The organism is Psychrobacter sp. UBA6291, assembly GCF_002439405.1.
Taxonomy (GTDB): Bacteria; Pseudomonadota; Gammaproteobacteria; order Pseudomonadales; family Moraxellaceae; genus Psychrobacter; species Psychrobacter faecalis.
Genome location: NZ_DJUD01000041.1, coordinates 10,750 through 67,110 on the forward strand (window position 1 = coordinate 10,750; position 56,361 = coordinate 67,110).

At 44.4% G+C, this 56,361-nt stretch carries 43 protein-coding genes and 2 pseudogenes; 27 read left to right on the forward strand and 18 right to left on the reverse strand.

What is annotated here, in order from left to right; genetic code table 11:
* Together B3R91_RS06570 and B3R91_RS06575 are read left to right on the forward strand one after the other, a co-directional pair.
* Nucleotides 1-496, forward strand: a pseudogene (locus tag B3R91_RS06570) (DNA polymerase III subunit gamma/tau); the annotation flags it as partial.
* A 252-nt stretch (nucleotides 497-748) separates the two neighbouring features.
* Nucleotides 749-1,648, forward strand: coding sequence for a LysR family transcriptional regulator (locus B3R91_RS06575; RefSeq protein ID WP_286796916.1), 900 nt, complete (start codon nucleotides 749-751; stop codon nucleotides 1,646-1,648).
* A gap of 116 nt (nucleotides 1,649-1,764) precedes the next feature.
* Here B3R91_RS06575 and B3R91_RS06580 read toward each other — a convergent pair whose 3' ends face one another.
* Nucleotides 1,765-2,946 carry an aspartate aminotransferase family protein gene (locus tag B3R91_RS06580; RefSeq protein WP_286796917.1) on the reverse strand — a complete coding sequence of 394 codons (1,182 nt, stop codon included), beginning with the start codon at nucleotides 2,944-2,946 and terminating at the stop codon, nucleotides 1,765-1,767.
* 55 nt (nucleotides 2,947-3,001) lie between these two features.
* On the reverse strand, nucleotides 3,002-3,214 hold the full coding sequence (locus B3R91_RS06585) for a DNA gyrase inhibitor YacG (RefSeq protein WP_068405332.1): 213 nt from the start codon (nucleotides 3,212-3,214) through the stop codon (nucleotides 3,002-3,004).
* 234 nt (nucleotides 3,215-3,448) lie between these two features.
* On the opposite strand from B3R91_RS06585, the gene B3R91_RS06590 reads away from it, so the two are divergent.
* A complete protein-coding gene (locus tag B3R91_RS06590; protein WP_102077072.1) occupies nucleotides 3,449-4,111 on the forward strand; it encodes a DUF938 domain-containing protein in 663 nt (220 codons plus the stop codon).
* A gap of 182 nt (nucleotides 4,112-4,293) precedes the next feature.
* Here the strand turns inward: B3R91_RS06590 and B3R91_RS06595 are convergent, their stop codons facing one another.
* Both B3R91_RS06595 and purD read right to left on the reverse strand, forming a co-directional pair.
* The gene (locus tag B3R91_RS06595; protein ID WP_144296193.1) at nucleotides 4,294-5,703 is read right to left on the reverse strand and encodes an ABC1 kinase family protein; all 1,410 of its coding nucleotides are present in this window, start codon (nucleotides 5,701-5,703) and stop codon (nucleotides 4,294-4,296) included.
* Nucleotides 5,704-6,098: 395 nt separating this feature from the next.
* Entirely contained in the window at nucleotides 6,099-7,433 is a 1,335-nt protein-coding gene (purD, locus tag B3R91_RS06600; protein WP_286796962.1) for a phosphoribosylamine--glycine ligase, read from the reverse strand.
* A gap of 377 nt (nucleotides 7,434-7,810) precedes the next feature.
* Between purD and B3R91_RS06605 the strand changes: the two genes are divergently transcribed.
* Complete coding sequence (locus B3R91_RS06605) at nucleotides 7,811-12,619, forward strand: NAD-glutamate dehydrogenase (protein ID WP_286796918.1); 4,809 nt, start codon at nucleotides 7,811-7,813, stop codon at nucleotides 12,617-12,619.
* 126 nt (nucleotides 12,620-12,745) lie between these two features.
* Here B3R91_RS06605 and B3R91_RS06610 read toward each other — a convergent pair whose 3' ends face one another.
* From B3R91_RS06610 to B3R91_RS06635, 6 genes are all read right to left on the reverse strand, one after another.
* Complete coding sequence (locus B3R91_RS06610; RefSeq protein WP_286796919.1) at nucleotides 12,746-13,813, reverse strand: WG repeat-containing protein; 1,068 nt, start codon at nucleotides 13,811-13,813, stop codon at nucleotides 12,746-12,748.
* 30 nt (nucleotides 13,814-13,843) lie between these two features.
* On the reverse strand, nucleotides 13,844-17,854 hold the full coding sequence (locus tag B3R91_RS06615) for an AAA family ATPase (RefSeq protein ID WP_286796920.1): 4,011 nt from the start codon (nucleotides 17,852-17,854) through the stop codon (nucleotides 13,844-13,846).
* Nucleotides 17,855-17,933: 79 nt separating this feature from the next.
* Nucleotides 17,934-19,451, reverse strand: a complete 1,518-nt coding sequence (locus tag B3R91_RS06620; protein WP_286796921.1) for an exonuclease SbcCD subunit D C-terminal domain-containing protein — start codon at nucleotides 19,449-19,451, stop codon at nucleotides 17,934-17,936.
* A gap of 321 nt (nucleotides 19,452-19,772) precedes the next feature.
* Nucleotides 19,773-20,066, reverse strand: coding sequence for a hypothetical protein (locus tag B3R91_RS06625; protein ID WP_286796922.1), 294 nt, complete (start codon nucleotides 20,064-20,066; stop codon nucleotides 19,773-19,775).
* A 463-nt stretch (nucleotides 20,067-20,529) separates the two neighbouring features.
* Entirely contained in the window at nucleotides 20,530-22,140 is a 1,611-nt protein-coding gene (gene cysG / locus B3R91_RS06630; RefSeq protein WP_286796923.1) for a siroheme synthase CysG, read from the reverse strand.
* 256 nt (nucleotides 22,141-22,396) lie between these two features.
* Nucleotides 22,397-23,347, reverse strand: a complete 951-nt coding sequence (locus B3R91_RS06635; protein ID WP_286796924.1) for an acyltransferase — start codon at nucleotides 23,345-23,347, stop codon at nucleotides 22,397-22,399.
* 355 nt (nucleotides 23,348-23,702) lie between these two features.
* Here B3R91_RS06635 and B3R91_RS06640 point away from each other — a divergent pair, with 355 nt between their 5' ends.
* Complete coding sequence (locus tag B3R91_RS06640; RefSeq protein ID WP_286796925.1) at nucleotides 23,703-24,446, forward strand: SDR family NAD(P)-dependent oxidoreductase; 744 nt, start codon at nucleotides 23,703-23,705, stop codon at nucleotides 24,444-24,446.
* A 94-nt stretch (nucleotides 24,447-24,540) separates the two neighbouring features.
* On the opposite strand, the gene B3R91_RS06645 is transcribed toward B3R91_RS06640, so the two are convergent.
* From B3R91_RS06645 to B3R91_RS06655, 3 genes are all read right to left on the reverse strand, one after another.
* Complete coding sequence (locus B3R91_RS06645; protein ID WP_068405362.1) at nucleotides 24,541-25,179, reverse strand: phosphoadenosine phosphosulfate reductase family protein; 639 nt, start codon at nucleotides 25,177-25,179, stop codon at nucleotides 24,541-24,543.
* A 66-nt stretch (nucleotides 25,180-25,245) separates the two neighbouring features.
* Nucleotides 25,246-25,842, reverse strand: a complete 597-nt coding sequence (locus B3R91_RS06650) for a DUF934 domain-containing protein (protein WP_193030467.1) — start codon at nucleotides 25,840-25,842, stop codon at nucleotides 25,246-25,248.
* Nucleotides 25,835-27,520, reverse strand: a complete 1,686-nt coding sequence (locus tag B3R91_RS06655; protein ID WP_068405368.1) for a nitrite/sulfite reductase — start codon at nucleotides 27,518-27,520, stop codon at nucleotides 25,835-25,837. Before B3R91_RS06655 ends, B3R91_RS06650 begins: the two co-directional genes overlap by 8 nt.
* 266 nt (nucleotides 27,521-27,786) lie before the next feature.
* Between B3R91_RS06655 and sat the strand changes: the two genes are divergently transcribed.
* Nucleotides 27,787-29,040: a sulfate adenylyltransferase gene (sat, locus tag B3R91_RS06660; protein WP_286796926.1), complete on the forward strand. Its 1,254-nt coding sequence runs from the start codon at nucleotides 27,787-27,789 to the stop codon at nucleotides 29,038-29,040.
* Nucleotides 29,041-29,150: 110 nt separating this feature from the next.
* On the opposite strand, the gene B3R91_RS06665 is transcribed toward sat, so the two are convergent.
* Nucleotides 29,151-29,684 (reverse strand): hypothetical protein, encoded by a 534-nt coding sequence (locus B3R91_RS06665; protein WP_144296180.1) that lies wholly within the window; start codon nucleotides 29,682-29,684, stop codon nucleotides 29,151-29,153.
* 383 nt (nucleotides 29,685-30,067) lie between these two features.
* Between B3R91_RS06665 and B3R91_RS06670 the strand changes: the two genes are divergently transcribed.
* From B3R91_RS06670 to B3R91_RS06690, 5 genes are all read left to right on the forward strand, one after another.
* Complete coding sequence (locus tag B3R91_RS06670; protein ID WP_286796927.1) at nucleotides 30,068-31,243, forward strand: sulfate ABC transporter substrate-binding protein; 1,176 nt, start codon at nucleotides 30,068-30,070, stop codon at nucleotides 31,241-31,243.
* A gap of 236 nt (nucleotides 31,244-31,479) precedes the next feature.
* A complete protein-coding gene (locus tag B3R91_RS06675; RefSeq protein WP_286796928.1) occupies nucleotides 31,480-32,580 on the forward strand; it encodes a sulfate ABC transporter substrate-binding protein in 1,101 nt (366 codons plus the stop codon).
* 222 nt (nucleotides 32,581-32,802) lie between these two features.
* The gene (cysT, locus tag B3R91_RS06680) at nucleotides 32,803-33,684 is read left to right on the forward strand and encodes a sulfate ABC transporter permease subunit CysT (protein WP_068405497.1); all 882 of its coding nucleotides are present in this window, start codon (nucleotides 32,803-32,805) and stop codon (nucleotides 33,682-33,684) included.
* Nucleotides 33,684-34,694, forward strand: coding sequence for a sulfate ABC transporter permease subunit CysW (gene cysW, locus B3R91_RS06685; protein ID WP_144296176.1), 1,011 nt, complete (start codon nucleotides 33,684-33,686; stop codon nucleotides 34,692-34,694). Before cysT ends, cysW begins: the two co-directional genes overlap by 1 nt.
* A 69-nt stretch (nucleotides 34,695-34,763) precedes the next feature.
* Nucleotides 34,764-35,486, forward strand: coding sequence for a sulfate/molybdate ABC transporter ATP-binding protein (locus B3R91_RS06690; protein ID WP_349681533.1), 723 nt, complete (start codon nucleotides 34,764-34,766; stop codon nucleotides 35,484-35,486).
* Nucleotides 35,487-35,637: 151 nt separating this feature from the next.
* Here the strand turns inward: B3R91_RS06690 and B3R91_RS06695 are convergent, their stop codons facing one another.
* Nucleotides 35,638-35,961 (reverse strand): ArsR/SmtB family transcription factor, encoded by a 324-nt coding sequence (locus B3R91_RS06695; protein WP_068405491.1) that lies wholly within the window; start codon nucleotides 35,959-35,961, stop codon nucleotides 35,638-35,640.
* A gap of 286 nt (nucleotides 35,962-36,247) precedes the next feature.
* Between B3R91_RS06695 and B3R91_RS06700 the strand changes: the two genes are divergently transcribed.
* From B3R91_RS06700 to bfr (B3R91_RS06710), 3 genes are all read left to right on the forward strand, one after another.
* Entirely contained in the window at nucleotides 36,248-36,439 is a 192-nt protein-coding gene (locus tag B3R91_RS06700) for a (2Fe-2S)-binding protein (protein WP_068405488.1), read from the forward strand.
* Nucleotides 36,440-36,909: 470 nt separating this feature from the next.
* A complete protein-coding gene (gene bfr / locus B3R91_RS06705; RefSeq protein ID WP_068405485.1) occupies nucleotides 36,910-37,398 on the forward strand; it encodes a bacterioferritin in 489 nt (162 codons plus the stop codon).
* 70 nt (nucleotides 37,399-37,468) lie between these two features.
* Nucleotides 37,469-37,951, forward strand: coding sequence for a bacterioferritin (gene bfr / locus B3R91_RS06710; protein WP_102076432.1), 483 nt, complete (start codon nucleotides 37,469-37,471; stop codon nucleotides 37,949-37,951).
* Nucleotides 37,952-38,095: 144 nt separating this feature from the next.
* On the opposite strand, the gene B3R91_RS06715 is transcribed toward bfr (B3R91_RS06710), so the two are convergent.
* Nucleotides 38,096-39,472 carry a DHA2 family efflux MFS transporter permease subunit gene (locus B3R91_RS06715; protein WP_286796929.1) on the reverse strand — a complete coding sequence of 459 codons (1,377 nt, stop codon included), beginning with the start codon at nucleotides 39,470-39,472 and terminating at the stop codon, nucleotides 38,096-38,098.
* Nucleotides 39,473-39,803: 331 nt separating this feature from the next.
* Between B3R91_RS06715 and yghU the strand changes: the two genes are divergently transcribed.
* From yghU to B3R91_RS06775, 12 genes are all read left to right on the forward strand, one after another.
* The gene (yghU, locus tag B3R91_RS06720; protein ID WP_144296173.1) at nucleotides 39,804-40,685 is read left to right on the forward strand and encodes a glutathione-dependent disulfide-bond oxidoreductase; all 882 of its coding nucleotides are present in this window, start codon (nucleotides 39,804-39,806) and stop codon (nucleotides 40,683-40,685) included.
* A 447-nt stretch (nucleotides 40,686-41,132) separates the two neighbouring features.
* Nucleotides 41,133-42,209 carry a DUF1176 domain-containing protein gene (locus B3R91_RS06725; RefSeq protein ID WP_286796930.1) on the forward strand — a complete coding sequence of 359 codons (1,077 nt, stop codon included), beginning with the start codon at nucleotides 41,133-41,135 and terminating at the stop codon, nucleotides 42,207-42,209.
* Nucleotides 42,210-42,827: 618 nt separating this feature from the next.
* Complete coding sequence (locus tag B3R91_RS06730; RefSeq protein ID WP_286796931.1) at nucleotides 42,828-44,495, forward strand: DEAD/DEAH box helicase; 1,668 nt, start codon at nucleotides 42,828-42,830, stop codon at nucleotides 44,493-44,495.
* Between the two features lie 224 nt (nucleotides 44,496-44,719).
* Nucleotides 44,720-45,964: a DUF819 domain-containing protein gene (locus B3R91_RS06735; RefSeq protein ID WP_286796932.1), complete on the forward strand. Its 1,245-nt coding sequence runs from the start codon at nucleotides 44,720-44,722 to the stop codon at nucleotides 45,962-45,964.
* A 22-nt stretch (nucleotides 45,965-45,986) separates the two neighbouring features.
* A complete protein-coding gene (locus B3R91_RS06740; RefSeq protein ID WP_286796933.1) occupies nucleotides 45,987-46,202 on the forward strand; it encodes an EamA family transporter in 216 nt (71 codons plus the stop codon).
* A gap of 358 nt (nucleotides 46,203-46,560) precedes the next feature.
* Nucleotides 46,561-48,324 (forward strand): hydantoinase B/oxoprolinase family protein, encoded by a 1,764-nt coding sequence (locus B3R91_RS06745; protein WP_286796934.1) that lies wholly within the window; start codon nucleotides 46,561-46,563, stop codon nucleotides 48,322-48,324.
* Nucleotides 48,325-48,364: 40 nt separating this feature from the next.
* Complete coding sequence (locus tag B3R91_RS06750; protein WP_286796935.1) at nucleotides 48,365-48,808, forward strand: hydantoinase/oxoprolinase N-terminal domain-containing protein; 444 nt, start codon at nucleotides 48,365-48,367, stop codon at nucleotides 48,806-48,808.
* Nucleotides 48,781-49,953: a hydantoinase/oxoprolinase family protein gene (locus tag B3R91_RS06755; RefSeq protein WP_286796936.1), complete on the forward strand. Its 1,173-nt coding sequence runs from the start codon at nucleotides 48,781-48,783 to the stop codon at nucleotides 49,951-49,953. Before B3R91_RS06750 ends, B3R91_RS06755 begins: the two co-directional genes overlap by 28 nt.
* 222 nt (nucleotides 49,954-50,175) lie before the next feature.
* The gene (locus B3R91_RS06760; protein ID WP_286796937.1) at nucleotides 50,176-50,907 is read left to right on the forward strand and encodes a cupin domain-containing protein; all 732 of its coding nucleotides are present in this window, start codon (nucleotides 50,176-50,178) and stop codon (nucleotides 50,905-50,907) included.
* Nucleotides 50,897-51,094, forward strand: a complete 198-nt coding sequence (locus tag B3R91_RS06765) for a helix-turn-helix domain-containing protein (RefSeq protein ID WP_286796938.1) — start codon at nucleotides 50,897-50,899, stop codon at nucleotides 51,092-51,094. Before B3R91_RS06760 ends, B3R91_RS06765 begins: the two co-directional genes overlap by 11 nt.
* A 106-nt stretch (nucleotides 51,095-51,200) precedes the next feature.
* Nucleotides 51,201-52,193 (forward strand): RhuM family protein, encoded by a 993-nt coding sequence (gene rhuM / locus B3R91_RS06770; RefSeq protein ID WP_286796939.1) that lies wholly within the window; start codon nucleotides 51,201-51,203, stop codon nucleotides 52,191-52,193.
* 97 nt (nucleotides 52,194-52,290) lie between these two features.
* Nucleotides 52,291-53,034, forward strand: a complete 744-nt coding sequence (locus tag B3R91_RS06775; protein WP_286796940.1) for a zinc-dependent peptidase — start codon at nucleotides 52,291-52,293, stop codon at nucleotides 53,032-53,034.
* A gap of 117 nt (nucleotides 53,035-53,151) precedes the next feature.
* Here the strand turns inward: B3R91_RS06775 and B3R91_RS06780 are convergent, their stop codons facing one another.
* Nucleotides 53,152-53,826: a hypothetical protein gene (locus tag B3R91_RS06780; RefSeq protein WP_191689830.1), complete on the reverse strand. Its 675-nt coding sequence runs from the start codon at nucleotides 53,824-53,826 to the stop codon at nucleotides 53,152-53,154.
* Between the two features lie 254 nt (nucleotides 53,827-54,080).
* Between B3R91_RS06780 and B3R91_RS06785 the strand changes: the two genes are divergently transcribed.
* Nucleotides 54,081-54,566, forward strand: coding sequence for a hypothetical protein (locus B3R91_RS06785; RefSeq protein WP_286796941.1), 486 nt, complete (start codon nucleotides 54,081-54,083; stop codon nucleotides 54,564-54,566).
* A 314-nt stretch (nucleotides 54,567-54,880) separates the two neighbouring features.
* Here the strand turns inward: B3R91_RS06785 and B3R91_RS06790 are convergent.
* Nucleotides 54,881-55,871 (reverse strand): annotated as a pseudogene (locus B3R91_RS06790) (IS3 family transposase); the annotation flags it as partial.
* Nucleotides 55,872-56,361 lie beyond the last annotated feature (490 nt).

Genomic DNA, 56,361 nt, shown 5'->3' on the forward strand with positions numbered 1-56,361 from the left:
GCCTGAGCCTGCCGTTGAGCCTAGCGCAAATGATTCTCAATTAACTGCGCAAGTGGATGATCCGCGTACTTTATTACGCTGTGCGCCGCAAGAATTAACGGGCGAGTGGACGCCAGAAAAATGGGACTACTGGCTACAATGCGCCCGTGAAGCTGGGAGTTTGGCGCCCGATGAATTGGCACTGGCACGTCAAGGAATGATGACCGGGCACTGTAACGCTAAAGCGGTCTTTGTTACGGCGGTGGATAGTAAGCATCTGCAAGCTACTTTTCAGCAGCTGGCGGCAAAATTACAAGAACAGTTTACGCAAGCAGACATTAGCTTGCAGATAGATGGCAGTATTATGCAAGCCGATGATAAGACGCCTGAACGTCGTCAACAAAAACGCCTTATTGAAGCGCGTATAGTGGCAGAGTCTAGATTGCTTAATACGCCCGTTATGCAGTATTTGACGGAGCGCGGTGAAGGAAAAATGGGTAAGGTTCAGTTATATTAAAGCGTTCAGTTATATTAAACAATGTTCAATTTTATGATTGGCAATCTTTAATCAGTAAACCTTTATATATTTTATTATAATTCTCCAAATATCAAGGCAATATCAATTTATCGCCTTGATATTTTTCGTTTTATTAATGACTAAATAGCTTCGGATGACTAACAGAGTTATAGTAAAAAACTGTAAGATTTATTATAATCCGCTATAATGGTTAAGTTATATTAAAAACTAAAAAGCAGCTTAGGTGGAAATATGTTAGATAATTTACGTGGTATGGCTGTGTTTGCCAGTGTAGTCGGACACGGCTCTTTTAGTGGTTCAGCTCGCGAATTGGGTATTACGACCAGTGCGGTCAGCCAACAGATACGTTCTTTAGAAAACGAGCTTGGCGTAGTACTCCTACATCGCTCAACTCGTAAGCTTAGCTTAACAGAAGCGGGCGCAAGCTTTTATGAAGCGGCAAAAGATGTGGTCAGTGCCGCTGAACAAGGGCGTATTAAAGTCAACCAATTACGTGATGAGCTTGCGGGTAGCTTACGTATTGCAACGACGCCTGAGCTTGGCGTTCACCATATTTTGCCCGCTCTATCGACTTGGATGTCGGCGCACGATGACCTTAGCATTACTTATTTTGCTGATAATCATTATATTGATATGATTGATGAGCGTATCGATATTGCGGTACGTATGAGCCCTAATATCAATGACTCAACCTTGAGCAATCATCCGTTATCTGATGTGCGTCAACTGTTGGTCGCCTCACCGCAGTATTTGCGTCAGCATAAAAAGATTGAAACGCCAAAAGACTTAGCAGACCATCAGCTGATTTGTATCGATATCATGAAGGATGCAAGTCATGTCGAGCTTACTCAGACCGAAACAGGCAAGAAAACACGCATCAAAATGAATTCGCGTATCCACACCAACAACGTCTTTATGGCGATGACTTTAGCAAAGGAAGGTCATGGTATAATTCGTATCATGGAGATGGACGTCAAAAGAGAGCTTGAAAATGGCAATTTGGTCGAAGTGTTGACTGGTTATCAGCTGCCAAGTTTCGTGCTATATGCCGTCACCTTAAACCGTGATCAGCAACCAGCAAAAATCACCCGTTGCTTAGAAGTATTAAAAAAGTACTTTCACGCCAATTAAGTTAAGTATTTAGTAATATCTGATTAAAATGCTTTTAAAGTGTTAAAAGGCAAAAAGCCTATAGATAATGTATCTATAGGCTTTTTCTAGTTTTAAACTTTGATTAATTCAACCGTTTAAAACGAAGGTTTCAATAAATTAACCAAACGCTCAACCACTTGTGAGCTTTCATCACGGCTCATATTAAGCGGCGGCAATAGTCGAATCACATGCCCGCCTGTGACATTAATGATTAATTTTTGCTCATCACGGGCACGGTCAACCAATTTGCTACAATCCATCTCTTCTGGTAGCGCGATACCAATCATCATCCCTGCGCCGCGAGTGCTAACGCCATATCGTCCAAGCGCATTAACCACGCCTTCACGGATGAACTGTCCTTCGGTGACGGCATTGTCCATGATACTGTCATCAGCAAGCACTTCATAAACGCTATGTACTACGCGACTGGCTAGCGGCGTGCCACCATAGGTTGAGCCGTGACTACCGGCGCCAAACAAGCCATTGGCACGCCCGCGTACCATGCAAGCACCTACAGGGAAACCGTTACCTAAGCCTTTGGCCGTGGTTAAGACATCAGGGCGTGCATTGCTATGCTGATACGCAAAGTACTTGCCCGTACGACCGTTACCGGTTTGTACTTCATCGAGCATAAATAACCAATCATGACTACCGCATATAGCTTGTAGTTGCTCAAGATACGTAAAGCCATTGGCTGCGGTATTTAAACCACCTTCGCCTTGTATAGGCTCGACAAATACCGCACAGATATCATCATGGTCATGAGCGGCTTGTTCAATCGCGGCGATATCACCAAAGGGCACACGAATAAAGTCTTTATCTAAGGTATAAAAACCTTCACGGGCTTTAGGGTTAGCAGTTGCTGATAACGATAGCAAGGTACGACCATGAAAAGACTGTTCCATAACGATAACTTTTGGGCGTTTAAAACCTTGCTGATGCGCATAGAGCCGTGCCAGTTTTAATGCCGCTTCATTGGCTTCAGCGCCACTATTAGCAAAAAATACGCTGTCCATTTGCGCGGCATTACATAGAGCTTCGCCAGCTCGCTCTTGCCAATCAATGCCAAATAAATTACTGGTATGCACTAAGGTTGCTGCTTGCTGCTGAATAGCCTCAGTTACTTCTGGATGACAATGCCCCAAGCCGCATACTGCGATACCCGTCAAGGCATCTAAGTAGGGCGTCTCATCTTTGGTATAAAGCCAACTGCCTGAACCGCGGGTGAAGCTAATTGGTTGACGATTGTAAGTGGGCATCAGGTAAGTAGCAGACATGTAAAACATCCTTGGAATTATATAAAGGTTAGAGGGCTAAAGAGATTGGGATTAATTAGAGTTCATCAGAAAACGGCGTCGATTCGGCAGGTAAGGTATATTCTTCACTTGCCCATGCGCCTAAGTCAATAAGCTTGCAGTGATGACTGCAAAACGGCTTATATTTATTGTCTTGCCACGCAGTTTGGTTGCCGCATTCTGGACAAGGATAGGTTTTGGGTAAGGGGTTGGTATTGTGGTCGCTGTTGCTAGAAGTAGATTCAGTCATAATAAAAGTAGGTATATCCTATGGGCTATCAATAAATGCTGTCATTTAAGACAGCGCTTCTAATCAATAGCGAGTATGAATAATGTGAGTTTTCCAGCTTTATAAGCAATCGCCCTGCGTCATTAATAATTGTCATTCGATAAGCGTGGAGGTTGTATTACTATTGGGCTGGATTGACTATATAATAGCATGCGACCGGATAATGACAAATGACAAATCCCTTAAGGATAGTAGATGACTGACAATTTTGAGCTTTCGCATCAGCAGCAGCGCGCCTTTCAACCACAAAAACTCTCAGCTCCACGCGATTTTATAATGCCGGATATATTGGTTGACGCCGAGCTGCCTTTGGTATTGGAGATTGGCGCAGGGAAGGGCAAGCATGCGCTTAGCTTCGCACTGCAACATCCTGATAAGCACTTGATAGCCATCGAGCGTACGCGTAATAAATTCGATGCTTTTGCTAAAATGGCAGCGCAGCAAAAGTCATGCAACCTCAGCGAGATTCATGCTGATGCCATCGCTTGGATTGTCCACGCCATTGCACCAAACAGTATCGAGCGTATCTTTATCTTATATCCCAATCCTGAGCAACATAACCCTAACCAACAGTGGTTAAATATGCCTTTTTTTGAATTCTTGCTTTCTCGTTTGCAAGTAGGCGGAGAAGTAGTGCTGGCGACTAATATAGAGGCATATATGGATAATGCAGAGCAGCAAGCCAATGAGGTCTGGTGCTTACCGAATACGCGTCATAAAGTCGCTAGCGATAGTCAGCGTACACACTTTGAAGTCAAGTATCTAGCGCGCGGTGAAACTTGTTGGCAGTTAAACATGCGTAAGCCTGACGGTTATCAAACCCGATTCGACAATTGGCGGGCAAGTAATGAAGCATAAAAAATAGCCTAAGTAAAATAATGAATTATACTTAAAATTACTGAATAAAAAATTAAGGACAAAGAGCATGAAACAAAAATGTATTATCAAGAAGATAATTATATAAAATAGCCTAAGTAAGTAAAAAAAACATAAAAAAGACCGCCACAAAAGGGCGGTCCAAAAAATATCACTTTCTCATCTTATAAAAAAGGCTTTACCAGTTTATTAGAATCCGTATGCGCATCTAGCACTGTCAAAAAGGTATAAGCACCGATAAATTTTCTACTGATAAACATAAATTCTTTAGGTGGCAGATTGAACTCGAAAGACTGTATTGCTCGCGTAGCGTTATTTGAGAGGCGAGTATGTAATTTACTATTGGCCCAGATATAACGCTGCTGTTCATCTAAGCAATTTTTGGGAATATCAGGGTTTAAAGTAGGGTCGCTAAAGGGTTCTGTCGCTAATAAAAACAATGAAGCGATATCTGAACGTACTTTATCACTCATGCTATCAAAGAAATCATAACCGGTCATAGCGCGTTTCATTGCGTGATGGTCATGACGATAGCCAGCTCGTAATAGCCCGTGCGCAATGGTTAGTAAGTTATCATCAAATTGGCGAATGGCACCAAAATCTAGCAAGACCAGCTTATCGATTTCGTTTTCATCAGCAGCGACACGAACGAGGTAATTACCAAAATTCGGATCCGTTTGCATCTCGCCCCATACAAAAATCTCTTGCATCATGATTTCGATAGCGGCTTGACCGATAGCGTTGCGGCGCTCATGTGACAATAACTGTAGCGCTTCCGAGACCACCGTAATGCCTGGCTCATAAGACATGCATAACAAGCGTTTGGTTGAGTAAGTACGATTGATTTTGGGTACGATATAACGCGGGTCGCCTAGTAAGCGCTCATAAAAACGCTCCGTTGTCGCTGCTTCCGCTTCGTAGTCAACTTCATGATGGAGGAGGTCACGTATCTCTTCAAACCATGCATCGAGGGCGCGTGTTTGCGGTACGATATTACTGACTTTTAATAAACGCTTAAATAAAGCCAAGTCAGAATTGATGGCATCGGCCACACCGGGATATTGGATTTTTAACACCACTTGCTCGCCCGTTGCCAATACCGTTGCGCGATGAACTTGGGCGAGGGAAGCGGTACCAATAGGAACGGGATCAACTTCTAACTCATTTAACTTCGTGCCTAATAATTGGCGTAATGTGACCTCGATTTTTGGCCATGCTAAGGTGGCGGTATCGTCATTGAGTGTTTGCAGGGCGCGCGTGATTTCAGGCGGTAATATATGCTCGCCATAAATTGCCAGCATTTGGCCAATTTTTACCACCGAGCCCTTTAATTTACCCAGCTCTTCTGCCAGATAATGCGCCTGTTCTTCCATAAAAATTTGATTGCGCGCCGTACGTGCTTCTTTATTCAAAAACATACCAGACACACTATTACCTGCCCAACGACGACCGATATTTAAGGAAGTTTTTGCAATAGACATCCGACGCTCAAACCCTGAGGTCTTCAGGTTGTCGATGGATTGCTTATTATTAGACGGTTTATTATTAGAGGGTCTAGAGGTATCATTTGCCATAAATATAATCATTCATCCGGTTGCTATTGATGTGCGGGCGTAAACCGACAATACAAGGAGATGCGACGTACTGGTACAAAATTGTATCATATAATGGGTGGTAGATTGAGCTGCCTGCGCCTAGCATGAGCCGTTACTTTGTAAATTAACGTATGCTTATTAAAAGTACATCTATGAATTGCTATGTTACAGGCTACGACCGAGCATTAAAGCGCTCAAAATTATGCGCCACGATGATGACCTTTATTCTAACATTAAGCCGCCAAAGATAAATTTTAAAATACGCTCATAAAAAAATGAGCAAACGAAAAATCCGACCTAGCATTACACTAGGTCGGATTACCATAAAAACAATATAAGAAAAACGATATAAGTTTTAAATTGGCTTAACCTTATTAAACGTTTTCGCGCGCAATCGCATGGTGTCCGATATCACGGCGATAATGAGCGCCATCAAAACTAATCGCGCCTGTTACGGTCAATGCGGCTTGCTGTGCACCAGAAATGCTATCAGCCAATGCCGTCACGCACAATACACGCCCGCCATTGGTCACCACTTCTTTCTCATCATTATCATCACTATGCGTATCGTTATTAGAGAAAGCCGTACCAGCATGAAAAACTTTGACTGACTTTTGATTGTCATTATCTAACTCTGGCAAGCCGGTAATTACATCACCTTTAGATGAGGTTTCAGGATAGCCTTTTGAAGCAACGACAATACCGAGAGCAGGGCGCTTATCCCAATTGGCTGCGGTTGGTAATTTACCCTCTAGCCCTTGTGCGACCAAGTCAACCATCGATGATTGTAAACGCATCAAAATTGGCTGCGTTTCTGGGTCGCCAAAACGGCAGTTAAATTCAATTACATACGGGTCACCCGCATCATCAATCATCAGCCCAGCATATAAAAATCCAGTATAAGGGTGACCAGCGGCTTTCATTGCATCAACAACAGGTTGGATAACTTGCGCCATTACCTTATCGTGAACGTCTTGGGTGACGACTGGGGCAGGGGAGTAAGCGCCCATGCCACCAGTATTTGGTCCCGTATCGCCTTCAAACGCACGTTTATGGTCTTGGCTGGTTGCCATCGGCAAGATGTTGTTACCATCTACCATGCAAATAAAGCTGGCTTCTTCCCCTTGCAAGAATTGCTCGATAACCACACGGCTACCAGCATCGCCAAATTTATTGTCCGCAAGCATATCGTCAATTGCTTCGTGCGCCTGCTCGATGGTTTCGGCGACGATAACGCCTTTACCTGCAGCAAGGCCGTCGGCTTTGATCACAATCGGTGCGCCTTGCTCATCGATATAGGCTTTGGCAGCAGTAGCGTCCGTAAACCCTTGATAAGCTGCGGTTGGTATTTTGTTTTGTGCCATAAATTCTTTTGCAAAGGTTTTTGAGCCTTCAAGCTGCGCACAATAAGCGGTTGGCCCCCATGCTTTAATACCGGCTGCGCGGCAAGCATCAACGATACCGGTTACCAGCGGCGCTTCTGGACCGACAATCACCATATCAATGGCATTATTTTGGCAAAATTCGATGACAGCACTGTGTTCGTCAGCATCGGCTATATCTTCTAAGGTGACGTTTTGGCATTTGGGCTCAAGGGCGGTGCCAGCATTACCGGGAGCGACATAGATGTTTTGTACCTTGTCGTCTTTTGCACACTGCCATGCGAGTGCGTGTTCGCGACCACCTGAGCCAATCACCAAAATATTCATCATACGTCTGCCCTTAGCATCAAAATTCATTGTAAGTTGTTTGTGAGTTAGTTTTTTGGGAGTTAATAGCGAGCCAGCAAAATCTGCTGCAATATACTGCGGTATTCTAACAAAAAAACGCCATGATTGTCATGAGTATCCACCTGCCAGCAAGTTTTAGATGAGGTTAGGGTGTTATTGTCTTAATTACTAAATACTCTATCTTTAACTGTCTCATTATCAAAGGTTATCGACATCTTAGTGATTCATGAAATGATGTTGTACGCTTTTGCTAGACGCCGCAGTGCGTTACACTTTGATAGGTTGGCACTAGTAGATACCAATGATTGGTTATTGAAAAAACGAGAACGACAAACCTATAACAAAGGACAATGGATATGCCTCACAACTTAAATATCGCAAAAGAGCGGATAAGCCAGATAAGCGATATTGCCACCAGCTATGTACAAAAAGACAAATCGCTATTTGACCATTTTATTCATAGCTATTATCAGACGCTGCATCAAGAAGTGGCGAAAGATATCAGTAATATGGATTTGGCTGGTATGGCGCTGCATCATTTTACTTTGCTTAAAGCCTATGACGGCAGCCAGCCGCAGCTTGCTATTTTAAACCCCATCGCCGAAGAGCAGCATTTTCATAGCTCGCATACGGTTATCCAAATAGTCGCTTACGATAGACCATTTTTGGTCGATACCATTTTAATGAGCTTGGAAGCAGAAGGTATCGATGTCCATCGTACCTATAATATCATTATCGGGGTTGAGCGCGATGAAAGCGGCGATATCACTCATGTCGAAAGCGCCCATGAAAGTGACACATCAAAAATGTCTTTGATTCATTGCGAAATCGCTTATCAAAACAATGATGAGTTGGCAGCTCTAAAGCAGATGCTGCTGGCAAAAATTGATACCCTTGATATCGTCGTTGATGATTGGCAACAGATACGCGGCAAGCTGACCGATATAAAAGCGGAGCTGGCTGGTCAAAATCTACCCGAAGTGTATTATTCGCCGCAAGAAATTCAAGCGTTTTTGGATTGGGTATTAGACGAGCATTTTATCTTTTTAGGCTATCGCGAGTACCGCTTAGAAAATGATAACAATTTAGACTTATTTGCCATTGGTAATAGTGGGCTTGGCCTGTTGCGCGGCGGTAGTGAGGATACGCTCTCAAAAAGCTTTGATGAGTTGCCTCATAATCTAAAAAAATTATTAACCGAGCCACGCGTATTGATGTTGTCTAAATCAAGCCGTGTATCACCCGTTCATCGCCCGGTATACATGGATTTTTTAGGTATTCATAAGTTTGATGACCATGGCAAGCTGATTGGCGAATATCGCTTTATTGGTCTCTTTACCGCGCAAGCCTATCAGCTAAGCGTACAACAGATTCCGCTGCTGCGTGAAAAAGCCAATAAGATCATGGCGATGGCGGATTTGCCACGTGACGGTCATGCGTATCATAAAATGATGCATGTGATTAACTCTTTACCGCGTGATGATTTGTTTCAAGCCAGCGTTGAAGAGTTATATCCTATCGTCTCTGGTATTAGCCAATTGCAAGATAAAAAAAGTTTGCGCTTATTTAGCCGAGTCGATCATTATCAGCGCTTTGTATCCTGCTTGGTCTATATCCCGCGCGATAAATTCAATACCGAGCTGCGTATTAAAGTACAAAACGTCTTAAAAGACGCTTACGGCGGTACGTCATCTGGCTTTACCACGGAATTTAATGAATCAGAACACGCCCGCGTCCATGTGCATGTTCGAACTGTGCCAGGTCAAGTGAATGATGTGGATACGGCGGCGCTACAAGATAAGCTGTCGGCTCTTATGCAATCATGGCGCGATAATTATCAAAAAATGCTGCTCGATAATGTCGGCGAGCAGCAAGCAAATGCCTTAATGCGCCGCTTCTTAAGCTATATTCCAGCAGCCTATCAAGAACGCTTTGATGCGCGGACGGCGGTCGAAGATACCAAACGTCTGGCGAGTTTAAATGACGAGCAGCCAATGATTTGGCATTTATATAAGTCAACGGGCGGCGCCAGCAATCAGCTGCACCTAAAACTATATGGTCGCCAAAACCCTGTGATTCTCTCAAAAGTCTTGCCGGTACTAGAAAACTTTGGCGTATCGGTCATTTCTGCCCAAACCTATGAGTTCGATTTACCAGAGCAGCCGATTTGGATGCAAGAGTATGAGCTGGTATTGGAACATGTTGACACCATCGATATGCAAGTGGTACGCGCGCAGTTTGAAGATAGCCTTAAGCAAATATGGGCAGGGCGCGTTGAGAGTGATTCCTTTAATGAGCTGGTATTAACCACCAAACTCGATACGTACGATGTGGTGGTACTGCGTGCCTTATCGCGTTATATGATGCAAGCAAAAGCGCCGTTCTCTAGTGCTTATATTCAGCAAACCGTGGTAAAAAATAGTGCCATTAGCATTGCCTTAAGCGAGCTATTCGATGCGCGCATGAATCCTAAATACAGTGAAGAGGAGCGCGCCAGCAAAACCAGTCAAACTCGAGAGCAAATCAACAGCGCCTTGGCTGGTGTCAGTAGTTTAGATGAAGATCGTATCCTGCGTTGGTATTTAGATTTGATTAATGCCATGGTGCGTACCAACTTCTATCAAAGAGAAGCAGATGGTCAACGTAAAGACCGTTTATCGTTTAAGTTTTTGGCGGCAGATATTCCAAACTTACCCAAACCTAAGCCTATGTTTGAGATATTTGTTTATTCACCGCGCGTTGAAGCGGTGCATTTACGCGGCGGTAAAGTCGCTCGCGGCGGGCTGCGCTGGTCGGACCGTATGGAAGATTTCCGTACCGAAGTACTTGGTCTAGTCAAAGCGCAAATGGTCAAAAACGCGGTCATTGTCCCGGTTGGCTCCAAAGGCGGTTTTATCGTCAAGACCAAAACCATGGCTGATGGCCGTGAAGCTTTCCAAGCAGAGGGCATCGCCTGTTATCAAGCGTTCCTGCGCGGTATGCTGGATGTGACCGACAATATTGTCGATGGCAAAATTGTCCCGCCAGCCAATACGGTGCGTCACGACGAAGATGACCCGTACTTAGTCGTTGCTGCTGATAAAGGTACCGCTACCTTCTCAGATATCGCCAATGCCTTATCAAGCGAGTATAACTTTTGGCTCGATGATGCCTTTGCTTCAGGCGGCTCGGTCGGTTATGACCATAAAGCGATGGGTATCACCGCTCGCGGTGGTTGGGAATCGGTCAAACGCCACTTCCGTATGCGCGGTATGGACATTCAAAACCGTGATGATTTCACCGTTGTTGGTATTGGCGATATGAGTGGCGACGTTTTTGGTAACGGCATGCTCAGATCGACGCACACCAAGTTGGTCGCAGCCTTTAACCATCTACATATCTTTATCGATCCAAACCCAGATACCGCCGCGTCTTATACCGAGCGTGAGCGTTTATTTAATCTGCCGCGTTCAACGTGGGACGACTATGAAAAATCGCTCATTAGCCAAGGTGGTGGCGTGTTCTCACGTCAAGATAAAACCATTGTTATTAGCCCTGAGATGAAAGCATTATTTGAGATCAGTGAAGACAGCCTTGCGCCCAACGAGTTAATCAGTGCGCTGCTAAAATCGCCAGTTGATTTGATTTGGAATGGCGGTATCGGTACTTACGTGAAAAGTGCCAATGAAAGTCATGCCGATGTCGGTGATCGCGCCAATGATGCCGTACGCGTCAACGGTGGTGAGCTACGCACGGCAGTCGTCGGCGAAGGCGGTAACTTAGGCTTTACTCAGCAAGGGCGTATCGAATACGCACAAACGGGCGGGCGTATTTATACCGATGCCATTGACAACTCAGGCGGCGTCAACTGCTCGGATCATGAAGTCAATATTAAGATTTTACTGGGTAAAGTGGTTGAGCAAGGCGACATGACGCTCAAGCAGCGTAATGAGCTCTTAGAGTCTATGACCGATACGGTCGCTGAATTGGTACTGCGCCAAAACTATCTACAACCACAGGCGCTTGAGCTCAGCCATCTACGCGCGGCGGCAAATTTAAGTGACCATCAACGCTTTATTCAAATGTTAGAAAGTGAAGGTCGTCTTGATCGCGCCATTGAATATCTGCCATCGGATGAAGAAATCGCCAAACGCCAAAAAGCGGGCACAGGTCTCACCAATCCAGAGCTGGCAGTTGTGATGGCTTACGGCAAAATGTGGGTGTACGATAATTTGTTGGCGTCAGATTTGCCTGATGCGCCGTATTTCGTTAATGAGCTGCGCCAATACTTCCCTGATGAGCTGGCAGCAAACTTCTTTGATGAGATGAAAGAACATCGCTTGCACCGTGAAATCATCAGTACTTATTTAACCAATAGCATCGTCAACCGTTTGGGTATCGAAGCCTTATTCCGTTTATTTGAGGAAACGGGGCAAACGCTTGCTACGATTGCGCGCGGCTATGCAATTGCTCGTGATGTCTTCCATGTATCCAAAGCTTGGGAAAAACTTGAGTCACTAGACAACCAAGTCGATGCGACCTTGCTACTCGAGCTTGAGCTGCGTTTGCGTGATGCGCTTGAAAATGGCGTAGTGTGGTTTATCAATGCCTTTGGGCAGGACTTGCAAGTAGCCGATATGATCGAGCGCTTTGAAGACAGTGTCGAAAAATTAACCAAAGCAGGCGGTTTTATCGAGCAGCAGTTCTCAGAGTATTTGCAAGAAGACATCACAAGCTTAACGGAAAACGAGCTGTCTGCAGATGACGCGGCGATGTTCGCGATGTTGCCGTACCATGTCGATGCCCTAGATGCAGCGCTGTTGGCTGAGCAGTATGAACGCCCAGTCGATGAGATTGCCACCTTGTATTTTGAGGCCTATCACGTTTTACAGCTAGATTGGATGATGGACAATATCGCCACCTTACCGCAGCAAGACCACTGGGATCGCCGTGCGCGTCATGCCCTTGTCAACGAAGTTTCGCGCAGTCTGCGTATGCTGATGGATACTTTATTAAAGCAGCCTGATGCCAAACAAGCCTTTAATGACTGGAAATCGCGTCATGAAAGTCAGCTTGATTCCATCACCGCTGAGATGCAAAAAATTGATAGCAATGATGAAAGTGATATGAGTTTATCAACATTATCGGTATTGATGAGTGAGCTGAGTGGGCTGGTAAGTAAGTAATAAGCTAAAAAATAAGTCAGATAGCAAATTACAGAAAATCCAGATTATATGTTTATAGAAAAAAATCACCGTTATGAGTTAACGGTGATTTTTTGTTTTTCGATAATAAAAATAAAACTAAAAAGGCTAATTTAAGGTTATAAAGGTATTTAAACGGCGCATTTTGCCATCTTTTTCAACCCACACTTTCTCACCATCGTCACGATAACTAGCAAATTGTGGTTTTAGTATTACACTGCCTTTATTATTTATAATGCCAAACTTGCCCGCTTGCTTATAAATATAAAGCTGATGGTATAGCAGCTTTCTGATGGGGGCGTCTGATGCGAGGATTAACTTACCATTGGCATCGATAATCTGCGCGCTAACAATCTCGTCTTGGATATCTTCGCTCATGCCTGTAGCGGTGCTACCATCGATTAACGTACTACGCAAAAATAGCGGCGGCTTAGCAGAAGTATTAAACGCTTCGATATGTTGATGAGCGGCAAACGGAATGATAACGTCATTGTTTTGGTCAATGAGCGCGGTCTCGTCGTTTAAGCTTACTTGTAAATATAAAAGCTGACCTGTACAAGCATTTAACGGATGAATCGCCTCATACTTTGGCACGATTGCCCAGTAGCCTTTATCATCAAGCAGTCCTGTACGCCCTTGATCACTAGTCATTTTAAAATAATCTTGGTCATGATCAGAATCGTAGTGCGCATGCTCGATACGCGCCGCGGTGAGTGGAAAAATCCAGTCGCCATGACGATTAATAATACCTTGTCTGGTTGTCGCATCTGATGGTTTGACGCTGACAATAAAGCTGGTTGCGATATCCGGCTCGGTTTGAATAGCGTCATAGTCAAAAGGGACAATGATCTTGCCAGCAGCATTGATAACGCCGTATTTACCATCCTGCTTAGCAAGCACATAGCTGTCCATTACGATATAAGCATCGGACAAATTATCCATGACAACATGACCACTTAGGTCTTGCAGCTGCTGCGACCCGTCAGCTTGTTCGATCAACTTGCCAGCAAACGGCGTATTATTTTCAATACGCTCAAAGTAGCTACTGGGTAAAGTTCCGGCGCAATTAATCGTCGCCTGCGCAGACGTCAAACTTAAAGTAAAAGCAGTAATGGTAAATATAAAAGCAATAAGCAAACGCGCATTAATATAAATAATTTTAAATAGAGTATGCATAAATGTGCCACCTTAAAATTACTTTAGCCATTAACTGGCAATATGATAACAGCCTTGTCCAGTGATTTTACTAAAGCCACCTGAGAGCTTAGTGACTTGAATTTGGGTCAAAATACGCTCTTTTAGCGCCTGCACATGTGAGATGACGCCAATCAATTTGCCTTCTTGCTGTAAGCTGGTCAAGGTATCGAGGGCGATATCCAGTGATTCCTCATCAAGGGTGCCAAAGCCTTCGTCCAAAAATAACGAATCGACGCGAATATTATGACTGGCCATCTGCGACAGTCCGAGCGCTAATGCTAGGCTGATAATAAAGCCTTCACCGCCAGAGAGATTTTTAGTGCTGCGTCTCTCGCCACCTTGATAGTTGTCAATGACATTGAGCTCGAGCGGACTATTGTCGTCACGCGCCAGCAAATAGCGATCGCTCATTTTATGCAGCTGGGCATTGGCATGGGTCACCATGATATCAAAGGTCAGACCTTGGGCAAAGGTACGATACTTTTTGCCACTGCTTGAGCCTATCAGTTCATTGAGCTGTCGCCAGACTTGCAAGGTGTCTTTTTGATGAGCAATGGCTTGGCGCTGAGCCTGCTGGTTGCCTTTTTTCTCTTCATTGTCTTTGAGCTGTTGGCTCATTGCGCCGATTGCTTCAATCAAGCGCTGCAATTCATTTTGTGCCAATTGCTGCTGCTCAGCCAGCGACTCTCTATCTTCAGTGGTTAAAGGGTTGGCTTTTTTCTCCGCCAGTGCTTGCAAGGTTTGAGTCAATAGGGATTGCGCTTGCTTGAGCGTATCGTTGATTTGCTGCTGCTGCTCGGTTAAGTGATGACGCTCGGCAGCTGGCAGGCGCGCGCGCATGAATTCTGCTTCATCGCTAAAGTCAGAGCTGGCGAGCGCGGTTTTAAAAATATCTTCTTGCTTGGCAAGAGCAGTGCTAGCGGTCGTTAATTGCTCGGCAAGCAGCTGCTGCTGTCGTTGTAATTGTTTGAGAGTGAGCTCAGCACTATCTAACTGCCGCTGCGCTGCTGCTTTTTCGCTATTCGCCTGTTCAAGGACAGTGCGTAACCTTGCTTCTTCTGCATCAGGATTGATATTAATATTGCTATTATCATTATCAGTGTTTGGCACATTACCTGCAAAAATATTGTCTGCAAAAATATCGCGCCGCTCAACGGTTAATTGCGCCAGTGTCTTAGTTTTTGTATTAATTGCTTGCAGCAAATCATCAAGCTCAGTCTCTTCTTTATCTAACTGAGCTTGTTTAGTTTCGATTTGCACGGTCATGCTGCTAAGCGCAGTGATTAGGTTTTGTTGGGCATTTTTATAAGCAGTAAACTGCTGCTTTAGTTGCACTAAGCTACTACGCTGCTGACGCAGCGCATCAAGGTGAACCTCATAGTCAGCTTTATTTAGCATAACTTGCTGGTCAATACTCGCTAGCAGCGGCTGTAAAGCAGCAGGTTTGGTAACAGCATCTAGCTCATACTTGCCCACAAGATATTTATTTAATATCGCCAATATAGCGTCTTTGAGCTGCGTTAATTCGGCAAAATTCGTCGAGATTTTTTTCTCGATAGCATCCAAAGCCAGCGTGCTTATTTGACTATTGCTCTTAATCTCATGAATATCAGTGGCAAGCTGATACTGCTGCTTTTCAAACGTCTCAATGGTTTTATTCGTTTTAGCAAGCTCATCGCTTAGTGCTTCATGTTGTGTAAGCGTGTCTTTTAAAGACTGCTTGCGCTCGCTAAGTTGGTCTTTAATCGTCTCTAGCAATAACAAACCATCTTTTATTAAGCGCTCTTTTATCAGTGTGCAATCTGTTGAGTCGTCAGCTATTTGTTCACTCAACAAATCCATATCTATGCCAATTTGGCCAAGCTGAGTCATGCTTGCAGTCACGGCGTTAGAATAGGTTTTAGCCAAAAGCGGCTGTATTAAGTCATTGCTGTCCGCGCCCAGTTTTTTGATCTGCTCATAGAGTGGGGTTTTTTGCTCGTGCAACTGCTTAATCTGATTTTGTGTGGTGGCATATTCGATACGCTGCTTGGATAGGGTTTGTTCTAGCGCATTGATCGTCGTATCCAGCTCGCTTATTTGCTGCTGCATTTGAGTCACTTCGGCCGGCTCTTTGTTCAATACAGGATGATGCGCGCCGTAGGGATGCTCGCGCGCACCGCAAAGCGGGCAAGGATCGCCCTCTTTTAGTTGGGTAATATAACGCTCTAAACTGGCAACCTGTTGCCATGAATCGAGCAGCTTTTGCTTATCTTGACGTCGGTCTTTGGCGTCTGCCATAAGCGCTTCGTTGTCAGTAATGCTCGCCGCCAGTTTGGTCAAGGTATCATTAATGGTCGGCAGGGCAGTGTTTATCTTATTGATTTGGCTAGCAAGCGCTTCAATTTGCTGTGCCTTAGAGCTCACTTGCTCTATCTGGCTGTGCGTGTGCTCAATCTGCTCTTGCTCATCACGTATAGCAGCCAATGACTGCGTTTGGGTTAATGCTGCCTGCTGTTTTTGCAAAGTGGCTAGCGCTTCACGCGCTTTGGCAATCAAAGCGTTGGTCGCATCTTGCTGCTGCTGACATTGATCAAGATTGGTTTGATATTGGATAGATTGCTGATGATGAGCAATTTTTTCGTTTGCCAAAGCGGCATTATCTTGCAGCAGCGCTTTTAAGCGGCTGCCATGACTATCAAAATTTGCCGCATCGGTATCTATATCGTGCAAAGCGGCGGCGTCAATCAAATATTTTTCTATCGTTGCTAACTGGGCCTTGTCCTGATTGAATTGGACGGTATGATTTTCTATCTCTTGGCGTAAGCCTTGCGTATTGGTCGCTAGGCGTTGTTTTCTTTGCTGCTGATCGTCTAACACCTGCATTTGCTGGGCGATTGCCCCATCGAGCTTACGAGCGTGAGCAATTTTTGGTAACGTGATTTGCAGCTCGTCATAGGCGCTCTGCGTATCAGTGTCAGCTGCTTTTAGCGCATTCACCGCGTGCGCAAGGCGCTCTTGTTGCTGCGGCAACTGATGGTTTAGTGCCTGCTGATCATTTTGCAAGCGTTTAACGTCATTACGATTATGGGCAAGTTGACTGTATTGGCTGTCAATCTCCAAGGCTTTATTGGCGGCGTTAAGACGCTTAGCGTCAGGAGCGAAATCTGCCTGCGCTTGCTTGGCAACCGTAACCTCGTTTTGATGATTATCGACGTTCTTTTTTAATTCTGCCACCGTATCGAGCCAATTGATTTGCGCTTGCAGACGTTGATACTGTTGTTGCTGCTTGATTTGCGCGGTTTGATGCGAGGTTAATTTTTCCTTAATCAGCGCTTCTTCATCGGCGTCTAACAAAGTTAAACCCTCTAAGCCAAACTGTAGTTTATTTAAAATTTCTTCTTCCGCGCGTTTTTTTTCAAAAACATGGGTCGATATCGTCGCGTAGATATCTGTACCCGTGATTTTTTCTAAGATATCGGCGCGCTCATCGGCCTTAGCCTTTAAAAACGCGGAAAAACTGCCCTGCGCCAGTAAGATTGAACGCGTGAACTGCTGAAAATCCATTCGTGTCAGCTCAACAATTTTTTCTTTGGTGCGTGAGAGTTTGCTTTCTAGTATTTCATCGCCTTTAAGCTTGTCATCTTTGCTATCGGCATTACTGTCATCGTCAGTTTTGGGCGTTACCAAAGCAATCTCATGGGTGGCATCTTGCAAGTTACCATCCGCCTTGCCATAAGCGCGGCGCTGCCCCCAGCGGCAGCGATATTGCGTGCCATTTAAATCAATGACCACTTCCGCGAAACACTCTGCCGTTTGCCGCGTCATGACCTCGTTGCTACTTTTACTGATGTTATTGATCCGCGGCGTCTCACCATATAGCGCCAGACAAATCGCATCCAAAATCGTGGTCTTGCCAGCGCCAGTTTGCCCAGTAATGGCAAATATGCCTTCATTGATAAACGCGGAATCAGCGAAATCGATATGCCATTCGCCCTTTAAAGAGTTTAAGTTTTTGAGTCGCAGTTCGATTAGGCGCATGTGTCGGTCTTTGTCGTTTGAATGGATGGTTGTGCTTGGGCTTTGGAACTTATGTTTTGATGCCGCGCTCATTGCTCATTTATTCAGCTTGAACGTCATCATGGTAGATATTATGGAGTATCTGCTGATAGGCGCTGCGTAATGAGGCTTTTTGGGTATCGGCAATACCATTGATTTCTAAGCATTTATCAAACACATCAAGCTCATTTAAATCTTGTAAGGTTACAGAAGATTGCTGCTGATTGAGGACTTTATTGTAGGTGCGCGTATTTTTGATTTTTAACACTTCGCAAGTTAAACCCTCAATCATGGCATTCACTTCTTCACGCAGCTCATTGACGATTTCATAACCGTCATAAATCACTTCTAGCCAAATAGACTCTGAGGACTTTAATGATTTTATCGTAGCAGCGATGGTCGTCAAATCACCCGTTATCTGCGCCAATTTTTGAAAACAAGGAATCGGCAGCGAGATTACCTGCATTTGCCGTAACTCATCATGATGCAGTCGTTGGGAAGTTAAATCAGACGTTGTAAAAGTGGAATCAAGCTGCATCGCCTTTGACTGAGTAAAGGGTTCTTCATTGACGTTAATTGCGGCGCTTTCTTCTTGCTCAACAAAGCCAAATAAATCATCCATAAATTCAGGCGTTTGAATGACTGCTTTTTTCGCGACTTTTTCAACCTTACTTGTAGTATTGGCAGGCTGAAGAATAGTACTTTCATCAGATAAAGATTTTTCTACTTCGCCAAACTCTACCAACAACACTTGCTTTTGCTGTTTTGCTTCGCCAAAACCCATGGCGATAGGCGAGCCTGAATAGCGGATATGCTCACAGCCGCCGACGCGCTGCGGCACATGTAAATGCCCCAGTGCCACATAATCAAAGCCATCATCAAACATATCAGCGGAGATTTGACCGAGGGAGCCGACGTAGAGATCGCGCACGCCATCATCTTCTGTAGTCTTACTACCTGCGGCGAATAAATGCCCCGTCGCAATAATAGGAATATGGCGCTGATGAGCGTCGCTTAAATGCTCCTGCCTTGCTTTGGCAATGCTAGCTACTTCATCATAATGCGCTCGAATACCCTTGATAACATTGGTATCTTTGCTATCCGCTGACTCGCCAGCATGGCTACCACGCACATCGCGGTCGCGCAGATAGGGCACAGCGGCGATAATACAATGCGGTGTGCCATCAACCGCGTCTAAAACCAACACCTCATCATTTAAATCGTCACAAGCAGTACCGATGACATGGACATTTAGAAACTTTAAGACTTTACTTGGAGCATCTAAAAAAGTCGGGGAGTCGTGGTTGCCCGCGACGATGACTATATGCTCGCAGCACAATTTTGATACTTTACCTAAAAACTCATAATACAGCGCTTGGGCTCTGTTACTTGGCGTCATGGTATCAAAGATATCGCCAGCTACGATAAGTACGTCCACTTTATGCGCGCTAATGGTCTCTTGTAGCCAACTTAAAAAGGCTTCAAATTCCTCATAACGCATGCGCCCATAAAGTCTGCGTCCCAAATGCCAGTCGGAGGTATGAAGAATAGTAAGCGGTTTAATAGCAAATGCAGGCATAAGTGAACTTAATAATGGTTAGAAGACTGCGATTATTCTAGCAAGAATTGCTGTGGTTTGCTGTGCTTATAAACTTGTGATTGATTCACTGTGAAAAAGACGGAAAGACTTATTCAGCATTGATGAGTAAATTCAACTTTGGTCAGTAAAATGCTCATCAAATGCAAGAAAATGGGTATCGGTGATGTCATAAGAGTAAGAGTTAAAAAAGTCTAGCGGTCTATTATTAGTAGTTCCATTATAGCAGTCTGTTTTAAGTGGTCTGTTAATAGGTTTGAAGGGTAAAATAGCTGGTTCCCTTAGGGTATGCCCTAACAGAACCTATTGAAATAATTCATCTAATTTTACGACAGCATCATCATACTCTTTGCCTGGATCCAGAAATGCTGTTTTAAATGAATAGTAATCTGCTAAAAAATCCAATGAGCATCCACCTAAAGATTTTGCTTTTTCCATAAGCTTCATTCTAGAATCAAAAGGTATATACCATAAGTCATCTTCTAATAAGCACTTGACTAACATATCAACATCGAAGCATTCTTCTACTGCTTTATCAAATTTACTGAAAACATCTCTCCATGTCCCCATATCTGCATCTACTTTTGCTTCAGACATTTCCCTAATTTGTGTACTGATTCTACAGATATTCACTTATACCTCTACTTAAGTTCCAGAAAACAAATATTCAAATATATCTATAATATAGCTCAAAACACCCTAAACATAAGCCACGATAGAGAGATTGCAGAAGCTAACTTAATAGTTTTCAATCAATGACCTCATAGGCATTAAGATTATATCTAAAATCTGCTGTTCGATGCCTGTATAGCGCACCGATCACAGATAGAATATGTATGTTAGGTACACCACGAAGTACACTGCGACTATTTCAGTGAGCAAAATCTCTGATACCATTAGCCTACAGCCGAAGATTCAAGTCCTCACTAGGGTACCGAATTAGTTAAAGCACCTAATTGGTTCCTCGTAGGTATACCTTTAACAAACTATTATTATGTCAACGTCATAGAGGTTTTTGATGCTCTCTACAATCTCGATAGTCGCTTGACCTTAATCGCACTTAACCAATTACTAGTTGCTCCACATCATCAGCGGTCGCCAAATTAGTGACCATTGATAGCGCATGTGCTTGCTGGCTAGTAGGGGCTTTTGCCGCCGCTGTCTTGCCACCGCGCAACCAATTGTCATCGGTATCAGCAGCATTTTGGTTGTTTTGCTCATTGTCTACATGATACCAAGCTAAGTCATGATGTAGGGCGACCACATCTCCCATAATCAGCAGAGCAGGCGTGGGTAGCTGATTTTTTTCTTGCAATTCAACAATATTGGCAAGCGTACCAGTCAATACTTGCTGATTGGGCATACTGGCATTAGAGACAATGGCGATTGGGGTATCGCTACTACGTCCAGCATCAATTAAACCTGTCGTCAAACGTGCCAGTGAATGCAGCCCCATATAAAACACCACCGTCTCGTCGGTATTTAAAAAGCTTTTAAAGTTGCTGTTTGGCGTGCCAGCTTTCAAAAACCCCGTGACAAAACGTACCGACTGCGAGTGATCGCGGTGCGTCAAAGGAATACCTGCATAACTTGCAGCAGCATTAGCAGCAGTGATACCAGGCACGACTTGATAAGGGACGCCATGCGCACGCAAGCTTTCAATCTCTTCACCGCCGCGGCCAAAGATAAAGGGATCACCGCCTTTTAAACGCACCACACGGCGACCTTCTTTTGCACTATTGACAAGCAGCTCATTGATGCCAAGCTGAGCGACGGCATGGTTGCTACGTTTTTTACCGACAAATACTTTGTCAGCATCGCGGCGGCATAAATCCAATATTTGCGGTGATACTAACGCATCATAATAGACGATATCGGCTTGCTGCATGAGGCGCAGCGCTTTAAAGGTCAGCAGCTCTGGATCACCGGGGCCTGCACCGACGATATAAACTTCACCCATTGGATTTTTTACGGTGTGAGATCCTGTAGATGTATTATCTGCTGTACTTTTTTCATTGATAGCGGATGCAGTGTTATCTAAATCCGCTTGCAGTCGCGCCGCTGCTGCATCTTCATTACCAGCAAACATCAGCTGACTGACGTCACCTTCAAAAGCGCGCTCCCAAAACTGACGACGTCCTGTCAGCGTTGGGATTTTGGTTTTTACCTCATCCCGAAAGTCACCAGCCAGCTTGGCCAATTTGCCATAACCTTGCGGGATTAACGTCTCTAAACGTGCGCGCAGTAAACGTGCCAGCACCGGCGCTTTGCCATTGGATGAGATGCCAATCACAATTGGATTACGATCAACGATGGCTGGGAAAATAAAGTCGCATAAATGCGGCGTATCAACTACATTAACGGGAATATTCAGCTCGCTGGCATCAGCGTGAATCTGATGATTGAGCGCTTCATCATCGGTAGCGGCGATAATAACGCGTGCGCCAGTCATATAAGCTTTATTGTAGTTTTCATAAATCAGTTCGTGCTTGGCTTTGTCCTTAGTATGGCTGAGCAAAGCTTGTATTTCAGCACTGATAGTTGGTGCAAGAATCGTGATCGCAGCACCAGCGCGCCTGAGTAAGTCTGCTTTACGTAACGCGACATCACCGCCACCAACGATTAATACTTTGTGGTCTTCTAATTTAAAAAATAGCGGAAAGGTGTTCATAGCTTCACCAATGATTCAGTCAATAAAATATGTCATCATTATGCGGTATCACGCGCTGCGTCTCATGCAGTGAATTGGCATTAACATATTCGTTTTTGTCATGTTGCTGATGGTTTTTGCTAAGATGTGGAATAGCTGGGGAATAAAAACGTAGAAACGTGGCAGAAAAAAACCACAAGCTCACTTTTAAGCTTGTGGCTGATGTGGATTCTAAATCTTATATTTACATGGATAGAGTTTAACGTACTGCCAAAGTCTACTCAAACTCACTTAGCATCTTAGTAATACGCGCATCTTTTTGTTGCCAAATGTCCTCGAGCCAATCAAACATCATTTTTTTAGTGGCTTCATCACGGTCATAGCCACCATCCATAATGGCCGCAAATAACTCGTCCGGTATGGTTAAGCGCGTCACATCGACGCCCAAGCGACGGATATTACCTTTCCATAAATCATCATAGTCAGGCGCACCGTCGGGATAGACGATAGTCATGTCTAAAATCGAATCCAATTCATTGCCTAACGCATTAAGCGCCAATGACAACCCGCCAGCGCGTGGTTTTAATAAATGCTCATAAGGTGAGCCTTGCTTATCATGTTTTTCTTTCGTAAAGCGCGTGCCTTCTAAATAGTTTAATAGCGCAAAAGGTTTGTTTTTTAATTGACGACAGGCGCGCTTTGCTTCTTCGATATCCTTACCTTTGAGGGCAGGATTTTTGGCAATCGCTTCTTTAGAGTGGCGGCGCATCATTGGGAAGTCTAAGAAATAAAAGGCTTGACCGATAACGGGAATATAAATCAAATTAAACTTAGTGAAAAACCTTGTTAGAGGCAGGGTATCTTGGCTGATATATTGCACGATACTGGTATCGACCCACGACTGATGATTACTGACCAAGAGATACTGCTTATCTTCGCTTAGATCATCGGGCAGGTTGATGCGCCAGTCTTTATGAGGTAATGCGTGGTCGATAACGGCATTATTAGTATTAATCCAATACTTAGTAATTGCAATTAAGGCATTGTCGGTCAGTTTTGACCCAGTCAATACTTTCGCCGCGCCCATAGTCCAGACCGGTAGACCAACCAACGCACTATTGGCAGTGAGGACGCCAGTACCCGTCAAAAAAGAAGCAGCCTTGCCGACAGCTGGCAATTTATCATGCAGTTTTTCATAGAATGAATCGATTTTTTTTATTAAAGGCATATCAAATATCCGTATTGATGAGTGTGGCAAAGCCATTATCGAGCTTGATAGTAAAAAGGCGCACAAGTAGCTGCAACGACGGGCAACTTCGTCCATAGTTTAGCGTTAAAAGGTTGGCTTAACGTTTAATGTGATGTTGCGCCAGCTTTGAAGCCATAGAATACCTTAATGTTAGCCGATAAAACGTTAAGAAAACGTTATTTATGCAACTAAAAGGCTAGATATGTGCCAGTTATTAGCTGATTAAAAATGTCTAACATAGCCTAACATTCACAGTTAGGTGACTATGTTAATCTAACTCAGACGTTATCAGATAGGAAAAGTTTTATTTACAACATAAAAAACAAGGATGAACATGATGAAATTACAAGACAGGGTGGCCATTATATTTGGCGGTACCTCAGGACTGGGCGAAGCGACTGCAAAAGCGTATGCCGATGAAGGGGCAAAGGTCGTCGTCACGGGTCGCGATGAAGAAGACGGCAAACGCATTGTCAAAGACATAACCGATAAAGGTCAAGACGCTCTCTTTGTGCATGCCGATGTGACCAAAAAAGCAGAGATTCAAGCCGTGGTCGATAAAGCCTTAGAAGCTTATGATCAAATTGACATTTTATATAATGGTGCGGGCATCCATGACGCTTATGATAATGCCGTCGAGTTAGAAGAAGACTTATACGATAAATTGATGGCAATTAATGTCAAAGCGCCATATCTTGCCTCGAAAGCGGTGATTCCGCACTTTATCAAGCAAGGACGTGGAGTTATCATCAATGTTGGTTCACAAGCCACGCAAATGGCAGGCCCAGGTGGTTCCGTTTATGTAACCTCAAAGCATGCAGTGCTAGGATTTACCAAGCAGTTGGCATTTGATTTCGGTAGTCAAGGCGTCAAAGTGAATATTCTATCGCCAGGCTTTATCGAAACCCCAATGACCGATGGTATTGAGGATGAGCGTCTAAATCGTATACCAGCTAAGCGTGCTGGCAAGCCTGAAGAAATTGCAGCGCTCGCGGTATTTTTGGCGTCTGATGACTCAAACTATATGCATGGCTCGAACGTCTTTATGGATGGTGGTTGGATTCTCGGTCGTAAATAACGTTCTAAAAAGCTATAATCTTAAGCTATCTAAGTGTAAAAAGCCCTCTTAAATGATAAGAGGGCTTTTTAATTTCACAGGTTAAGAATAAAGCTTAAAGCTGCGTATGCAAACCACATTCACGGCTTTCTTCAACTTTGGTTGGATCAAAGTAATCAAACTCGTTAGGCAAGTTATGCTCTTCAAGATAGACGTCTAAATCCGCGTCTGTTTTTTCAAATAATGGTGCAACTTTTAACACGCCGTCTTTTGATAAACTCAGCACATCAAGACCTTGGCGAAATTCCGTTTGATCTTTACGAATGGCGTTAAACCAGACATCAGGTTTCAGCTCATCTAGCGCACGGCGAAATGGCTCAAGTTTTACTTGGTCCGTGAATTCATCATGCTGCGGATTATCAATGCCTGGGATACCGTTCATGGTTGCGTCACGATAGGCAGCCGTTTGCTTAGGAATGTAAGTGATGACGTTTAAATTCAAATCACGGATGACTTTATTGGCAAATTGATAGGTCGCATCAGTATTGTAGCCAGAATCTACCCACAATACCGTGATATCAGGGCGCTGTTTAGCAACCAAATGCAAAATCGCGGACTCATACGGGCGGAAATTGGTGGTGATAATGGGGTTTTTTGCTTGGCTAAGCGCCCATGCGACGATTTCTTCTGGTGATTTACCTTTTAATTCTTGGTTGGCTTGATCGATATCTAGATTTGGGTGTAATTGGCTCATGATGGATTCCTTAAGGGTAAAAAATATATAAATGATTGATAATAAGTAAGGTGGTGAATATGAATATTAAGCACCAGCAAACATCGGTAGGTCGGCGGAGTTACGACCGTCATAACTACTGGCAAGCGCATTAAATGCTTGACTGATATCAGAGATAGAGTGCAAATCATGCGCGCTTATCACAAAACTGTCGGCGCCTGCGCGTAGCAGATAGGCGATTTGATCGCGGCCAAACTTGCCAGCCATACGAATCTCGCCTCGATAGCCCATTTGGCGTAAGGTTTGGGCGTAACTAAAACCACGTCCGTCCGTGAAAGCGGGGACGTGAATCACAATCAAATCTTGCTGTAATAAAAACTCTGGAATACGCGTCAGCACCTCGGTATCGCTATCGGATGTCACCCAGACACCAGTACGGCTGATATGCTCGGCTAACAATTCACGTACTTGTAATAGTAGTCCGCCTGCAATATTGCCTTTAGCATCTAATAAATCAGCAAGCGGTAAAACGACTTCGAGTTTTTCTTGTTTTTGCAGTAGCTCTAGCAGTGATATATGAGTGAGTGCAATGCCGTCTGGTAGCTCATTGGTGCTAAGCGCAAGCCAAGTGTCAGTCTCACTGATATCGGTGCCATCGCTATTGAACACATGGTGATTAGCCATAGACCTTCTCCTTAAAAGGGGCAATACCAATACGGTCAACTAAGTCGCCAAAGCCTTCGACATCATTGTCATTACTGACGCGCTGCTCAAGGTAGACGTCGATTATCTTTTGTATCGTCGTTGCTACGGCATCGGTTGGTACAGCCTTGCCCAATATCTTACCGAGTTTGGCGTCGTTGCTAGAGTTACCGCCGAGGCTGATTTGATACCAGTATTCACCTTTTTTATCGACCCCAAGGATACCGATATCGCCGGTATGGTGATGGGCGCAGGCATTCATACAGCCAGACATATTGAGGCGAATCTCACCTAAGTCATAAAGGTAGTCAAGATCATTAAACTGTTTTTCGATTTGCTCAGCGATATTGTGGGTTGTGGCATTGGCAAGCGAGCAAAAATCCCAGCCTGGGCAGACGATCATATCGGTTAGAGTATTGATATTTGGACGGGCCAAATGTAGCGCCGCCAGCTGCTGCCATAGCTCGTACAAGCGATTGGTTTGTACATCGGCAAAGACCAGATTTTGCTGATAAGTACCGCGCAGCTCGCCAAAGCTATGTTCGTCAGCGAGGTCGGCGAGGGCGTCCATTTGCGACTCAGTAATATCACCTGACGGTACGTAGCGTCCGTCGACCAAGCCTGCTTTTAACGAAATGACCACCGCGCGGTAGCCTGCGATTTTATGCGCCACGGTATTTTGCTGATACCAATTGGCAAAGTCTTTATCAGCCTCTAGTTGCTGCTGCAAGTCCGACTGTACCTGTAGCGCATCAAAGCTGAGATAATCAGGCTCAGTAAAATAGCTGCTGGCCTTGTCAAAGTTGGCATCGGTCAAGGTCAACGGCCCATCTTTGATATTGGCTTCCCATTCGGCATCGACCAATTTGGCAAACGCAGGGCCGCCCATGCTATCGACCAATATCTTGATACGCGCTTTGAATTTATTGTCGCGGCGACCATGCAGATTATAGACACGCAAAATCGCATCTAAATAGCTGAGTAAATGCTGGCGCGGTAAAAATGTATTGATGGTTTTGCCAATCACTGGCGTACGCCCAAGACCGCCACCAACTATCACCTCAAAACCAAGCTCGCCTGCGTCATTTTTCTTTAAGTGTAGTCCAATATCATGGACTTGCGTCGCCGCGCGGTCTTTTGCCGTACCAATCACGGCAATTTTAAATTTACGCGGTAAAAAAGCAAATTCCGGATGAAAGGTTGACCATTGACGAATAATCTCACAATAAGGACGCGGATCGGCGATCTCTTCCTTATGAATACCCGCATAAGGGTCGGTGGTGGTATTACGAATACAGTTGCCCGAGGTTTGGATCGAGTGCATTTGTACCGATGCCAATTCTGCCAAAATATCTGGCACTTCTTCAAGTTTTGGCCAGTTCAACTGCATATTGGTACGGGTGGTAAAGTGGCCGTAACCTTTATCATATTTACGGGTAATCTCAGCCAATTTGCGTAATTGATAGGTTGCCAGCAAGCCATAAGGCACGGCGATACGTAGCATCGGTGCATAGCGCTGGATATATAGCCCATTTTGTAAACGCAGTGGTAAAAACTGCTCTTCTGGCAGCTCACCTGCCAAAAACCGCTCGGTTTGGTCGCGAAACTGGGCGACTCGTTCCTCTACCAAGGTTTGGTCAGCGTAATTATATTGATACATGACGTAATCTCAATTTTGTTTTTAACTTAAAAAGCCGCGACGAAAATGATCTGCGTGTGATCGCTTGTATTGCCAATCGCAAGGTCAACAATTCAGAGTCACATCATATAAGCTTAAATCTATAAACATAAATTCCTTTAAGACATATCCATATCCAAACACAGCATAAATTTTCATAACCAAAGTTAGGTAGCCTATGTTTATCAAATTTAAGCGCTCATTCTCCTGACCAACTATCTCTCAATTTCATTATTAAGGTTTTAAAAATGACATCTACCAATCCCAAGCTTTCCTCATCAAAACTTGTTCCGCCGCACGGCAGTAGCGAGCTAAAACCATTACTATTAAAAGGTGAGGCGCGCAAGCAAGCATTAAAGCTTGCCAGCACGTTGCCGACGATTACCTTAAGCTCTCGTGAGCGCGGCGATTTGATTATGCTTGGGATTGGTGGCTTTACCCCGTTAAATGGTTTTATGAATCAGGCAGATTGGCAAGGCGTCGTGGATAATATGCGCCTGCAAAGTGGCGACAATGTTGGCTTGTTTTGGCCGATTCCCATTACCTTATCAGCGCCTAAAGCGACTGCTGATAACTTAAACCAAGGTGATAAAGTCGCGTTAGTGGCGCAAGATGGTGAGGTTATGGGTATCTTGACGGTAGAAGAAACTTATACCATTGATAAAGCCCATGAGTGTCAGCAAGTCTTTACCACTACCGATAGCGAGCATCCGGGCGTACAGCAAGTACTTAACCAGGGTGAGGTAAACATCGCAGGTAGTGTTGAAGTACTAAGCGAAGGTGAGTTCCCAACCTTATACCCAGAGATTTATAAGACGCCTGCTGAAACTCGCGCTATTTTGGATGCCAAAGGCTGGAAAACGGTTGCCGCCTTCCAAACGCGTAATCCAATGCACCGCTCGCACGAATACCTTGCCAAGATTGCTATCGAGATTTGCGACGGCGTATTGATTCATTCACTACTCGGCGCGCTAAAACCGGGCGACATCCCAGCCGAAGTGCGTCAAGAAGCTATCAAGACCTTGATTGATAATTACTTTAGAGCAGACACTGTTATCCAAGCTGGGTATCCGCTCGATATGCGTTATGCTGGACCACGCGAGGCGCTACTACATGCGGTATTCCGCCAAAACTACGGCTGTAGTCATCTGATTGTTGGTCGTGACCATGCGGGCGTCGGTGATTATTATGGCGCGTTTGATGCGCAAACCATCTTTGAATATGTTGGTAAAGATGACTTGATTACCCAGCCGTTAAAAATTGGCTGGACATTTTGGTGTAATGCTTGTAATGCCATGGCTTCTGATAAAACCTGCCCGCATGAAGCATCTGAGCATGTCAAAGTATCAGGCACCAAGCTACGTAAAGCGCTATCAGAAGACCTCGATGTACCAGAGAACTTTAGCCGTCCTGAAGTGCTAGAAATTTTGCGTGACTACTACGCTGGTATCGCAAAAGAGGAGCGTGCTGAGGTGAAGTTGGTCGGTGCCTCTGCAGTATAAGAACCTTAATATTTAAAGAAGATAATGCGCAAGAAAAAAGGTGTCAGAGTAACTATCTGGCACCTTTTTTATCATCTCATTTTATTATCTAAAACAGGCAATTAAAACTATTAATTGAGCGCTAAATCACCCTCAAGCTTTTGATATTCGCCAATGAGTGAGGCTCCACCCGAACAAAAATAATTCAGCGCGTACTTATCTTGGCTATCAATGGTCAACGCATCATCTTTAAACTGGAAAAAGGCGGTACTGTCATTGACCTTAGTTTGAAAAATGACACCGTGCGCCTCGTCTTGTCCCATTAATGTCGCTTTACCATCGAAGTGACAAGTTGGTTTTTTCACATCACCACGCGCTCGTACCTTAATATCAATTTGCTCGCCATTGTCTGCGCCGTCAGCTCTTATCATCACACCCACCCAATCATAGCCTTGGGCACGCTTGGCATAACCGTCAGAGGCGTAATCGCCAACGACCGTCTGCACCGCTGGTGTGACAGCAGCGTTTGGTTGCTGAATCGTTTGGTTATTAACGCTTGGCGTTACGTTATTACAGCCACTTAAGGCCAATAAAGCGATAGAGGTCGTTAAAATACCTACAAAAAAGCGTGACTGACGGGCATGACGAGGTGGAGACTTGATCATTGCATTACCTTTAATAAAGGGGTTAGTAAACAGGAAATAAGTGAAAGCGGATGGGCTAAGTTTTATCAGTGCAGCGCCTGATATACAACAAGCTAAGGGATAATATCGACTCTATAGAGGCTCGTCTAGAGCCTAAGCAATACCGTAACTTACTCAAAAGTGTCTGCTTATCACAAAACTACAAAAATACCGAGGAAAGACAAGCACTTTAGAATAACTAATAAAATTACTTATGCCAAGTTAATCACTCGATAAGCGTATTTGTCACTAAGCAATTGTCTCACAGGCTGTTAGCATATTGCTCATTATCCATAGAACCGAATTTCGAAATGCAAGGTTTTTATCCCTATTATTAGAGAACAACGTTCCTATCGAGAGCAAATATGCAGCCAAATAAAAAGAGCGGCCAAAAAACATCTCACAAGCATATCAATGCGCGTGCTTCTTTCGCCATTCAACCTAAAAGCATCGGCAAAGTGCTCACCAATCGCTTTAGTTTTACCGTCAATCTTACCAGCAGTTTTGGTCTTGGTAGTGTGCTTGCAGCGGCGGTACTGATCACAGGCTGCAACCCTACCGAAGCCAACCAAAACGACGCCGCAAACGAGGCAAAAAATATTGATTTATTAAATGTGTCTTATGATGTCTCACGCGACTTTTATAAAGACTACAACCCGTTGTTTAATGCAAATTATCAGCAAAAACACCCAAGTATCAAGGTGAATATCAACCAATCGCACGGCGGCTCGAGCAAACAAGCGCTGTCGGTTGCCAATGGCTTGCAGGCAGACGTCGTTACTTTAAACCAAGAAAGCGATATGAACTTGCTGGTTGAAAAAGGCTTGGTGGCTAGCGATTGGCAACAGGCATTGCCAAACAATGCCGTGCCTTATACCAGTACCATGGTGCTTCTGGTTCGTGCGGGCAACCCAAAAGGCATCAAAGACTGGTCAGATTTGGCGCGTAACGATATTGCCGTAGTATTGCCAAATCCCAAGACCAGTGGCACGGCGCGATATGCCTTTTTGGGCGCTTATGGCTACGGCTTACATCATTTTAAAGAAAAGGTGCAAAGCCCTGCCAAAACCGATGCTTTTATCAAAAAACTACTGGCAAACGTCGTCACCTATGACAATGGCGCGCGCGCTGCCACCACGACCTTTACCCAGCGCGGTCTTGGTGATGTTTTAATCACCACCGAAAATGAAGCGCATCTGGCTGCTAAGCAGTTCGCGAAGGGAAAAGTCGATATCGTGTATCCAAGTTACTCGATTGTGATTGCCAACCCTGTGGCTGTGGTGAAAACCGTAACCGATAAAAAAGGCACCACCGCCGCGGCAAATGACTATTTAACAGGCCTATGGTCGACGCCCGCACAAGAGCTGATGGCACAGATGTATATGCGCCCTAGTAATGCCAAGGTCCTTGCCGCACACAGCAAGACCTTACCTGAAATTGCAACCTTTGAGCCTGTGGCGGTATTTGGTGATTGGGAAAGCATCATGGCGACGTTCTTTGTCGATGGCGGGCGTTTTGATCAGCTGGCGAGAGTGAAGTAGAGCTGGGTTTTGCATAGTTATAAGCAATATTCATTAGCGAATAATAAAAGTGTAAAGGCAATTTAAGAAATTTCTCGTTTAAGTGTTTGATAAGGCTATATTTTAATCATCATTACTTCATTATTCCATTTTGGCAATAACATACGCATATTCATCATTAAACATAATAAGCTGGCGCTGTTAGCATACTTGCATCATTTAATGAATATCATCTAACAGACACCTTTGAGGGATTTATGAAAGACGCAGCAGGCTATCAACAAAGAAGTAAAACACTTAACGTCTTGAGCATTGCAGGCGTTGCATTGACCTTGGGTCTTGCGGGCTGTAGCAATAACGAAAAGACAGAAACGACTGCTAATGCAGAAGGCACGCCAGCTGCCGCAGAAGGACAAAACATCGAACTGCTAAACGTCTCTTATGATGTGGCACGTGATTTTTATAAAGACTACAACCCATTATTCGTTGAGCACTATAAAAGCGAGAATCCTAACAGCAATATCTTAATCAAGCAATCGCACGGCGGCTCAAGTAAGCAAGCCCTGTCGGTGGCTAATGGTTTACAAGCCGATGTGGCGACCATGAACCAAGGCTCTGATATCGAATTACTTGAGGGAAAAGGCTTGGTTGAGGCTGATTGGGAAAGCAAATTCCCAGACAACGCCGTACCTTTCACCAGTACCATCGTATTTTTGGTGCGTAAAGACAATCCAAAAGGTATTAATGATTGGCAAGATTTGACCAAAGAAGGCGTTGAGATTGTCATGGCCAACCCAAAAGTCACGGGTAATGGTCGTTATGCCTTTTTAGGCGCTTATGGTTATGGTTTGCATGCCTTTAATAAAGATGAAACTAAGGCCAAAAACTACGTCAAAGACATGCTGAAAAACGTCAAAGTCTATGAGAATGGCGGACGTGCAGCGACGACGACGTTTGTTCAGCGCGGTATCGGTGATGTCTTGGTCACCTTTGAAAACGAAGCCAACTTGGCTGCCAAAGATTTTGGTGCAGGGCAAGTCGATATTGTTTATCCAAAATACTCTATCAAGTCTGAAAGCCCAGTCGCTGTTGTGAAAACCGTGACTGACAAAAAGGGCACCACCGATGCGGCAAAAGCCTATCTTGATTACTTATGGAGCGAGCCTGCACAGCAATTGGCAGCTAACTTATATCTTCGCCCAAGCGTGAAGAGTGTGCTTGATAAAAACAGCGATAAGTTGCCACCTATCGATACTTTCCGTCCAAACGATGCCTTTGGTACGTGGGATGAAATCATGAGCACTTACTTTAGCGATGGCGGCGTGTTCGATCAGTTAGCCATTAATGCACCAAAGTAAGCCGCTAGTACGCTGACTGATTGTGCTATTTAGAAATTTTCTTAAATAGCATTTAAACCGTCAGTTTTACCATAACGTCCAAGCACCTAAAGGACATGGCTACCCACGCTATGTCCTTTATCGCTTACACAGACCCATAATAAATACATTAAATACATCTGATAGCACGTGGTGCTTACAAGCAGAAAATAAGCGCCAGCAGTTAGGCAATAGGACATCACTATGAGTGCAACAACTTCTCCTGCCAGCAAACCCATCAAGAAAGGGTGGCTGACGCGCTTGCGTCAACGCAATGTGCTACCAGGGTTTGGGCTAAGCATGGGCATCACCGTCTTTAGCTTATCGTTACTGGTGGTGCTACCGTTTGCCATGATGGCCTATACCACGACACAAATGGGCTGGACGGGTTTTTGGGAAACCATTACTCAGCCGCAAGTCACTGCTGCTATCAAACTCAGTTTATGGATGTCGTTTTTGGCGATGCTAACCAACATGGTGTTTGGTACGCTGGTCGCTTGGGTGCTGGTGCGCTATGAATTTTGGGGTAAGTCGCTGATTAATGCCTTGGTTGATTTGCCATTTGCACTACCGACAGCGGTTACCGGTATCTCGCTTGCGACTCTTTATGCACCCAATGGTTTAATCGGCCAGTGGTTTGCCAAATTTGACATCCAAGTCGCCTTTACGCCACTCGGTATTTGGCTCGCTTTAGTGGTCGTCAGCTTTCCGTTTATCGTCCGTGCGGTGCAGCCAGTGCTTGCAGAATTGTCCGTTGAATTCGAAGAAGCGGCGGCGGTATTGGGTGCCAATCGTTTAACGACCTTTCGTAAGGTAATTTTGCCAGAGCTATTGCCGGCTTTACTGATGGGCGCGGGTATGATGTTTGCCCGTGCCACTGGCGAGTATGGCTCGGTGATTTTTATTGCTGGTAATATTCCGATGCAGTCTGAGATTTTACCTTTAATCATTATTAGTAAGCTTGAGCAGTTTGATGTGCAAGGCGCATCCGCTGTCGCACTTTTTATGCTACTGATTTCGTTTGTAATTTTATTGACCATTAACATCGTACAGTGGAAGCTGTCGCGCCGCGTAGGAGCCCGCTAATGCAAATTTCTAATAGCTACGACTACCAAAGCAATCCAGCGACCAAAGACACGCCGTGGATACGCCGTACTTTTATCGCTATTGCTGTGTTGTTTATGGTGGCGATGTTGGTGGTGCCACTTTTAGCAGTGTTCTATGAAGCCTTTAAAAACGGCTGGCAGTTGTATATCGCTTCCCTGGTTGACCCTGAAGCTTTGCAAGCAATTAAGCTAACCTTAATTACTGCCGCTATCGTGTTGCCGATTAATATGGTGATGGGTATTGCAATAGCTTGGCTTGTGACCCGTTATCAATTTAAAGGTAAACAGCTGGTAACCACCTTGCTTGATTTACCATTTTCGGTATCTCCGGTGGTGGCAGGTTTGATGTTTGTGCTGCTATTTGGTCTAAACTCTAGCATCGGTGGCTGGCTTGAGAGCATGGGCTTTCAGGTGATTTACGCCGTACCAGGGATTATTTTAGCGACTTTATTTGTGACCTTTCCGTTTGTAGCGCGTGAGCTCATACCCTTGATGCAGACCCAAGGCGATAGTGAAGAGCAAGCGGCATTAACCTTGGGCGCTAGCGGTTGGCAGACCTTTTGGCATGTGACACTGCCTAATATCAAGTGGGCGCTGCTGTATGGTTTGATTTTGACCAATGCGCGGGCGATGGGCGAGTTTGGCGCGGTAAGCGTGGTATCTGGCCATATCCGCGGCGAAACCAACACCATGCCACTATTGGTTGAGATTGCTTATAACGATTATAACTTTACCGCCGCCTTTGCCTTATCGAGCTTACTGGCTGCCTTGGCGCTGGTAACGCTATTGATACAACAAGTGATGACCAAGCTGCAAGAGCGCAAATTCGCCAAGTCTGAGCGTCTAGCAAGTGCGCCTGAATTGCCAGTGAGTGCCAACGCTCACAATGCTAACAACGCTGGCAATGCTAGCAATACGTCAAACACTAAAGGTGCTAAGAAAGCGTCAGATACGGATGCCACTTTAGCGAAAAGCACAGGCAATTTATAAGCGCTATTTTACAAATCTATCAGCAAGAAAGGCATCTGCTAAGCCAAAAATATAATAAGAGAACCCATTATGAGTATCCAGATTCGCAACGTTAATAAAAAATTCGGTAACTTTACCGCCTTAGATGATATCAATATCACCGTGCCAACAGGCAAGTTGACGACGTTGCTTGGTCCGTCAGGCTGCGGCAAAACCACCTTGCTGCGTATCATTGCAGGTTTAGAATACGCGGACTCTGGGCAGATATTATTTGATGAGCTCGATGTCACCAATACACCAGTGCAAAAGCGCCATATCGGCTTTATGTTTCAGCATTATGCGTTATTTCGCCATAAAAACATTGCCGACAATGTCGGCTTTGGCTTAACCTTGCTACCGAAGAATGAGCGCCCGAGTAAAGCGGATATCAATAAGCGCGTTGCTGAATTGCTAGACCTAGTACAGTTGCCGCAAGTTGCCAATGCTTATCCGCATCAATTATCAGGTGGTCAGCGTCAGCGTATCGCGCTGGCACGAGCCTTGGCAGTAAAGCCAAAACTATTATTACTCGATGAGCCGTTTGGCGCGCTAGATGCCAAAGTCCGTAAAGAGCTGCGCACTTGGCTAAAAAATATCCACCACGAGCTGGGTATTACCAGCATTATGGTAACCCATGACCAAGAAGAGGCGCGGGCGGTATCGGATGAGATTGTGGTGATGAATCAGGGCCGCGTCGAGCAAGTAGGGACGTCAGAGGAGCTGATTCACCAGCCAGCAAACGCCTTTGTCAGTGATTTTTTAGACCTAGTCTAATTTAGGCTTAAAGGCGTATTTATATTAAGGGCATATTTTAAAACAACGCTTAAAAAAGAAGCTTAAAAACAAAAAAGACCTATCAATGAGAGGTCTTTTTTTTGCGCTTAATTATTTGTCGTTAGACTTTCTCAATCTGCTTTTTTTGACATTAAGCAGGCTTTGGCATATTGATGTCTTTAGTTGATATCTGCTTATAGGTGATTTCTAAAATATCTTGGCACCATTCTGGCAAATCATCAGATACCTCGTACCACATCCACGTCCCATCACGAACACAGCTTAAAATGCCCAGTTTTTTCAAATGATTTAAGTGACGCGAGATGGTCGGCTGCGGCTGATCGAGTATTTCTACCAATTCACCAACACAGCGCGACTCTTTATTAAATAAGATTTGAAAAATCTTTAAGCGCGTTGGGTCAGACAAGACTTTAAATAACTCAAGCGGCTGTATCGTAGAATTATTATTAGACATAGAACAATTCCAATATAGATTTAGTTAATAGGGGGTCAATATAACAGCAGTTAACGGTAAAATCGATTAAAAAATGAGCAGGTTTACAGTTCGTCGCCATTTTACTACCTTTGGTACTTTGTGGTTACACCTAAGACTGTATTCAGTTACATGGATAAAGTTAGGGTAATATATCTTTTAGCTGTACCTGATATGACGGATAAATATACCAAATACTATTGTAAATGGTAATAATTATCGTTATTATAAAGCATAATTAGCTAGATATTCATAGTAGGAGCCGCACATGTACGTATGTATCTGTAACGACGTCAAAGACAAACAAATCAAAGCTGCCATTGCTTCAGGCATTGACACATTAGAGGGGTTAAAAGACACCCTTGATGTAGCGACGTGCTGTGGCTGCTGCGAACCTATGGTCAACGACTTTCTTGACGAACATCATGCCAAGCTTGATGCGTTGGCCTACGCAGTTTAAGAAACAGTTTAAGCATTTGCTTGTATCCACTTCTATTGCCAATCCGTTCAAATCCCGTTTCTGCTTTCCCTCTATCTGTAGTGTTTTAGCCGCCAATTCGCCTTTATCCGCGTTCAAATCATCTTTTTATGGTTATTTATGGTTAAAAGCCATCACCATGAAAGACGATAAGTAACTCAAAAGGCGAGTGCGGCTATCCTTTATCTCTGTTTGCCTTCATAAATCACCTATTAAGATTACTCGCTAAACGCTATCGGTGTAAGCGAGTTAATTATAATTCTCAATTAGCATCTTATTCTTAGTTCATATCGTTACAAGCGCTACGGCGTGCCTATGCTACTATATCTATCTAACTTTGTAAGACGTTTGATGGGTTTTAATCTTTACTGATTGGTTTACGAATGGTACTTTAACTATATTTATTATTGTGAATGTATTAGTAGCCAAATAAAAACATAGGAGTATGAGTCATGATAGGCAGCCAAAAGGTCATTGATTATTTAAATTTTTTATTAGGTGGCGAGCTTGCGGCTCGTGATCAGTACTTCATTCATTCTGAGATGTATGCAGAATGGCATTACGGTAAATTATACGACCGTATCCACCATGAGATGCAAGATGAAACGCAGCACGCGCAGGCGATTATCCGCCGTATCTTGATGTTAAGCGGTACGCCGAAGATGCGCGTCAATGAGATTAATATTGGCGCAACGGTACCTGAAATGCTGCAATTGGACCTAGACTTAGAATATCAAGTACAGCAGCATCTAAAAGACGGTATTGCGCTTTGTGAAGCAGAGCACGATTATGTGACGCGTGAGATGTTGGTTGAGCAGCTCAAAGACACCGAAGAAGATCATGCCCATTGGTTAGAGCAGCAGCTGCGCCTGATTGATATGGTTGGTCTGCCCAATTATTTACAAAGCCAGATGGCGGAAGTGTCTCCTGATATTGTTTAGTATTTTATATATTAAGCAGTTTTCACGAATATTAAATTGATAAACGAATAAGCAGGACAGGGAGAACAGCATGAAAGGGGATAAAGAAGTTATTCGCGCACTCAATCAAGTGCTCGGTCAGTCATTAATCGCCATCAATCAGTATTTTTTGCACGCCCGTATTGCCCGTCATTGGGGTTTAGAGGCATTAAACGAAAATTTCTATAAGCAATCTATTGCAGAGATGAAATGGTCGGATGACCTTATTGCGCGTATTTTATTGTTAGGCGGTCTGCCAAACCTGCAAGATTACGGCAAAATGTTCATCGCAGAAGATGTGCCTGAAATGATTGACTGCAACTTGCGCTTAGAAAAGCAGAAATTTTCTATCATAACTGATGCAATTACCTTGTGCGAGAGCAAGCATGACTATGTCTCGCGTCATTTATTGGTTATCCTAAAAGATGGCAATGAAGAGTATCAAGACTGGCTTGAAACCCAAGAGGACTTGATTAAAGACGTTGGCATTGAAAATTATATTCAGTCACAAATGGATGACGACCACACGCCTTAAAGTTATAAGAATTGCCGTTACTTGCCAGCGTATCCTAAGATAAGTTTTAGATTAACTGATTTTAGGTTACGCTGGCGTTTTTATATTTAATGCTTTTTTAATGTTTGTTACTTTTAGAGATAAGTATCTTTCAATACCAATAACTTAATATAAGCCACGACCGTCTTCAGGTTTGAGGCGTAAAAAGTATAAACCTGAAAGGATGGTTAAAATACCCAGTATCCAATAGGTGGTCTGAAAGGCGACCAAGGTATCAAGCTCGAAGCGTTCCCGCAGTAGATTCAAGACCGCCGCCCCAAAAGCGATGCCAAAGCTAATCGCCAATTGCTGATTGACCGCCATTAAGCTGTTACCGCTACTGGTCTGCGCGCCCTCTAAATCACCGATAGTAATGGTATTCATGGCACTAAACTGCATGGAATTACAGGCACCCATGACGGTCAAAATAGGGATAAACCAAATCCAATTTGCCGCATCATTAAACTGCGCTAAGACAATAATAAGCAGGCCTATCAAAAAGGTATTGACCACCAACACCTTGCGGTAGCTAAAACGCTGAATAATTTTACTGACCCAAGGCTTGATACCGATTGCACCAACGGCAATAGGTGCAAGCAGCCAACCCGCTTGCGACGGTGAGTATTCAAACACCACTTGTAGCAACAGCGGCAATAAAAAGGGCACGGCGCTGATGCCTAAACGGGTGAATAAGTTGCCAGTAATACCGATACGAAAAGTGCGAATATTAAATAAACTTAGTGGAAATAATGGCGCTGCACGGCGTTTGGCATGCCACACATACGCGCCTATCAAGATACTAGCGCCGAGTGCGAGTAGCAAACCGTAAAACCCACGCCCAGTCTGTGAGCCAAACTCGACCGCCAAAGTAAATCCGCAAGCGGCGGCAGCAAATAAAGCAAAACCCGTCCAGTCTAAACGCTTGGTGTCCTCAAACAAAGCAGGTACCAGCTTTTTACCCATGATAAAACCAAATATACCCATCGGGATATTGATGAGAAATATCCAATGCCAGCTGGTATATTGCACGATATAACCGCCCAATACTGGTCCAACTAGGGGCGCGATTAACGCGGGTATCACCGCAAAGTTCATCACGGTTAATAGCTTATTGCGCGGATAAGATTTGACCAATATGAGACGCGCCACAGGGGTCATCATCGCGCCGCCAATACCTTGGATGACGCGCGAACCAATCAATAAATTCAACGTTGGGGAGGCGGCACACAATAGTGAGCCGATACAAAAGATGATTACAGCATATAAAAACACCCGCCGCGTGCCATATTTATCAGCCAAAAAGCCGCTTATAGGAATAAAAATCGCCAAGGTTAGCGCATAGCTAATAACCGCCCACTGCATTTTTAATGGTGACTCGCCAAGGGCTTGCGCCATTTGCGGCAAAGAGGTGTTTAAGATGGTAGCATCTAAAATCTGCATAAATAGCGCCACCGCCAAGACATAGGGTAGGTATTTATCTTGCGTTGGGGTTAGGGTTACCATATTGTCATCACCATGTCTTTTGACCTCATCTTTTGACTTCTGTTGTTAAGCCTATCTCTAAAAAGCTGTTAAGTTGGGCTAGTATAAAAATAACCGCCTATGAGTTAAAGAGTAGCAAAGTAACGGTGTAAGCTCATTCATAAGAAGTGTGTTCTCAAACGCTTTGATACTCGTGCTCGTTACTTTTAAAAATGGGTTACAAGACAGGGCTTTAACTAAAGATTTGCTATAGTAGAATTATCATATAGGACGACGTGAGACTAATATAAATCTTTTGCCGCCTCAGTCTGGCTTTGGCTCTGTTTTATACAACAAAAAAATAGGAATTATTATGAGTAGTGACAATCATCAATCAAACAATGACGAAAATAATGACACTCAAAACAACCATACCAAAGCCTATACGCCGCCTAAAGTATGGAAAAACGACAGCGAAAATGGTGGTAAGTTCGCCAGTATCAATCGCCCAACAGCTGGCGCGCGCCATGAGCAAAAATTACCGGTCGGCGATGCACCTTTACAGCTGTATTCACTAAATACCCCGAATGGCGTCAAGGTAAATATCTTGTTAGAAGAGCTTGCCGAGCTGAATGTTAAAGGCGCTGAGTACGACGCCTACAAAATAGATATCTCTGCGGGCGATCAATTTGGCTCAGGGTTTGTCGCTATCAACCCCAATTCTAAAATCCCGGCGCTGGTTGATTATACTGATGCTTTAAATGATAAAAATGCTGGCGAGCCTATTGCGCTTTTTGAGTCGGGGGCTATTTTATTATATTTAGCGGAAAAGTTTGGCAAATTTATCCCGATGCAGCAAGGTAAAGCGCGCGCAGATTGTCTGTCTTGGCTGATGTGGCAGATGGGTAGTGCGCCGTTTTTAGGTGGCGGTTTTGGGCATTTCTACGCCTATGCGCCCGAACCGCTAGAGTATCCTATCAATCGCTATACGATGGAGACCAAACGCCAGCTTGATGTGCTAGATAAGCACCTCAAAGACCACGAGTATATGTGCGGTAATGATGAGGCGGACTATAATATCGCTGATATGATTATCTGGGCGTGGTACGGTCAGCTGGTGCTGGGCAAGCTTTATGATGCGGCAGAATTTTTACAAGTAGATGATTACAAAAACATCAAACGTTGGGCACAAAAAATCGCCGACCGTCCAGCGGTAAAACGCGCCGTAGATTTAGAATTAAAGCCTATTGTTTAAAGATTTAACTTTATCAGTTTATATTTAAATAGTCGTAGCAAAACATAAGTTTTCATAAAAAGGTTAATAAGCCATTGCTTGTTAACCTTTTGCTTTTTTAATATCCGTTATTCCAAATATATTTATCGGTATATCGCTCTTTGACTATACTTTCATCTTTACATAATGGTACATTAGCATAACAGATAGAAACATTAGTACGTTAAGATAGTAGCCACCGCCTTCTTGGGCAGGTGTTGATATTTCTTCTATTAATGAGTAATGACTATGAAGAATAATAAAACTCAGCCTATACTACTACCTCTATTCAACGAGATGGTTTTTCTACCTTTACCATTCACTCGTCAATCGCCAAGCGCATGTAGTCTGCTAACAGACAATGCTCCTAGCAAAAACAACCCGCATAGAAAAAACATTTTGATAAAAATAAAAAAGTTGCCTTTATTCATGACAAAAAAAATGATATTACCGTTATTTGCTGCCCTTAGCGCCGCTTTATTGAGTTCCGTGACGCAGGCTGCCACGCCTGTAAGCTTTAGTAATCAAGATTGGGAAGTCGCTTGCGACAATACGCGTACTTGCCGGCTGGCAGGTTACCAAGCGGAGAATAATAGCGATTTACCTGTGTCTTTACTATTGGTACGCCGCGCAGGAGCAAACGCTACCGTCGATGGCAAAGTAAAGCTTGGCGGCGCTAAAGAAAGCTCTGCTAAAGCGCTGATGCAGCTTGGTAATCGCCATCGTATCTCACTGTTTATTAATGATAGAGATTATGGAGAAACCAAGCCTTACTCAGTGGCCGCAGGTCATGCCGAGCTAACCTCAGCGCAGGTGAGCGCGCTGCTTGATGCCTTGACCAAATCAAGCAAAATTGAGCTAGTGATTCGCAATACGCGCTGGCAGTTATCGGATAAAGGGGCCAGTGCAGTGATGCTCAAAGCCGACGAAGCTCAAGGCCGGGTAGGGACCTCAAGCGCTTTTATTAGCAATAACACCAGTAAATCTAATAGTGGCATCTTATCGCCGCAAGCCGCTCCTTCACTACGACTGGTCACTCCTAATCCTAACGCCCTCTCTAGTAGTAAGAAAAAATTTGCCATGCGCTCATCGCAGTTGGCAGAGATGATGAAAACCACTATGAAAGATGTCAACACTGAATGTCCAAACTTAGCGGATAAGACAGCGTGGCGCGTCAGCCGTTTAAACAGTAAGCAGCTGCTCGCCCAGCATGATTGTTGGACGGGCGCTTATAACACGGGTACGGGTGTTTGGGTATTCAATGACACTAAGCCTTATAAGCCGAGCTTGGTGACGACAAGCGCGACCGATTATGGCGATGGTAAAATAACCTCGGTGCAAAAAGGCCGCGGGCTTGGCGACTGTTTAGCCAAAAGTGAATGGGTATGGACAGGCAGAGCGTTTGAGAAAAGTCATGAAAGCACCACAGGTATGTGCCGGCTGATAGAGGCGGGCGGCGCTTGGCAATTGCCAACCTATGTGACGGAAGTGGAAATGTCGCGTTAATAGCGCGTATGTTAGAAATTATTGTATTAAAGATAAAAGCGTTGAAGCGGCTGTATTAAAGACTGGCGCAGCGGCTTTTTAGCCTAAATTGTTTGAGATATGACCTATTTTTACCATGAACAGAAAAATAGGTACTGTTTGCGCTAATGTTGTGCTATACTGCGTCGCCACGTTAGCATAGACTAGCGTGAATTATGAGATTGATAACATCGCCTGCGATTTTGGGTCTAGGATGACCATAAGTAATTGTTGCCGATGATTTTGTGTACTTAAATAACCTTTTCTATTAATAGTGAAAAATCCGTTATTTTTGACTCATATCTTATCTACTGACCGCTATATCGGTTAGATTGGTTGTTACCAGCCTTTATCTGCTTTGGACAAAGCATTGATAATGCGCTTTTAGCAAACAAGGATAAGACACTCGGCACTACCACCAAAATACGTCAGACAGCACGAACGCCTTTATAATATTGACAAGCTTTATGGCTTGGCTTTTGATTGTTAAGCCTTTTAAGGTGAGACAATAATTTTATAAATGCGGCGTGATGAACGGTTATCAGTGGTATGCATCAAGCTTGCTGAATTTACAGCAGCTTATACTTACCAAGGATTACTATGACTGACATCTTATCTGCTATCGCCGCTGAAAACGGCATCATCGACAGCACTGATACCCCAAACACCACTGCAACTGCTGATACCAATAATCAAGCGGCTACTACTGACGCTGCTGAAGAAAATAAAATCACTTTTAGCGACCTTGATATTGCCAAGCCGATTTTGACCGCGCTTGACCGCGTTGGCTATACCAACCCAACACCTATTCAAGAACAAGCCATTCCTTTTGCTCTAGCGGGTCGCGACTTATTATTGTCAGCGCAAACCGGTAGTGGTAAAACTGCGGCATTTGTTATCCCAGTACTTGACCGTTTAAGCCGTGCCACTAGCTTTGACAAATTAACCAAAGCCCTTATCTTAACGCCAACGCGTGAGCTTGCTCAACAAGTACATGACAGCGTTCGTACCTATTCAAAAGACATGCGCGGTCTGTTCTGTGTGCCATTAGTCGGCGGCGCACCGTACAACGGTCAGATTACTGCGCTAAGAAAAGGCGTTCAAGTGATTGTTGCGACGCCTGGTCGTTTACTTGACCATATCAAAGCCGGTCGCGTTGATTTATCAAACCTTGAAGTGTTGGTACTTGACGAAGCTGACCGTATGCTAGACATGGGTTTTGCTGATGATATCAACGATATCTTGAAAGCGGCACCTGATAATCGTCAAACGATTATGTGTTCAGCGACTTGGGATGGCCCTGTTGGCAAGATTGCGGCGAGCTTCACCAAAAATCCTGAGCGCGTTTCAATCAAAGTTGAATCGGCGCATATCGAAGAAAAAGTATACTACTGTGATGATTTTGATCACAAAAATCGTTTGCTTGATAAAGTTGTTTGTGACAAAGATATAGAACAAATCATTATCTTTGCAGCGACCAAACGTAGTACAGAAAAATTGGCCAAACAGCTGCAAGAAGCGGGTCATAAAGCCAGTTTCCTCCATGGCGATTTGCCGCAAAGCAAGCGTAACCGTATCGTACAAGACTTACGTAATGGCAAGGTTAAAATCCTAGTAGCGACCGACGTTGCTGCTCGCGGTCTAGACGTACCAGCGATTTCACACGTTATTAACTATGACTTGCCACGTCAAACCGAAGATTACGTCCACCGTATCGGTCGTTGTGGCCGTGCTGGTCGTACTGGTATTGCTATCAGCTTATGTAGCATGGATGATCGTCCACAGCTAAACGCTATCAATCGTTACTTAGATCGCAAAATGGAAGTCTGTGTTATCGAAGGTATGGAACCTAAGAAGACTTATGTACCGAGCGAAAACAAAGGTAATGGTCGTGGCCGTGGTCGTGGACGCTCTAACGGCGGCGGTAACGGTCAAGGCCGTGGTCGTTCAGCAGGCGGTTATGCAGGTCGTTCAAACGGCGGTAATGGTCAAGGCCGTGGTCGCTCAAGCGACAGCGCGCCGACTGGTCAACGCGCCAGCAATGACAGCGGTTATCAAGGCAAGCCAAGTGAGCGCTCAGGTGGCAAACCCTATCAAGGCAAACGCACAGGCGCGCCTAGCCGTGGTGACGGTACCAGCGCACCACGCGGCGATCGCGCTGCAACCGGTCGCGGTCGTCCAAGTGGCAGCCAAGGTCGCCCAGCGAATCGCTCTGACAGCCGTGGTCAAGGTCGTCCAACAGGCGGCAACCGTGGTAGAAACTCGTAATAACGTTATAATGAATGGTTAATAATGGCTTAAATAAATGTCATTATTAATCATATAGCGTCATATTAAAAAGCCAGATACTTGTTGTCTGGCTTTTTTGTGCGTCAAAATACTTGTATGTTTCACTAATAAAAAGTCAACAATGCTATATCGTTGCTTGCGCGTCTTTTTCGCCTTGTCTATACTGACAGGCTTTTAATCATCGTGTGCTGCGGAGCTGTCTGATGCCCGATATTTCTCATTTAGCCATTGGTAATCTGCCGTTAGCCTTTGGCATTATCATGGCCATTATTGGTTTGGTGTTTTATACCCAAGGGCTGCCTGGTAAGTTTTGGCGCCGCTTTTATGCCGTACTGCCGGGTATTGTATTGTGCTGCTTTATTCCTGCAACCCTAAATAGCTTGGGTGTCTTTGCTGATGGTATTGGTTCACAGATTTATGGCTTTACCGCCACCTATCTGTTGCCAGCCAGTTTGCTATTGATGACCTTGTCGATGGATGTGCCAAAAATATTAGGTTTAGGCTGGAAAGCCATTGCGATGTTTTTTGCGGCTAGTATTGCCATTGTTATTAGTGGGCCGATTAGCTTAGGTATTGCCAAATGGATATCACCTAATATGTTTACCGACGATACCTTATGGCGCGGGTTTTCAGCGGTCGCGGGTAGCTGGATTGGCGGGGCAGCAAACCAAGCGGCGATGAAAGAGCTGTTTGGCGTCAGTGATGATTTATTTGGCATGATGATTTTGGTCGATACCACCAATGCCTCATTATGGCTATTGGCGATTTTGGTCATGGCAAAGCACAGCGCAAAGATAGATAAGTTTTTACGGGCGGATAGCAGTAGTATTGATAAAGTGATTGCTGCGGTGGAAAGCTATGAGCGAGACCATGCGCGTCCTGCCACTATCAATGATTTGATGGTGATGTTTGGCTTGTGTTTTGCCATGGTCGGGGTGGCGCATTTCGCAGGCGGGCAGATAGCAGGCTTCTTTGCGCCTTATAGTTGGGCAGTACAATATAGCTTTGCCAGCTCGTTCTTTTGGATGGTGGTGATTATCACCTTAATAGGGGTGGTGTTTTCCTTTACCAAAATCCGCCGTCTTGACCATGTTGGCGCCTCCAAAATCGGGACGGTATTTATCTTTGTCTTAATCGCGGCTATCGGCATGCAAATCAATCTAGCGGGCATTGTCTCGCAGTGGCGCTTACTACTCATTGGTCTACTATGGATGAGTATTCACGTTGTGATTGTTTTTGCGGTTGCTAGAATGATTCGTGCGCCATTCTTCTTTTTGGCAGTTGGCTCGAATGCCAATACCGGCGGCGCGTCATCAGCACCGATTGTCGCTACAGCATTTCATCCGTCACTGGCGCCAGTCGGGGTATTTTTGGGTATTTTAGGCTATGCCGTGGGTACTTTTGGTGGTTATATCAGTACGCAAATGATGCGGCTGGTGGTGGGGTGATAGCACTTAACTAAATGCTGGCGTGTTTGGATTGTGGGCGCATCTGCTTAGCCAAAATATCGCCTCTAAGGTGATGCCATTTGCCTTACTGGTGCCCGTGTTTGGGATGGCGACTTCAGTGTTGTTTACAGGAGAGGTGGTCACATGGTGGAAGATGCTAGCGATGGTGCTTATCTTATCTGGGCTGGTATTGGCTAATATAAAGATAGGACTATGGAGAAAGGCGGTTCGTACCTAGTATTGAATAACGTATACAATTGAAGTTAGTAAGAATAGACAAAAAGAGCAGTGCCGCACATATGAGGTATTGCTCTTTTTTTATGCTAAACGCTTTATATCGCACTATGATAACCGTAAAAACAGGCTGCTTATCGTTACATCTGTACACTCACAGTCAAAAACTCTGCACACACAGTCCATCTATTTGACCAAAACCTCGCTATAGTGAAAAAGCTTGATCATTAGGATAGATGATAAGCCAGATAAAGCGCGCGCTGAAGGATAAGGATAAATGGTCATATAGACCGGTATATTCTTTTATTTCGCCTATATAAACGCGCTGTTTCCGACCCAAATTTCTCGACAAGGAGTCTTTCATGAGCAACGCTCACCCTTCTATAGATCCCATTACCTTGTCTGTCGTACGTGGCGCCCTAGAAACGGCGCAGCGTGAGATGACAACCACCTTAGAAAAAACCGCCCGTTCGAGTGTCTTTAACTTAGCTCATGACTATAGTAATGCGCTGTTTGATCATCTGCCTGAGATGATTTTGCAAGGGCAAGACATTCCCATTCATTTAGGCTCACTGATGCCCGCCATGAAAGCCGTCGCCGAATATTATGGTGATGACATTCATGAAGGCGATGTGATTTATCATAACGATCCTGTGATGATGGGCAGCCATATCCTAGATTGCTGTATGTATAAGCCGGTGTTTTATAAAGGTGAGCTGGTCTTTTGGACGGTCTGTAAAGGTCATGTCACTGATATCGGTGGCCCTGTGCCAGCCGGCTATAACCCTGATGCCAAAGAGATATATGCCGAAGGCTTACGCATTCCGCCCATTAAGCTGTGGGAAAAAGGCGTCAAACGCCATGATGTCATTAATTTGCTGCACAGCAATATGCGCTCACGCCGTAATCAAGAAGGCGATCTCAATGCCCAGTACGGCGCGTGTGCCGTCGGTGAGCGTAATATGATTGCGCTGCTAGACAAATATGGCATTGAGACGGTACGTGGAGCGATTGAAGAGCTAAAGAGCATGGCTGACCATCATATGCGCTCGTTAATCTCGTCTATCCCAGATGGCGATTATCATGGCGAGGCGGTATTAGAAGACTCAGGTCATGGCTTGGGTGATATGACCATCAGCGCCGACATTGTCATCAAAGACAGTGATGTACATATTAAAATCACCAGTCCGCCGCAAGTCCCTTATTTTATCAACTCTTATGCTGGTAACTCGATGTCAGGAGTATTGCTTGGGCTAATGATGTTTGCCCAAGTAGAGCCGCCGTATAACGAAGGCTTATACCGCTGTGTGACCGTTGATTTGGGTGAGCATGGCACTTTATGTAATGCCAAAGAACCGGCGCCGCACGTCAACTGTACGACCACGCCGATGGAAACCTTAACCGATGCGGTACGTATGGCATTTGAAGCAGCGGCACCTGAGCGTGTTACCGCCTCTTGGGGGCATTCTTCAGGGATTAATATCGCTGGGATTGACCCAAAAACTGGCGAGCAATACGTCACCATGATTTTGGCGGCTATTATTTCAGGCGCAGGTGCTACACAACAAATGGATGGCTGGCATGCTTGTGGACCATTAAGCTGCTTTGGGGCGTTAAGCTCGGGAGATATTGAGCTGTTAGAGTACCAGTATCCTATCTTAATTCATAAGTATGGCTTGGCAGAAGGCAGTGGCGGCGTAGGCGAGTACCGCGGCGGCTGTGGTACGGTTTGGGAAGTTGAGCCATTAGACCATACGATGACGGTTATTGCCTTTGGCGAAGGTCGTCAGCATCCTACTATGGGCGCTGGCGGCGCGGAACAAATCTCACCTGAGCTCAAAGTTGGGCGTCTAGAGATACTACATAAAGACGGGCAAACGGACTTATATAGAAAAAACACCGTTACGGAAATCACGCCGGGTGAACGCGCGCGCAATATCAATCCGGGTGGCGGCGGCTACGGCAGCTCATTTGATCGCGATATTCAAGCGGTCATCAAGGATGTAAAAGAAAGGATTATCTCAATTGCTGCGGCAAAGATTGAATACGGTGTGGTGATTGACCCAGAAACTTTGACGCTAAATGAAGCTGAGACTGAGTACTTACGCCGCCAGATAACCGCATAAAACACACATTGAACTTTCATGATTGAGTTAAGGATGACTTATGAACAACGATTTTCGTATTGGCGTTGATGCTGGCGGGACTTTTACAGATTTTGTCTTGGCAGAAAAAACCGGTGATATTCATCTGTTTAAAGCACCATCAACCCCAGAGGATGGCACCCTAGCCATTGCCAATGGTCTACAGCAAATTGCCAACAAATTTAACCGTCCTATCGAGGACATCATTCAAACCTGTGACTTGTGTATTAATGGTACGACCGTCGCCCTAAATGCGCTGATTCAGATGACAGGTGTGAAAGTAGGCTTGCTATGTACCAAAGGACATGAAGACAGTATCGAGATACGCTTAGGGCACAAAGAAGAAGGGCACCGCTACGATGCCAGTTACCCGCCAGCGCCTTTGGCATTGATAACATTATCACCGTCGACATGGGCGGTACGTCTTTTGACATCACTATGGCCAAATCTGGCCGAACCAGCCTAAACCGTGATATTGATTTCCTACGCAATCGTATTGGCGTGCCGATGATTCATGTTGAAACGCTGGGCGCAGGCGGCGGCTCTATTGGTCATGTGAATAATTTTGGTATGTTAGAGGTAGGGCCGCAAAGTGCTGGCGCGACCCCAGGTCCTGCGTCTTATGGTAAAGGTGGTGAGTTGCCGACGGTGACTGATGCCAATCTGGTGTTAGGTTACCTTGAGCCCGATGCCGTGCTAGGCGGCTGCGTGACTTTGGATAAAGACAAAGCGCTGCAAGCGGTACAAAAACATATCGCCGATCCATTAAAGATTGACTTGGCGCATGCCGCCTTTGGTATCAGTGCTATTGTTAATCAAAACATGGCAAATGGGATTCGCCGTATTACTATTGAAAAAGGCTATGACCCTCGCGACTTTGCATTAATCTGTGCCGGTGGCGCAGGTGGTATGCATATTGTTGATTTGGCCGAAGAGATGGGGATTGGTACTATTTTGATACCAAAGATTGCCTCTTGTCTTTGCGCCTTTGGTCAAATCATCTCTGATATTAAATATAACTATCTGGCCACGCAGATGATGATTATTGCGCCAGATTCAGAGCTACAGTCGCTTAATGCTACCTTACACGAGCTAGAAAGCCTAGGCGTACAAAAGCTGTTAGAAGATGGCTTTGCAGAAGATGATATCATCATCGAGCGTACCATGGAGATGCGCTACGTCGGGCAGGTGCATGAGTGTAATGTGCTGATACCCAATGGCAAGCTTGATGTCGATAGCGTGCAAACGATTTTGGAAGCCTTCCATCACCGTCATAAAGAGCTTTATACTTATGATGAGCGTGACAACAAGGTCGAGCTGGTCAATATCGAAGTCGCTGTCATCGGTAAAATCAGTAAGCCCAAGCTACCAGAGCTTGCTAAGCAACAAGGTGATGTCAGTCAAGCGCAAGTAGGTAGCCGTGAGATGATCATGGATCAAGAATACGAATGGATTGATACGCCTATCTATAATGGTGAAGAGTTTGGGGCAGGGGCAATAGTTGCATGGCCGGCGCTTATTCAAGAACCAACCACCACGATTGTGATTAAAAAAGGCTGGCAAGCAGAATTGCATGAGACGGGCACTTATAAGCTGACCAAAGCCGCTTAGCTTGCTGTTTTTATCGTTATCGCTTTCTAGTTTTCCCATCAGGCATTAACCTCATTTAATGCCTGATTTTATTTTTGATATCGTATTTAGTACGCATCATATTTAGAAATCCAGTCGTCATACAGGTATGATATAAAGGAGAACGACATTTTATTAGCTGGCATGATACCTAAATGCCTATCAATTTTGTGATAGCTATTTTTACACACAGAGTATTCAAGGATGAATGCAAAATTAACCCCTTCCTTATGGTTACCTTCAACGCCTCCTATAAGCACGGCACAAACATTAGACGCGTTTGATTGGAAGCGCACCATCAATGACACCTATTTTGATCTCAATGTCAGCTTTCGCCAGCCAAGTCAGTTTTCTGGTTACTTGCAACACGCCAAGCTTTTAGATATCGGCGTGTCTCATTATCATGCCAATACCGTATATTATAAACGCAGCTTAGCGAGCCATCAGTCTAGTCACCACGGCAATAGTAATAACCGTAGCGACGACAGTATTTTAATCACCTTTCCTGTGACCGGTAGCGTCCGTTTTGCGCAAAAAAACCGCCAATTAACCTCAAGCCCGGGTCAGTTTTTTATTGAATTATCAAACTTACCTTATGAGTTTTATCATCTGCAAGAAGTATCGTTATATGTAATTAAGGTGCCATTAGCGCTATTAACCCCGCAAATGGGTACCATAGAGCGGCAGTTTGCCCGCAGTTTGTCTATTGATGAAGGGGCTGGCAGGCTGCTGGTTTTTCAAATTAGACAGATATTAGAGCTAATTCAGCAGCATAGATTGGCGGCTTTAGAGGTTAAAATCCTAGAGCAGCAGCTGCTTAATCTTATTGTATTGACATTGAGCGCCCCAAAAGAGGTGATGATGAGTAGCAGCTCGTCCATACAGTCGGTGCACCTAAAGCGCATCGAGCATTACGTCTATTTGCATGCCCTATAGTTTTTCGGAATGGGTAAAAGAGCTACGTTTAAAGCAGGCCAATCATATTTTAAAAACCAAAAGCTATATAACCATCGATGAAGTGGCGCATAAAGTCGGTTACGGCGACCAAGGTTACTTTGCTCGTATTTATAAGCAGCATTTCGGTTATACGCCGCGAGATACTCCAGGCACAGGCACAGAATAGTCATTGTTATGTACTCTGTCATGCAGTCGCTGTATGATTTGCCTATTAAGAATAATAACCACAGCGCAAGCATTTATATTGGGATTAGGATTGGGGGAGAGCTGAGATGATTAACGTTATGAATGATGACGTGGCAAAAGTAGAGATATATGAAAGCGCTGATGGAAAAGCACAGGTAGACGTTCGCTTCGAGCAAGAGACTGTCTGGCTCACGCAAGCACAAATGTCCGAGCTGTTTGGTCGTGACCAATCGGTGATTTCTCGTCACATTGCTAATGCCATAAAAGAGGAAGAAATCGCTGAAAAAAGCAATATGCAAAAAATGCATATTGCAAATTCTGATCGTCCTGTGACGTTTTATGACTTAGATGTCGTCATTTCAGTAGGTTATCGCATCAAATCTCCCCAAGGTGTGCAGTTTAGACGCTGGGCAACGCAGCGCTTACGTGAATACTTGGTCCAAGGCTACACGCTCAATCAAGAGCGCTTTGATAAAAATTCAAGCGAGCTACAACAAGCGTTAAATTTAATTCGAAAAACCGCGCAAAGTCCCGAGCTGAAAACCGATGAAGGTCGCGGCTTGGTTGAGATTATCAGCCGTTATACACAGACATTCTTATGGTTACAGCGCTATGATGAAGGCTTGCTTGACGATCCCGCAGGGCAAGAGGGCGGTATCTTACCCAGTCCAACTGAGGCAATGGCAGCGCTGACGGATTTGAAAGCACAGCTGATAGATAGAGGTGAGGCGACTGAGCTATTTGCCAAGCCTCGCGGTGATGGCTTGGACAGTGTGCTGGGTAATTTAGAGCAGACGGTGTTTGGCGCGCCTGCATACCCGACCATCGAGAGTAAAGCGGCGCATCTGCTGTACTTTATGGTCAAAAACCATCCTTTTACCGATGGCAATAAACGCAGCGGCGCTTTTTTGTTTGTAGATTTTCTGCATCGCAATAATCGACTGCTCAATGATAAAGGTGACATGGTCATCAATAACACCGGGCTTGCCGCATTAACCTTGTTGGTTGCCGAGTCTGACCCCAACCAAAAAGAAACCTTGATTAAATTAATTATGAACATGCTGTCCTTAGAGTCTTGATAAATAGGCTTATTGTCAGCACCATTTAACCCATTAAAAATACATAACGCCAATAATAAAAAGCACAGTCTAAAGACGAAATTAAAGGAAATTCACTATGTTTAGCATGATAAAAGACTGGCGCGAGCAGCGCATATTGGACAACAGCGCGTTTACCCGTGGTGACTGGCTGCAAGCGGCTAAGCGTATTGTGATACTTGATAGGCTAGACGAGGATGAGCTAATACGTCTGTTTGAGCTGGCGACGTTATTTTTGTCGGATAAGTCGATTACTGGCGCACAAGGTTTCGAGATTACCGACGCGGTCAAGCAATCTATCGCCTTACAAGCTTGCCTGCCTATTTTAAACCTAAACCTTGAGTGGTACGCTGGCTGGTCAGCCATTATTATTTATCCGGGTTCTTATAAAAGCGAAACCACCACTGTCGATGAATTGGGGGTTGTCCATGAGGGCAGTCAGCACCGTAGCGGCGAAGCATGGCTGCGTGGTCCTGTTATTCTGTCGTGGAAGGATGCCAAACACTCAGGCGAGCGCGATGGTCATAACGTCGTCATTCATGAGTTTGTGCATAAGCTTGATATGCTAAATGGTCGTGCCAATGGCTTTCCGCCGCTGCAACCGGATATGGATCCGGCGCGCTGGACTGAAATTATGACGCGAGATTTTGAGGATTTTCAAAGCCATCATAAATCAGGTCTCGACCGTTATGGCGCGACCAATCCTGCGGAGTTTTTTGCAGTACTGAGTGAGGTGTTTTTTGAAACGCCGCAAAAGCTGATTGAGGCTTATCCTGATATTTACGACATAATGGTGAAGTTTTTTCGCCAAACGCCGCTCTAATCAAAAGTGAATATATAGCAATAAAAGCAAATAAAAAGGGCAGTGTATTGATTTAATCACACTGCCCGTTATTGATTTTTACGACTGTAAGCAATTGTTTTTATAGATAAGAATTGCTTAAACCGTCCATTGTTCATTGACGATAGCGACCAAATAGCGCTTGCCTTGGTACTCATCAAACACTAAGCGTAGGATACGCCAATCCATACCAGAGTATTGCTCTGAGCCTTTATGGTAAAACTCAACAAACTCAGAATTGGGATAAATTTCTTTTAAATTATTAATCATATTGCCGCTGTGCTTAAACTCGTTAACGCTGATACTGGCATTGTTATAGGTATCGCCATCGACCCATGTTTCCAAGTATTCTGGGAGCGGAATCACTAACGGCTCACCAGACCCATCACGTTCACCCCAAGTAAAGCGGATTTTGGCTTGTTGTAAGTACTGCGCGAATTGTTCACGGCTAAAGACTTTATCAGTCTCAGGGCGCACATAGGCATACATGGAAAAACGCACGCCGCGCGTCGGATGAATGTCGTTGGTAATGCGCGCAAAGTCGTTGTTCGCTAGGGCTCGCTGGATACGTAAAGCTTGCTGCTTAAGCGTTTGCTGGCTCATATCGGAGACAACGGGTGCTGAGGTGTTGCCATTTTGTTGGCTGGGTATTTTGACGCTAGACTCAGCGGAAGATGAGCAGCCAGTCGCGAAAAGTATGGAAGCAAAGCACGCAGCAGTGGTTAATTTATACAAACCTGACTGAAAAATATTAAAACGAGATGATGCCTTCATAAAAATATCCTTATCGTAGCTTATTAAAATTAGAATAGCTTGAAACCTAGGTCATTACTGGTTTACATCGGTGTTCGCTTATCAGTAGCGATTATTTATCAATAGTACTCATAGCTGCCTAAAGTTGATAATGTTGCTGTGTAAACGGGGTTTTGGTTTAAAAGCTTAATTGACATAATAATAGCGTAAAATGATAGTTTATATTCTTTTTTATGAATATTATACATCATAAGTCGTAGCCGATGGAGAGCGCCATGCAGAAAACCATATTTTCTATCATGATGTTAATCATAGGGTTTTTTGCCATGTCTGCGACCGCCAATCTAACAGAAGCCTTGCAGACGACGTTTGCCATGAAAGTCACGACCATCGCAGATATGTACCAACAAGATATCGATAATCAGGGTCAGGATTATCCAGTGGTTTTGCACCAATATGGCAGCCCAGAGCTAAAAGCGGCCATGCAGCTTGAGCGGGATTATTTTGATAGAAAGCAAATGTCTTGTCATATTGGTTATGATGTTTTATGGAGTTCGCAAGATCCTGATTATGAGCAAGATAAGCAATTTGCAGTGACCGAGCAAGGATTGGTGCAAGTCAGTTTGGCACAAGGCGATGATGTGTATTATGAACTGTCATGTAAAAGCGTTGGTCATGACGTGGCTTGCCAAGTGACGGATGTCATCCTAGATAAGGATGGAAAATCTTTACGCGAGTATTTGCTAGAGCATTGTCGTTAGCTGGCGCTGAAGTTTTAAATGAAAAGTTTAAAGTCGGTGATGGTATTAATATTAAATGCAAAGATGGACATTGTAGACAATTCATTTTGACTAGAAACGAACGACAATTATGACAGATGAAGTTAGATAAAAATGTTGTGTACATAACTCTTAAGACCGTTGGTTTGTTTTCGCATAATGTATATTATGTTAAATAGACAATACCTGATGATAAGCTTATGGAGTCATCATTATATGATAAACCCTTATTAAGGTTGGTTGATGATTGATTAATTCTCATACCTACTAACTATTCATAAAGTCATCTTCATCAACATCCTCGTTTGATTGTAGTACAACTCGATATATCTAATGATATTGGTAATAGCGGCAAACCTTGTTTTATAGTCTTGGTAATATACTAGTTCGTTCTTCAATATGCCCCAGAAGCTTTCTATGGGTGCGTTGTCAAAGCAGTTACCTTTAGCGCTCATTGAGCTTGTAAAGTGAGGCTGCTTGATGATCTTATGGTACGCGTGGCTACATACTGGCTGCCTATTTTAGAGTGAACGACTAGCCCTTTACTGGGTCGTTTGTTCTTGATGGCCATGTTCAATACTTTGCATACTAGATCTGCTGTCATGCGTTTGATGATGGCGTAACCGACAAGCTCTTTAATGTATAAGTCTTTAACGCCTGCTAAATACAGCCAACCTTCATTTGTCCAGATATAGGTGATGTCATGGCCTTGCTCGGTGAGTGTTGCATGCAAACGTTCATAACCATAACGTTCTTTACTTTCACTGTGAGCGGCTTTAACTAGTAGCTCACAATGGTTGCGATGTATCTGCTGCTCGCTGATATCGCGACTACTCCAGTCGTAATAGCTTGATGGTTTGACGCTTAACACACGGCACATAGAGACGATACTAAAGACCTGTCTATTAGTTTTTATAAAGGCGTACTTTACTAGCTGTGCTTGGCAAAGTACGCCGTCGCCTCACTCGAGCATAGCTCTCCCCTTGCGTCGGGGCGAAGCAATGCTCCGCTTTATCCCTCCTCATTTAATATCTCTCGCTCTTCTTCAGCAACTTTAAGTTGTCGCTTGAGCTACTTTATTTCTTGAATAGCTGCCATAAGATCAGGTTCATATTGCTGAGTGCTGATAAGCTTGCCTTGATTGGCTTTATTGTGCCAATTAGATAAGGTCTGCATGGCGATGCCAAGCTGCTTTGCAGTCGCTGAGATATTGCCATTATTGTCTGCTATCTTCTTGACTGCCTCGGCTTTAAATTCGTCACAGTAGGTTCTTACTTTCTTGGTCATGATAAACTCCGATTAATACGCTTAGTTTACCAAATTTACCTCTACGGTTTCTTCAGCATAGCTCAAACCATTTTTTAGTAGTCATGGTGTTTAGTCGCACGCCTTCGCCTTTGACGTATATCATCCTAAGCACATATTAGGCATCAGCATCACCTTGATTAGCTTCGCGTTGAACTTGGCTAAAATCAGTAACCATAGCTGACACAGACAGCATCGCTGCTGCTAAAAAAGGATATATTTACGTGTTAAAGAGGTTTTAGGGAGGGTCATAGCAGATTTCTATAGATAGTTTTTTGGAACTTAAACTTATGTATTATTCTCATGATAGCAGAGCTATTTTCGAGCACTCGAACCGATGACTTTTTTTGCATGAAAACCATTTAACGTAACATCTCTAGGAAGAAGCTCAGTCTGCTAGTGAGGACTTGAGTCTTAGGCTATGCATTTATGGATTTATATCAAAAACAGTTTAGGGCGTGTCTTCAATTCA

Coding starts and splice junctions, on each gene's coding strand:
- rhuM (WP_286796939.1), top strand. CDS start 51,201: ATGATTAACGTTATGAATGATGACGTGGCAAAAGTAGAGATATATGAA.
- B3R91_RS06785 (WP_286796941.1), top strand. CDS start 54,081: ATGCAGAAAACCATATTTTCTATCATGATGTTAATCATAGGGTTTTTT.
- B3R91_RS06635 (WP_286796924.1), bottom strand. CDS start 23,347: ATGCCTTTAATAAAAAAAATCGATTCATTCTATGAAAAACTGCATGAT.
- cysG (WP_286796923.1), bottom strand. CDS start 22,140: ATGAACACCTTTCCGCTATTTTTTAAATTAGAAGACCACAAAGTATTA.
- B3R91_RS06585 (WP_068405332.1), bottom strand. CDS start 3,214: ATGACTGAATCTACTTCTAGCAACAGCGACCACAATACCAACCCCTTA.
- yghU (WP_144296173.1), top strand. CDS start 39,804: ATGAGTAGTGACAATCATCAATCAAACAATGACGAAAATAATGACACT.
- bfr (WP_068405485.1), top strand. CDS start 36,910: ATGATAGGCAGCCAAAAGGTCATTGATTATTTAAATTTTTTATTAGGT.
- B3R91_RS06765 (WP_286796938.1), top strand. CDS start 50,897: ATGCCCTATAGTTTTTCGGAATGGGTAAAAGAGCTACGTTTAAAGCAG.
- sat (WP_286796926.1), top strand. CDS start 27,787: ATGACATCTACCAATCCCAAGCTTTCCTCATCAAAACTTGTTCCGCCG.
- B3R91_RS06580 (WP_286796917.1), bottom strand. CDS start 2,946: ATGTCTGCTACTTACCTGATGCCCACTTACAATCGTCAACCAATTAGC.
- B3R91_RS06760 (WP_286796937.1), top strand. CDS start 50,176: ATGAATGCAAAATTAACCCCTTCCTTATGGTTACCTTCAACGCCTCCT.
- B3R91_RS06620 (WP_286796921.1), bottom strand. CDS start 19,451: ATGCCTGCATTTGCTATTAAACCGCTTACTATTCTTCATACCTCCGAC.
- B3R91_RS06755 (WP_286796936.1), top strand. CDS start 48,781: ATGGCCAAATCTGGCCGAACCAGCCTAAACCGTGATATTGATTTCCTA.
- B3R91_RS06590 (WP_102077072.1), top strand. CDS start 3,449: ATGACTGACAATTTTGAGCTTTCGCATCAGCAGCAGCGCGCCTTTCAA.
- B3R91_RS06775 (WP_286796940.1), top strand. CDS start 52,291: ATGTTTAGCATGATAAAAGACTGGCGCGAGCAGCGCATATTGGACAAC.
- cysW (WP_144296176.1), top strand. CDS start 33,684: ATGCAAATTTCTAATAGCTACGACTACCAAAGCAATCCAGCGACCAAA.
- B3R91_RS06735 (WP_286796932.1), top strand. CDS start 44,720: ATGCCCGATATTTCTCATTTAGCCATTGGTAATCTGCCGTTAGCCTTT.
- B3R91_RS06750 (WP_286796935.1), top strand. CDS start 48,365: ATGAACAACGATTTTCGTATTGGCGTTGATGCTGGCGGGACTTTTACA.
- B3R91_RS06650 (WP_193030467.1), bottom strand. CDS start 25,842: ATGGCTAATCACCATGTGTTCAATAGCGATGGCACCGATATCAGTGAG.
- B3R91_RS06640 (WP_286796925.1), top strand. CDS start 23,703: ATGATGAAATTACAAGACAGGGTGGCCATTATATTTGGCGGTACCTCA.
- B3R91_RS06700 (WP_068405488.1), top strand. CDS start 36,248: ATGTACGTATGTATCTGTAACGACGTCAAAGACAAACAAATCAAAGCT.
- B3R91_RS06745 (WP_286796934.1), top strand. CDS start 46,561: ATGAGCAACGCTCACCCTTCTATAGATCCCATTACCTTGTCTGTCGTA.
- B3R91_RS06655 (WP_068405368.1), bottom strand. CDS start 27,520: ATGTATCAATATAATTACGCTGACCAAACCTTGGTAGAGGAACGAGTC.
- B3R91_RS06675 (WP_286796928.1), top strand. CDS start 31,480: ATGAAAGACGCAGCAGGCTATCAACAAAGAAGTAAAACACTTAACGTC.
- B3R91_RS06665 (WP_144296180.1), bottom strand. CDS start 29,684: ATGATCAAGTCTCCACCTCGTCATGCCCGTCAGTCACGCTTTTTTGTA.
- B3R91_RS06575 (WP_286796916.1), top strand. CDS start 749: ATGTTAGATAATTTACGTGGTATGGCTGTGTTTGCCAGTGTAGTCGGA.
- B3R91_RS06595 (WP_144296193.1), bottom strand. CDS start 5,703: ATGGCAAATGATACCTCTAGACCCTCTAATAATAAACCGTCTAATAAT.
- B3R91_RS06670 (WP_286796927.1), top strand. CDS start 30,068: ATGCAGCCAAATAAAAAGAGCGGCCAAAAAACATCTCACAAGCATATC.
- bfr (WP_102076432.1), top strand. CDS start 37,469: ATGAAAGGGGATAAAGAAGTTATTCGCGCACTCAATCAAGTGCTCGGT.
- cysT (WP_068405497.1), top strand. CDS start 32,803: ATGAGTGCAACAACTTCTCCTGCCAGCAAACCCATCAAGAAAGGGTGG.
- B3R91_RS06610 (WP_286796919.1), bottom strand. CDS start 13,813: ATGCATACTCTATTTAAAATTATTTATATTAATGCGCGTTTGCTTATT.
- B3R91_RS06780 (WP_191689830.1), bottom strand. CDS start 53,826: ATGAAGGCATCATCTCGTTTTAATATTTTTCAGTCAGGTTTGTATAAA.
- B3R91_RS06730 (WP_286796931.1), top strand. CDS start 42,828: ATGACTGACATCTTATCTGCTATCGCCGCTGAAAACGGCATCATCGAC.
- B3R91_RS06645 (WP_068405362.1), bottom strand. CDS start 25,179: ATGAGCCAATTACACCCAAATCTAGATATCGATCAAGCCAACCAAGAA.
- B3R91_RS06625 (WP_286796922.1), bottom strand. CDS start 20,066: ATGTCTGAAGCAAAAGTAGATGCAGATATGGGGACATGGAGAGATGTT.
- B3R91_RS06605 (WP_286796918.1), top strand. CDS start 7,811: ATGCCTCACAACTTAAATATCGCAAAAGAGCGGATAAGCCAGATAAGC.
- B3R91_RS06695 (WP_068405491.1), bottom strand. CDS start 35,961: ATGTCTAATAATAATTCTACGATACAGCCGCTTGAGTTATTTAAAGTC.
- purD (WP_286796962.1), bottom strand. CDS start 7,433: ATGAATATTTTGGTGATTGGCTCAGGTGGTCGCGAACACGCACTCGCA.
- B3R91_RS06690 (WP_349681533.1), top strand. CDS start 34,764: ATGAGTATCCAGATTCGCAACGTTAATAAAAAATTCGGTAACTTTACC.
- B3R91_RS06725 (WP_286796930.1), top strand. CDS start 41,133: ATGACAAAAAAAATGATATTACCGTTATTTGCTGCCCTTAGCGCCGCT.
- B3R91_RS06715 (WP_286796929.1), bottom strand. CDS start 39,472: ATGGTAACCCTAACCCCAACGCAAGATAAATACCTACCCTATGTCTTG.
- B3R91_RS06615 (WP_286796920.1), bottom strand. CDS start 17,854: ATGCGCCTAATCGAACTGCGACTCAAAAACTTAAACTCTTTAAAGGGC.